The organism is Botryobacter ruber (genome assembly GCF_003347595.2).
Taxonomy (GTDB): Bacteria; Bacteroidota; Bacteroidia; order Cytophagales; family Hymenobacteraceae; genus Pontibacter; species Pontibacter ruber_A.
In genome coordinates this window covers 1-57,671 of record NZ_QCZK02000010.1, presented here as the reverse complement: position 1 = coordinate 57,671, position 57,671 = coordinate 1, and the positions used below count along the sequence as shown (strand labels likewise).

The following is a 57,671-nucleotide window of genomic DNA, read 5'->3' as shown; positions in this document are numbered from 1 at the left end:
GCCTTCGCAACTGCAGATAAGAAAACAGCAGCCGTGATGGTCTGGAACTACCACGACGACGATGTGCCCGTTCCGGCAGCACCCGTGCAGGTAAACCTGGAAGGCATCCCGGTAAAGTCGGTAAAGCTCACCCACTACCGCATCGACCACGAACACAGCAACTCCTACGAAGTCTGGAAGAAGATGGGCTCGCCCCAGAATCCCACGCAAGCACAAATAACCGAACTGGAAAAAGCCGGCCAGCTTAAGACAGTCGGAAAACCCGAAAAGCTGAAAGTGAAGAACGGAAAAGCGAATGTCAGTTTCAACCTGCCGTCACAAGGCGTGTCGCTGCTGAAGCTGGATTGGTAAGGGTAAACAGGAGAAGCAGCCAACTCCAAACGACCTCGGAGCGTCTGAGCCAGCTGCTTCCGTGCTAATAAACCAGCAGCAGTGGCAATGGTGGCAGGTGCAGCAGAATTTTTGTTCCTGGAGTTGAAGAACTTTTATTCAATCATTGATTTTGGACCTCATTTCCTCCTTTTGTCATTCTGTCAGAATGACAAAAGGAGGAAGAGTGAATATTTTAGAGGAATTGTGTTTATATTTCAAATTCTGTTTTAAAGAAATGAATCGCTAGGATTAGAATCAAAAAAGCGCAATGAGTAAAAGTGTTCTTATAGCTATAATGTTAATCTTTAGTTTGAGCTCATGCGACTGGTTGACGGAGAAGATGTGCGGGGAGCCAAAAGGAGATTTGAGAGATTTTATTCAATCTGTAAACACCCATTATGCAGAGAGCCTTGAATTACAACAGGTGCCATGCTATCCAAACTATGCGCAAATAACCTTAAAAAAAGAAGTGAATGCAAAGACGCTGGATTCTCTGGATGTTGAATTACGGCGTTATGACTTTACTGAAGTTCTTGTCTACAACCAGAATAACAAATTAATAAGAGGCAATACAGGTTCTATGTAAAAATACAATACCTTTTCATACCACAAGTTACCGCTGACGCTCAACCGGCGGCAGGAACTAAAAAACAGCACCCCAACCTTACCGCATGAAAAAAAACATACAGTACGTCATCACCCTCCTCACTACCCTGTCGCTGTTCTGCGGCTGTACCTCCCGCGAGAACAGCACCGACAGCACGGTGCAGACCATTTCAGCTGCCATCGACCGGAAAGCGCTCGTAACGCGGCACAACATCACCGTCACCAAACCCGACACCATGAGCTCACTTTCCGTTGGTAACGGTGAGTTTGCGTTTACCGTGGATGTGACCGGTCTGCAAAGCTACCCCGAGTTTTACGACAAAGGCGTGCCGCTGGGAACAATGGCGCAGTGGGGCTGGCATGTGACACCCACCAATGAAAAGTATACTCTGGAAGATGTGACCGTGCGCCACAAAACCCGCACCGGACAGGTGGTGCCGTTTCCGGTGCAGCATACCGAAGGCCGCAAAGGAGCCGCTACCCACTGGCTCCGTACCAACCCGCAGCGCCTGCACCTGGGCATGATAGGCCTGGTGCTCCTGAAAAAGAACGGGCAGCAGGTGCCCATCCAGGAGCTAAAAAACATAAAGCAGCAGCTCAACCTCTGGACAGGCAACATCGAAAGCCGGTTCGAAGTAGAGGGTGAGCCGGTAACGGTAGAGTTGTACGGGCACCAGGAGCAGGACGGCATCGCCGCCCGCATCACTTCGCCGCTGCTAAAACAGAACAGGCTGAAAGTTTCCTTTAAATTTCCTTACGGAGCCGACTGCCATACCTGCGGCGGCTACAACTGGGAGCAGCCCGACCAGCATAAGACAACCTTAATTCAAAAAGGAGCCAACCAGGTGCAACTGCAGCGCCAGCTCGACTCCACCCGTTACTTTACCGACGTGCGCTACAGCGGCGGCAGCTTTGCCGAAAAGCAGAAACACCAGTTCGAACTAACGCCGGCAGCCGGCTCAGATGCTTTTGAGTTCAGCGCCGTCTTCAGCCCGAGAGGGAGCAAAGAAGCGCTACCCGATTTTAACATTACCCAGGAGAACAGCGAAAAAGGCTGGGAGAAGTTCTGGACCAGTGGCGGCGCTGTCGACTTCAGTGGCTCCACCGACCCGCGGGCAAACGAGTTGGAGCGAAGGGTGGTGTTGTCGCAGTATCTCACCAAAATTCAATGTGCCGGTAAACTGCCGCCGCAGGAAACTGGTCTGACCATGAACAGCTGGTTCGGGAAATTCCACCTGGAGATGCACTGGTGGCACGGCGTGCATTTTGCCCTCTGGGACCGCCTGCCCCTGCTCGAGAAAAGTCTGCCCTGGTACGAAAAGATACTGCACAAAGCCAAGGCCACGGCAGCGTGGCAGGGCTATGAAGGCGTACGCTGGCCCAAAATGACCGACCCGCAGGGCAACGAAAGCCCGTCCAGCATTGGTACCTACCTCATCTGGCAGCAGCCCCACATCATCTATTTTTCCGAACTGGTGTATCGCCAGAAGCCTACCAAAGAAACGCTGGAAGCGTACAAAGACCTGGTTTTCGCGACGGCGGATTTTATGGCTTCGTTTGCCAAGTACGATGAGAAAGACGGCAAATACCACCTCGACGCCCCGCTCATCCCGGCGCAGGAGCTCTTCCCGCCCGAAGAAACAAACGACCCGCCGTTCGAGCTGGCCTACTGGCGCTACGGTCTGGCCAAAGCACAGGAGTGGCGCAAGCGCCTGGGGTTGCCGGAAAACAAGAAGTGGGCAGAAGTGCTGCAGAACATGGCGCCGCTGGCCGTGTCGGATGATAACCTGTACCTGCCCAGCGCATCGCACCCTGAGTCGTACAGGGAGCAGGAATTCCGCATCGACCACCCTATGGTACTGGGTGCTTACGGGCTGCTGCCGCAGACGTCCTTCGTGGAAAAAAACATCATGACGAATACTTTCCACGAAATATTCCGGGACTGGCAGTGGCAAACCACCTGGGGCTGGGATTACCCGATGATGGCTATGAGTGCCGCCCGCCTCGGTCTCCCCGAAAAAGCCGTCGATGCGCTGCTGCTGGATGTGCAGAAAAACACCTACCTCCCCAACGGCCACAACTACCAGGACGACAACCTGCGCATCTACCTGCCCGGTAATGGCGCTTTGTTATCGGCAGTAGCCATGATGGCAGCAGGATGGGACGGCGCCCCCGATAAGCCAACCCCCGGCTTCCCGGACAACGGCAAGTGGAAAGTAAGGTGGGAGGGACTGCATAAGATGCCGTAAGTAGGGGCAGGCCTCGCGCCTGCCCAATCATGCACCGATCCATTGTTCCCGCCCCACTGTTCCCAATCATGCACCGCCCCATTCATTGCCAGTCGTACTCCAGCCACCACAGCCACTGCTACTGGTAAGTTTCATTTCCGGGGATATTACTCTGCCCAACAGCCTCGGAAATAAAGTTTAGTGTGTTGTTGATTGATTTGATTACTTATTTCTTCCCAGGTTGCATAAGCAAAACCTGATTTAACCAGAAAGCTACACAGGTGTTCCTGTTGTTTCGCTGGTTCTATGTAGCCAGTATACATGTTGGTTAAATCACAACAGCCACCACGCTTCTTGCAGCTTTCCTGCCTGTTCACAACCCAAAGTATTCTAATCTATTGAGATTTACAGGATAAGCAGAAGAACTATCAAGACATTATCTGGATTCTGGGTTTTCAAATGCCACATTCCCAGAAAATTAGGTGCTTTCTGGCCGATTTTAGTACACATACGTATTTAGGGTAGTATTTGTGGTAATACTAATATTAGTTAGCTGTTTTTCTGTTGTTATTTTTTGTTGCCCTTCAAAAAATCACATTTTTAAGTTGTTGCATTTTTGTTTACTTATGTAAATAAGATTGTGATAATGGGAAAAATGTTTTGAATAATTTATTTATATATGAAAATTTGTTTTACAACAAGGGTGTATTTAGCGAAATGTTAAATTTGATTAATGTATGTACAGGATACCGCAGGATGCGTATGTGGTAAAAGTACCGTAACTTTAAGTTTGATTAAATGAGTAAGTGTTAATATTTAAAGCATTTGGTTTTATGAAAAACAAGTACTGCAGTGCCCGGAAAATCTTCTGGGGCTTACCTCTCTTAGGGCTTGGATTGAATCTGGCCCACGCGGAGCATCATTTAGCAACACCACTTCCGGATGGTCTGGCTCTTCATACTTCGACAACTGTTGCTATGCCTGTATCAGGAAGTAGTTATTCTGAAAGAGACATAGCTGAAAAACCTGTTCAGTTTAATGTTAGTGGTCGTGTAACAGGAGACAAAGGAGAAGGATTGCCTGGTGTAACCATTCAGGTAAAAGGGACCGCAACCGGAACTGTAACAGATATTGATGGTAACTTCTCGCTCACGGTGCCGGATGGTAATTCCACGCTTGTAGTTTCGTATGTTGGTTATGTTTCGCAGGAAATTCAGGTCAACAACCGCGCTACGATTAATGTCAGGTTACAGCCCGATACCAAATCGCTGGAAGAAGTAGTGGTAATCGGTTATGGAACACAGAAAAGAGGTGATATTACAGGCGCTGTTGCTGTAATGGATGCCGAGGCCATAGAAGAACGCCCGATTGCACGGGTAGACCAGGCCCTGGTAGGGCAGATGGCTGGGGTACAGGTCCAGCAGACAAGCGGCGTGCCGGGCAGGGCATTCAGCATAAAAGTTAGAGGTGCCGGCTCGATTACAGCAGGAAATGAGCCGCTTTATGTAATCGATGGTTTCCCGCTCGATGTGTCTGCGGCGGGTCCTACAGGGCAGTTTAGTGGAGGTAACCCGCTGGATAACATCAACCCGAACGACATCGAGTCTATCCAGGTGTTAAAAGATGCTTCGGCGGCCGCTATTTACGGGTCACGCGGCGCAAACGGGGTGGTGATCATTACAACCAAGTCCGGTAAAAGCGGTAAGCCGCGGATTACATTCAGTACCTATGCCGGCTGGAACGAAACAGCTAAAAAGCTGGATGTGCTCAGCGGCGAAGAGTGGATCGACAGGGCCATCGAAATGGCTAATTACAACTGGGTAAATTCCGGGGCGGGCAGAACAGCCGACCAGACAACCGCCGAACGAACTGCCATACTCGGGCGCTTTAACGCCGGCATGATGATTGACGAACGCTGGCTGCAGCCGGGCTATCCGGGACTGCAGATCGTGGACTGGCAGGATGAGCTCTTCCGGAAAGGTGCTGTACAGAACTACCAGGTGAGCGCTTCTGGCGGTACCGATGCGGTGAACTATTTCGTGTCTGGCGATTACCTGAACCAGCAGGGTATTGCCATAGGCCTGGATTATGAACGCTATTCGGCAAGAGCCAACGTTGAGGTAAAAGCAAATGAAAGACTGAAATTCGGCCTGAACCTGAACCCGACCTATTCGATTGCCAACGACCCCGGCGTAGAGGGGAAAGACCAGCAAATGCATATTGCGGTAGGCTTTAACCCGGTTGTGGAAGCAAGCACAGGGCTGGATGTGAACATCGGCGATAATGTGCCTTATGCCTGGGGCGTGTCGCGAAACAGCCCGGTACGGGTAATAGAAAACTCCATCGGGGAGACCAAAATCTTCAGAACCCTGATGACCGTTTATGGCGAATATAATTTCTTTGATCAACTAAGGCTTAGAAGTACGGTAAACCTCGATCATTCTGATAACAATGATAAAAGTTTCAGGCCTTCTTTTGTAAGCGGTCAGCGCGGAAACAGGCAGGCATCGGGAACTTTCAGCGGATACCGCCGGCAGACGTTTGTGACCGAACATACCTTGTCGTATGATAAAACGTTTGCGGAACGACATAATCTTTCAGCTGTATTGGGTACAGCTTACAATGTGGGTATGTTCAATAACTGGCGAATTGGAAGCACCGGCGGTTTTGCAACAGATGATATCACCACCTTGAACGCTGCTAACAGCATAGATACCCGCAACAGCAGAACGTTTACAACAGAAAACAAGCACACGTTGCTGTCTTATTTTGGCAGGGTTCAGTATAATTTTGCCGAAAAATACCTGTTTAGTGCTACTATCCGTCGCGATGGTTCTTCCAGGTTTGGTGAAGAATCAAAATGGGGAACATTTCCGTCGGCATCAGTGGGATGGAGACTTTCAGAGGAGAGCTTCATGGACGGTCTAGAGGTCATTAACAACCTTAAATTAAGAGGAAGCTGGGGGATCTCCGGTAACAACTTTATAGGCAACTATGAGCACATTGCCCTTCTTGATTTTTCAAATTATACGTTTGGTGGTAACATAGCAACGGGGCAGGTACCTATTAACGCTCCCAACCCGAACATTAGCTGGGAGGAGTCCCGAACCATTGATGTTGGCCTGGATATGGGACTTTGGGAAAACAGGATCTTCACCTCTTTTGACTATTACACAAAACTTAACTCCGGCTTGCTGTTAAGAATTCCCGTGCCTACAGCTTCCGGCTTTGGCGTTGCGCTTACCAATATTGGAGAAGTGCTTAACAAAGGATGGGAACTTGAGTTAACCACGCGAAATATCATGGGTGCTTTTAACTGGACAACAAGCGTAAACCTTAGCCACAACAGCAATGAGGTTAAAAAATTAGGTCCGAATGATGCGCCTATTGAAACAGGTTCATACGGAACAGGCCACCGGCTTCTGAGAGTAGGACTGCCTATCTGGAGCATCTATGTTGTGGAGCAGGATGGTATTCTGACGCAGGAAGACATCAACAACAACGTAGCGCTTTATGGCAATCAACAGGCCGGTGACCCCAGGTATGTGGATGCAAATAATGACGGCCTGATCAATGATGATGACCGCGTGGTGGTAGGCCATCCAAACCCGAACTATGTGTGGGGTATCACCAATACCTTCGACTTCAAAGGTTTTGACCTGAGAGTGCTGGTGCAGGGGCAGAATGGTGGACATCTCTACTCCATGTTTGGCCGTGCGATGGACCGACCTGGCCAGGGAATTGTTGAGAATACCTTAGGTTTCCACCGCGACCGCTGGAGATCGGCTGAAAATCCAGGTGCAGGAGAGCGCGGCAAGGCTAATTCGAGCTTTGGCTTCCTGAAGAGTACTGCCTGGCTTTATGAATCTGATTACTGGAGAGTTCGAAACATAACACTGGGGTATGACCTGGGTAACCTGATTGGTACCATTGGTGGCAAAAAAATTGTGCAGGGAGCCCGTATTTATGTAAGCGCAGAAAACTGGTTCGGAGGAGACGATTATGCAGGTGGCTTTAACCCGGAAGCAGTAAACAACGCAGATGGCGGTGCGCTGGTAGGAGATGACTATGGCGCTTTCCCGCTGTCGAAGGCGATGACTTTCGGATTGAACCTGACATTCTAATAACCAGAAAAGATAACAGCGATGAAAAAGATAACTTCAATTATTTCCTTCTTATTAGTGCTGGGGCTGGTATCCTGCGAAGATAACCTGGATCAGGCTCCTATATCAGAAGCCAGTGCGGCAAATTTTTACCGGAACACTGCTGACTTTGTGCAGGCTGTAAATGGCATATATGCACAGTTGCGTCCTGTTCCCGACCGATACTATGACCTTTCCGAAACCAGGTCGGATAACGTTGCGGGTTCCTCCACAACCGGTGTAAGACCCTGGGACCCAATTAATGATCTTGTAAGGAACCTGTCAAATAACGAGCTGATTGAGGAGGCATGGAACAACAACTATAATGGGATCATGCGTGCTAATACGGTTCTGGATCGGCTTAATGCAACACTGGTACCTGATGAAGCTATGAGAAACAGGTTAGAGGGGGAAGCCCGGTTTTTGCGGGCCTTTTATTACCTCGACCTGGTACGGTGGTTCGGAAAAGTTCCATTATTTACCAGTGTAGTTTCGCCTACCGCGGCACTGGATATTCCACGTAGTCCTGTTGCTGATGTGTACACGGTTATTATCTCTGACCTGAATACAGCCATTGAAAAACTTCCTCCTAGCTATACTTCTGCTACAGACAGAGGAAGAGCAACTTCCTGGGCTGCCAAAGCCTTACTGGCGCGTGTTCACTTAACCCGTTCAGGGCCAACCTACGGCATAGAAGGACCCGGACTGGGAGTAAACGAATATACACAGGCGATCACTTTGCTTAACGATGTCATCAACAACGGCCCGTATTCGTGGGTAAACAGTTATCCAAGTATTTTTTCGTACACCAACGAAAACAACCCGGATATCGTGTTCGACATTCAGTTCCGAAGCGGAAACGGCCTTGGAACCACACTGCCAGGTTATATGGGTACACCATCCTATTTTAATGCTACGCCGGGTGTTCCGCTGCCCCAGTCGAGCGTGGAAATGCGACCTATTTCCGAAGACCTGCTGAATGCTTACCAGGCGAACGATGTTCGTAAAGCATTTAACTTCCAGCAAGGATTTACCGATGTAAACGGCTTTGTGGAAACCAGGTCGTTTTACAAGAAGTTTCTGGATGTGAGCAAAGCGAGCGATATCGCCGACCGTTTCGACTGGCCTATAAACTTCCCGCTGATCCGTTACACCGATGTGCTAATGATGAAAGCGGAAGCCATTCTGCATGGCGGATCGGGTGGTACTATGCTGGATGTTCTTAATATTGTAAACATGGTAAGAGAAAGAGCCGGTTTATTGCCTGTTGCTGTTGTAACCCTCGATTCGCTGCTGGAGGAAAGAAGGCGCGAATTTGCAGGAGAAGGCTTACGCTGGCATGAGCTCGTACGCAACGGTAAAGTGCTGGAAGAGATGAATGAGTGGCTGCCAAAAGAGGATGAGTTAAACCGAATGGCGGACGTGATGATAGCTGAACACATCATTTATCCTATTCCATTTAACCAGTTAACAGTAAAAAGAGGACTTTACCAGCAGAATCCTGAGTACAATTAAACCTGAATAACAGGACACAAAAAGGGAACCGGTATTTATGTACCTGTTCCCTTTTTTTATATCTTGCTAACCGGATATTGCCAGTAACTAATACCAAATAGTAAAAAGGACCTTCCATTACTTGACCTCCAGTAGCTAGTTTGACTGCAGTTCGCCCACAAGGTCCCCTACGGGGATGACAAAGGAGGAATAATTTTGTGGAACTGAGTAAATACTATCTGGTATAACAGGAGCAGAGGCTGTGGTGGCTGGTGCAGTAAATAAATTTTATCCTTTTTACAACTTTTCCACGGCTGTGGAAAGAGCCTCAGATGAGGTGGTGTTAAGTAGAACAGATTCAACCGATTTAAAAAAATATGAGCGTAAAAGGCTGGAAGACAGAATTGCTATGGCTGTTGTCGCTGCTTATTATCGCTCATGCATTCCTTTATCTGGCATTCGGGCAAATTCCCCTGATTGATGGAAGTATTGATATCCATCTGCACGATACTTATTTGACATTGAGCGGGAGTGGTATATTTTTCTTTGTGGCAATCCTTATCTATCTGGTAAAGGAAACTGTCCGGCGGTTTAGCTCCATACCAGGTAACATCATCCTGGCGCTACTGCTGCTGGCTGGGTTGTTTCTGTTATTTCAGTTACACAAATTTTACTTCTTTCTTCAACTAAACGGAGGCGCAACAGTATACCCGCCTTTGTCATCCTTGCCGAACCAGTATGAACCGGTTGCCAATGCCATAGATACCTCAACTGAAATTTTCCTGATTTCTACAGAAGTTGCCCTTACCGGTTTTATCTATTTCCTTGGTTATAAAACCGGAAGGCTAAGTAAAACAGCATTGTGAAGCACTTAATCATTTTGTGTTACGGTGAAGTATTTGTGTAAATGATTATCTTAGACGAGATATACTTTTTTATGAGCTATAAACAAGCGTTAGTTCGGTATGCTATTTTGCTGCTCCTGACCACCGCCTGCACCACCTCCAGGCAAATTGTACGGAAGCAGGTGCCCGATAAGCTGGTTGTACTGACATTTGATGATGCATCTGCTTCGCATGCCTCGTTAGTGGCGCCGCTGCTGCAGAAGTATAACTTTGGAGCTACCTTTTTTGTGTGCGAGTTTCCGCCTGATTTCGACGATAAAACCAAGTACATGAGTTGGGAGCAGATGCAGCAGCTGGACAAAGCCGGTTTTGAGGTAGCCAGCCACACCCGCACGCACACCCACGTTACCAAAATGAGCAAAGACCGGTTTAAGGAAGAGCTGGCCTATATCGAGAACAAGTGCCGTGAGCTGGGTATGAAGCAACCCGAAACCTTCGCCTACCCGGGCTACAGTACCAACCTGGCAGCCATCGAAGTGCTGCAGGAAAAAAGCTACCAGTTCGCCCGTGCCGGGGGCAGCCGTCCCTACAGTCCAGCAATTGACCATCCGTACCTCATCCCGAGCTATAGCACCACCGGCGCCACCGACTCCGACAAGGAGCGCGTGCTACAGGCCATGCAGCAGGCAAAAGACGGGAAGATTGTCGTGTTCACGATACACGGCGTCCCGGATATAGCCCACGACTGGGTGACCACGCCACCGGAGCTGTTCGAGGAATACATGAAGTACCTGCACGACAACAAGTACAGAGTTATCGCCCTGCGCGATTTAAAAAAATATGTAAACACGGAGCAGGCATTAGAGCAAATCGCCCCCGATTTCCGGAACCTGGTAAATAAACCATAATGGTAGGGGCGAACCCACGTGTTCGCCCTATTATTACACGTTCACCCAAAATGGAACCAGAAAAACCATTCAAACAGCATCGGCTGCAACAATGGGCGAACACGTGGGTTCGCCCCAACAATAATTTTTCACTGCAATTTCAAATGAAAAAACCAACGCATCTTTTCAGAACAATCGGCATCTGCATCGCCCTGTTCCTTGGCTTCACTGCCACATGCCAGGCACAGGTACAGCCAACGTGGCCAGCTATCACCCAGGAAGCAAAACCCTGGACGCGCTGGTGGTGGATGGGCAGCGCCGTAAACGAGAAAGACCTGACCTGGCTCATGGAGCAGTACCAGCAGGCGGGCCTTGGTGGCGTGGAAATTACTCCTATTTACGGCGTGAAAGGCACAGAAGACCAGTTCATAAATTTCTTGTCGCCAAAGTGGATGGACATGCTGCAGCATACCCTGAAAGAAGGGGAGCGGCTGAACATGGGCGTGGACATGGCGCAGGCGTCGGGCTGGCCGTTTGGCGGACCGTGGGTGAGTCCGGAGGATGCCTGCAAATACGTGGCGCATAAAACCTACACCCTGAAAGGAGGAGAAAGCCTGAAGGAACCGGTGCAGTTTATACAGGAACCGCTGGAGCGAACGGTGGGGGAGCGCATCGATATTGCCAAACTGCAGGACCCGATAGTGAAGAACCCGAACCTGCAGCTGCACGCCTTCGACCAGGTGCGCTTCCCGAGGCCGCTGCCCCTGCAGGCGCTGATGGCCTATTCCGATAAAGGGCAAACGCTGAACCTGACGGACAAGGTAGACAAGAACGGCAACCTGAACTGGAAAGCGCCTACCGGCAACTGGAACCTGTACGCCGTGTTCCAGGGGTGGCATGGCAAAATGGTGGAACGCGCAGGCCCTGGTGGCGAAGGCGATGTAATCGACCACTTCTCCGAGCAGGCAACCGATAATTACCTGGAACATTTTGATAAAGCCTTCCAGGGGCACAACCTCAAATCGTTGCGGGCTTTCTTCAACGACTCTTACGAAGTGGACGATGCCCAGGGCGAAAGCAACTGGACGCCCCGTATGTTCGAAGAATTCCGGTCGCGCCGCGGCTATGATTTACGGAACCACCTGCCTGCCTTGTTCGGCCAAAGTACGGAGGAAAACAACAGGCGCGTGCTCTGCGACTACCGGGAAACCATCTCCGACCTGCTGCTGGAGAACTACACGAAGCAGTGGGATGCCTGGGCGCAGAAGCACGGCGCACTCATCCGCAACCAGGCGCACGGCTCTCCGGCCAACATCCTCGACCTGTACGCAGCCACCGACATTCCCGAGATTGAAGGCACCGATATCTACCGGATAAAATTTGCTTCTTCTGCCGCTCATGTCACAGGCAAAAAACTGACTTCCTCCGAATCGGCTACCTGGGAGAACGAGCATTTCCTGTCGGCGCTGCGCGATGTGAAGAAAGCGATGGACCTCTTCCTGCTGGGCGGCGTGAACCATACCTTTTACCACGGCACCAACTACTCGCCGCAGGCAGCGGAATGGCCGGGCTGGCTGTTTTATGCGGCCGTGCACTTCAACCCGAACAATACCTTCTGGAACGACTTCTCGACTTTAAACAGTTATGTGGCGCGCTGCCAGTCCTTTCTGCAGGCGGGTAAGCCGAACAACGATGTGCTGCTTTACCTGCCCATCTACGATGCCTATTCCAAACCCGGCAACGCGCTGCTGCAGCACTTCGATGGCATTGCCCACGGCTTCCGGGGCACCGGGCTGGAGGCCAGCGCAAAAGAAATGCAGGAAAAAGGCTACAGCTTCGACTTTATCTCAGACAAGCAGCTGCAAAAGCTGGAAACAGAGAATAACCTGCTGAAGACCGGCGGCATTACCTACAAAACCATCGTAGTGCCGGATGCGCGCCTGGTGCCGCTCGAAACATTTGAGCAGCTCGTGAAACTGGCTGAAGCCGGAGCGATAGTGGTGATTTACAAGAATCTTCCTGCGGATGTGCCGGGGCTGGGGAACCTGCAGGAGCGACAGGAAAAGTATAAAAAACTGACTGCCCGCCTGAACTTCGCCAATGCAACAGGCGGTGCCCGCAAAGCTACCGTAGGAAAAGGTGCCTTTTTGATGGCAGACAACCTGGACCAGGTGCTGCCCCTGGCCGGCGTGCAGCGCGAAGCCATGGTAGACAACGGCCTGCAGTACATCCGCCGCAAACACGACGGCGGTAACTACTATTTCATCGCCAACTGGAGCGACAAGGGGTTTGACGGCTGGGTGCCGGTACAGGCCAACGCCCAGGCGGTTGCGCTCTATAATCCGCTCACCGCACAGTCCGGCTATGCCAATACCCGCAAAGCAGAGGGAGGCGCTACGGGTGTGTACCTGCAACTGGCGCCGGGCGAATCCTGCATCCTGGAAACTTCTGAAAAACCAGTGAGCGGAGGGGCGCCCTATACCTACACCAAATCAGCCGGCGCTACGCAGGAACTGAAAGGCAACTGGACCGTAAGCTTTGTTTCCGGCGGACCAAAACTGCCTGCCGATGTAAAAACTACCACCCTCACCTCCTGGACGGAGTTTGGCGGACAGGAAGTGAAAGATTTTTCCGGAACTGCCAAATACACGCTCTCCTTCTCCAAACCAAAAGGCAAAGCCAACGCCTGGCTCCTGGACCTTGGCCGGGTGGAAGAAAGCGCGCGTGTGGTGCTAAACGGCACGGAACTCGGCACTCTCATCGGGCCAACCTACCAGCTGACGGTACCGGACAAGCTGCTAAAAAGAAAGAATGTGCTGGAGGTGTATGTATCGAATGCCATGGCCAACCGCGTAGCCTACCTGGACCGCAACAACATCGCGTGGAAGAAATTTTACAACATCAACATGTCGGCCCGCAGAGCCGAAAACCGCGGCAGCGACGGCCATTTCACCGCCGCCAAATGGCAGCCGCGGCCATCCGGTCTGCTGGGCCCGGTAACATTAACCCCCGTCACAATGGTGGCAGGAAACCAGTAGGGGCAGGCCTCGCGCCTGCCCAATCGTACCAAAAGGGTAATTTAAAAATCCGGTCTCGCGCCTGCCCAATCGTACCAAAAAATTACATTGCAGTAGCTCCCACCATTGCCTGTCCTCCGGCAGTTCCTGTTTTAAAATGGCAAACCACGCGTTCTGTTCTGCTGCAGTTCGCGAGGTTTGCTTTTTATAGCCTCCGACCCTCCGGAAGAGGAGCAGCGACTATGGTGGCAGCTGCAGAACACTTTTTTGACCCGAAAAGCCATTTTTGCAACAGAAATACAGCCCGAAAGATGGAAGGAAACGTAGTTGATCTGGTATAAAATCGTGCATTGTACGTATCAACAAAATAAAGCGGCAGCTGCCATAACTATGCGAACAGTGGCAGCTGCGTGCGTAACCGAAGATCATGTACATCCTTAATAAATGCTGCTGTTATTGCGTATGGTTCACCTGCTCCTAAAATTCAGAAATACAGTTGTCCGGGTGTTTAGCCTGCTGATTTTTTTGATAGCTACAACGACAGCCGTTACGGCGCAGGACGAAAACACGGTAATGATCACGAGTCCGGATGGGGCTGTTACAATGACGGTAGCAAGTGCCGATGGCGGTTTAACCTATGCTGTAACCTATAAAAAAACGCCTGTTGTCACCTCCTCCCGCTTAGGGCTTGTAGTAGATGATCAGGTTTTTGGAGAAGACGCTACGGTGGGAAAAGCAGAGAAGTATTCGGCAAACGAAAAGTATCTGACCCGTGGCGCGCACCAGGTGGCGCTCAACAAATACAAAGGTGCCCGTATACCTGTTGCCTCGGAAAAAGCTCCCTTTGTGTTGGATGTACGGGTTTTTAACGATGGTGTCGCGTTTCGTTACCTTATTGAGAGCAAAGACAAAGCAGTTGTAGAGAAAGAACTGACCCGTTTTGACTTTCCTGCCGGAAGCATCGTGTGGTCGCAGCCCGAAAGCAACGGTTCCGAAAGCCCGTACAGCCGGAAGAAACTTGAAGCATTTAAAGCGAATGAACAGATCAGTTTGCCGGCTACCATTGTGTTACCGGGTAAAGCTGCCTATGCCGCTGTTACAGAAGCCGGCCTGGTAAACTTTGCCGGTATGTCGCTGGTGGCAGACGGCAAACAAGGCTTTGCGGCCCAGTTGGCCGGCGATACCCGGAGAACCGGCAAGCTGTCGACGCCCTGGCGCGTGGTTTTGGTCGGGAAGGATCTGAATACCCTGGTGAACAGCGATGTGGTGACAAGTTTGTCGCCTGCCTTTAGCTGGAAGCTTTTCCCGAACGCCTACAATACCCGCTGGGTAGATCCAGGCAGGTGTGTGTGGTCGGGCCTGGCGGGGCGGGGGCCGGTCACGCTGGAAAACATGAAATACTTTACTGACAAGGCAGCGGCCCTGGGCTATGAGTACAACCTGGTGGACGAAGGCTGGGGACACTGGAAAGAAGGCAAAAGAGACCACTGGGACCTGATGAAGGAACTGGTGGAGTACGCGGCCAAAAAAGGCGTAAAGATCTGGGTCTGGAAAGCCTACCCGGACCGGAGAGGCATTATCGGGTTGGAAAAAGAAGGAGAACGAAAAGCATTTTTCAAAAAGTGCAAAGAACTGGGAATTGCAGGCGTAAAAATTGAGTACTTTGATGTTGATCCCGACGCGCAGGATATCGTGCAGTTTTGCCAGACAGCCTTGCAAGATGCTGCAGCACAACAGCTGATGGTATCGTTTCGCGGGGCAGGCAAACCAACCGGCGAAATCCGCACCTGGCCCAACGAAATGTCGCGGGAGGTAGTACGGGGGCAGGAGCTGAATCCGCCCTGGGCGCCTGCCAATGTAACGCTGCCCTTTACGCGTTTGCTTGCCGGGCACACCGGTTATGTGCCCGTTCAGTTTGGCAAACAGCGTGGCGAAGTTACCTGGGCGCATCATATCGCCAGTATGGCAGTACTTAGTGCCCCTGTTGTGTTTGTAGCCGCCGATCCGCAAAGTATTATCCAGAACCCCGCCGTACGCATGATGCAGCGCATCCCCACCACCTGGGACGAAACCATCGTGCTGCCCCAGAGCGAAATAGGGGAGCTGGTAGTGTATGCCCGCCGCAAAGGAACCACCTGGTTCCTGGCAGCCATGAACGGGCAGGACGAAGCCAAGACGGTAAAAGTCGATCTGGCCTTCCTGAAACGCGGCAATTATACACTGCACGAAGTTTCGGACACCAGCGGAAAGCAGGATAGCGTGGCGCTTAACAGCAGGCGCATGTCGCGGTGGTCATCGCTGAAGTTGTCGCTCAACCCGTACGGGGGGTACATTGGCCGGTTTGAAAAAATAATCCCAAAAACAGCTCCTAAGCCAGAACCTGCCCCTGAACAGGTACCTGCCCCATCGGCACGCCCTGCGCTTCCGCCAACCATCCCTGCTGTGCCTAAAAAAACAGCACCTGAAAAATAGCATGAACCGGATAGCTATAAAGGAGAATACACAGCTTCGGGTTTTTCAATGGTACTGGTTACAGTCCGGTACTTATCTGTTTGTTGATAGCTCCTTTTTGTCCTTTATGCCTTACTGCTCCTGCCACCATAGCCTCTGCTGTTCCTGCCGGATAAACTGATTTACAAGTGTGGCATCACAAAGCTTCCGGAGCCAGCCGTTTGGCGTTACCCGTTTCATCAGCAGGATATAACAGGATAGATTACCTTGCAATTTGTGGTAACATTGTCTGCACATCCGTGCTTTTGTGGCTGTGCACCATCAGGTAATATTTAAAACGATTTGTTTGTAAATTAGAACGATCATTTGTTAGAGTTCGAACAGCAGGAGCAGCGGATAGGGGTATACTCCGTGTTGAAACATCTTTCAGCGGAAATGAAGTAAAGGAACAGCGACCGGGGAAGATCCTCCGCCTTGCTACCTGCACAGGAGCAAAAAAACAAGCCTGAAGCGGCAGGAAAAGAAAAATGAAAAAAGTATTCTTTAAAATAGTACTGGGTGGCATGCTGGGCGCGGTGATGATGAGTTGTCAGCCTTCGGGTGCGGCTACTAAAACTAAACCAACCGTACAGGAAGCCATACCCAACAAGGCGCCAACTACCATCGTGCTGGATGCTTCTGACTTTTTAGAAGAAATACCCCGGGGCCATTCCATTACCGATGCTGCTGCGCTGCAAGTGCCCTGGCTGTTTAATAACATAGCGCTGGTGCTGGGAACACGTTCCAACTACACCCTGAAAGTACCTGTTGCCGAGGCAGGCACATACCACCTTTTTGTCAGAAGCCAGGGAGGTAAAAGCAGCACCTTCAGGATAGCCATTAACGACAAGGTGATAGCGGAAGATGTAGGCAATGGTCCACTGGCTTTCAAAAAAGCAGGCGCATTCGAACTCGAAAAAGGAACTGCGAATGTCAGGATAATGCGCATCGAGAATGCGCCGGTACTCGATGTGCTGGTGCTTACCAAAAATGCAGCCTTTAAGGAAGAAGACTTACACCCTTACGAGCTAAACGAAGAGGTGCAGGTGCTGAAAGAGTACAGCATTCCGGATTCCACCAGCGCCGTTAAGTTTGGTGATGTGAACGGCGACGGCAAAACGGATTTTATGGTACTGACCGATAATTATAATGCCCATGTTTTTGACCATGACGGCAAAGCGCTTTGGCACTACCAGGCACCGGCAGACAGCGAAAAGGATGAAGCTCCGGGTGTTATCTGGGACCTCGACCAGGATGGTTTGGCTGAAGTCATCCATTGGCGTGTGGTGGATGGCAAGGAGTGGCTCGTAGCGGCAGACGGCCGGACCGGAGAAATCAAAAAGAAAACCGAATGGCCAACTACCAGGCCGCTGCCTCACAACTTCTATAATCATAGAATTGCTGTGGCTAAGTTTGGACCAGGCTACCCCGAAAACCTGCTCGTATTTACCGATATTGGCGGCACCATCACCATCGCAAATTATAACGCCAACCTGGAACTGGTCTGGAAGCATACCGAAGCCAGAAAGAAAGACCACTTGGGGCACTATGTGTACCCGGTCGATATCGACAACGACGGCATAGACGAGGTGGTGGCCGGTTCGCTGGTGCTCAATGCCAACGGAAAAGAACTATGGAACCGCTTTAACACCTATTATGATAACCACGACCACGTAGATGCCTATAGTTTTGCCGACCTCGACCAGGACGGCCAGGTGGAATTAGTGGCGGCACATAGCGAAGTGGGCGTAGCAGCCCTAAAGGCACGCACAGGCGAGCTCATCTGGGAGAACATGGCCGAGCACACGCAACGTATCGAAACAGGCCACTTCCTGAAAGGCGTTCCGGGTCCGCACATAGCAGTAACCGCCAGAACCTACGGGAACAGAAGCGCCGGGGAACCCTACCTGTGGGGGCAGGTCCAGTGGTTTGATGCGAAGGGCAACCTTCTCTCCAAATGGCCCGGCAACCCGCTCACAGGCAACCCCGCTTTTGTAAAAGGAGACTGGAAAGGCAAGGGTCAGGAGGAGCTGTTCTGGTATAAGTTCAGGATGAATGATGCCGGGAAAGGAGAATTATACTTTGGCGAGTCGGTATACAACATGTTTGATTTTATGGGCGGTAAAGCCGAAGAAGTGATTACGCTGGACAAAAACGGCCTCCTGAAAGTCTACGGCTACCGGCAAGCAGATAACAGCGAAAAAGCAAAGAAAAGCCTGGAGTACCTGAGGAACAAGGTGGTAAACCATACTTATTACTGATGTTAAACAAGAATTTTGTCGCCCTTTGAAGGCAGGGCTGTAGGTATAAATTAGTATTATAAAAATATGAATTTTTTTTAATAGTATTTTCTACCGCCAGTTTGAGCGCAGCGGTAACTGGTGGTTGTCCATGAGGCCAGTTTGTAACTGGCGTGGTTACAAAAGCACGAATATTCAGCTACGCCAGTTGAAAACTGGCACCACACATAGCCACCAGTTACCGCTGCGCTCAAACTGGCGGCAGGAATCATTTTATTATTCCGTTTCTTCCCTACAAGATTAGCTTCAAAGGAGACTTTTCTGCCATAGTTATTATTAAACCAATTTTTCAAAAAAAGAAAATAGTCAAGCAACAGATATGAAAAAGAAATTCTACATCATAATGGCCGCAGCGCTCAGTGTCTCAGCCACACTGGTTTCGCCGGTTCAAGCCCAGATAGGCAAACGCTTCCCTTCCGAACGCAAGGTGGTAAAAGACCCGGTCACGGGTGTCGACCTTATCTTTCTCACCAGCAAGCCCCATGGCGATTCCAAGATTTACCCTACCCACACGCAGTGGACATCCGACGGGCAGTGGCTTATCTTCCGGTCGAACCTGGTGCGGGGCGAGGCGATGGCGGTGAACGAGAAAACCGGCGAGATGGTGCAGGTAACCGAGGGCGGCTACACCGGCATGCTCAACATTGCCCGCAATTCCATGAAATTATATTTTATGCGAAACCAGTCCGGACAGGAAGAAGGGCAGGAGCCAGGCAGGCGCAGGGGCAACCGTGCCGTAGAAATAGTGGAAGTCGACCTGGCCAAACTTTTTGCCGACAGCAAAGCCGGTAAAATGAAAGCGGCCTCTACCTACCAGCGGGTGTGCGGCACCACCCCGCCCGAGATGGGTGCCGGGGGCGACATGGCCCTCGACGGCGATGAAGAGTGGGCCTACTTCAGGGTTGGCCGTGAGGAAGCGGCCAGGCACCTGCCAAAGGATACGAAAATAGAAGGCACCTTCGGGCCCCGGAATATGGGAGCAGGACCGTCTGGTCTGGCAGCCATGAATGTAAAAACAGGTAAGTTCAAGCACGTTGTATCGGTGCCGTTTCAGGTAGGGCACATCCAGACAAACCCCTGGGTGCCGGGCGAAATTGTGTTCTGCTGGGAGACAGGCGGCAAGTCGCCACAACGCACCTGGACCGTAATGGCAGACGGTACCGGCCTGCGTCCGCTTTACCCAGAAGCGCCGTATGAGTGGGTAACGCACGAGGCTATTATTACCAAAGACGAAGTGGCCTTCGCCATTATGGGACACCGCAAGGTAGGCGCAGGCACTGGAGATGCAACGGCCAGCACCACCAGCGACCCTGCCAATCCTGGCCAGGAAGTGGGCTGGGGACCGGCAGGCACACGCGAGAAACCAACAGGGCTGGGCATTGTAAACTTCAGAACCAGGGAGATGTTGATTGCCGGCCAAACGGAAAGTGGCAGCGGGTTATGGCACGTACACGGCTCACCCGATGGCAGATGGGCGGTAGGCGACGATTTTTCGCGTAGCGTGTACCTGATAGACCGCAATAACCACGAGATGATGATGCTCACCACCGGCCACAAACAAACCGCTTCGGACCACCCGCACCCCACCTTCAGCCCCGACGGCACCAAAATCCAGATTCAGTCGGCGATGCTGTCGGAAGATGACAAAACCATGAACATCTGCGTGGTGGAGGTGCCGAAGGAGTGGATGAAGCGGACTTATAAAAAATAAGAAATTGGTGTCCGCGTTACAAATATCCTGACTGCTGTACCTGAGCTGGAGCAGAGGCAATGGTGGCAGCTGCAGCAAAGCATTTTACCGGACACCGCAGGACAGATTAAACCCAATTTCTTGCTAATTTTAAGACAACTATTTGTGTGTTGAAAAAAGCACCTAATAGAAACCGGCTTTTAACGAGCGTTACGTTTTTGTCAATATTTTAAATATGTTATTAAAAAAACAACTGACTATCTGTTTCCTGCTGCTTTGCACCATGGCAGGATTTGCGCAAAAAAAAGAAGTAAAATACCTCTCCGGCAAGGACAACCGAACCAACGTGGAGTGGGACTTTATGGTGACCGGCGGACGCAAGAGCGGCGAGTGGACCAAAATAAAAGTGCCGGCGCACTGGGAACAGGAAGGCTTCGGCACCTACAACTACGGCCGCGACTACGTTACCTTCGGCAAGAACTTCCGCTTTGCCGACGAAAAAGGCCTGTACAAGCACAAATTCCAGGTGCCAAAGGACTGGAAAGGTAAAGACGTGTACATCGTCTTTGAAGGTTCCATGACCGATACTGAGGTGAAGGTAAACGGGCAGCTGGCCGGACCAATCCACCAGGGTGCCTTCTACCAGTTTAAGTACAACATCGCCGACAAGCTTGAGTACGGCAAGGAAAACCTGCTCGAAGTGACGGTAAGCAAAATGTCGGAAGACGGCTCCGTGAACAGTGCCGAGCGCCTGGCCGACTACTGGATTTTCGGCGGCATCTTCCGCCCGGTGTACCTGGAGGCGGTGCCGAAGCAGCACATCGAGTATACTGCCATCGATGCCAAAGCAGACGGCTCTTTTGCCATGAAAGTAAACCTGGTAAACCCGCTGGAGAAGCACGAGGTGGTGGCGGAGATTTTCGACGCGAACGGTAAGGTAGTGGGAACTGCCAAAGCACCTGTTTCTGCCAACGGCAAGGAGGTAATCCTGAAAACAAACGTAGCCAACCCGCAGCAGTGGACGGCCGAAACCCCGAACCTGTACAGTGTAAAAACCTACATCAAGTCCGGCCGGAAGAACGTGTACGAGGAGTCGGATAAGTTCGGCTTCCGCACCATCGAGATACGCGAAGGCGACGGCATTTACCTGAACGGCACCAAAATCAAGATGAAGGGCGTGAACCGCCACGTGTGGTGGCCCGAAACAGGGCGTACCGTTAACCGTGACATCGACCTGCTGGATGTGCAGCTGATAAAGGAGATGAACATGAACGCCATCCGCTGCTCCCACTATCCTCCGGATAAAAGCTTCCTGCAAATCTGCGACTCGCTGGGCCTCTACGTGCTCGACGAGCTGGCCGGCTGGCAGAACGCCTACAGCACCAAAGCCGGTGCCCCGCTGGTAGAAGAAATGGTGAAGCGCGACGCCAACCACCCGTCCATCATCTTCTGGAGCAACGGCAACGAAGGCGGCCACAACTTCGACCTGGATGATGATTACCACATGTACGACTTCTCCAAACGTCCTGTTATCCACGCGCACCACCGCCCGGGCAATGCCTTTAATGGCATCGACTGCAACCACTACGAAGACTACTACAGTACCAAAAACCTGCTGGAAGGACCAAACATTTACATGCCGACCGAGTTCCTGCACTCCCAGGACGATGGCGGCGGCGGCACCTCGCTTTACGATTTCTGGGAACTGCACTGGAACAACAAGCTGGGCGCCGGCGGCTTCCTCTGGGATTTGGCGGATGAAGGCATCGTACGTACCGACCTGAACGGCATCATCGACGTGAACAGAGTTAACGCTCCTGACGGACTGGTGGGCCCACACCGCGAAAAAGAAGGCAGCTTCTTTGCCATCAAAGAAATTTATTCACCGGTTCATATCACCCTGAAAGAGCTTCCTGTCAACTTTAACGGCGAGATTCCGGTTGAGAACCGCTTCCACTTCACCAACCTGAACCAGTGCACCTTCTCCTGGGAGCTGGCCGATTACAGAAAGCCGAGCGAGACCTTTGCCGGCCATATCGTGAAGAAAAAAGGAACAGGAGCAGGACCAAACATAGCACCTGTAACCAAAGGAAACCTGAAGCTGAACCTGCCATCTGACTGGAAGAACTACGACCTGCTGAAACTTACCGCTTACGACCACCACAAAGACCTGCTCTACACCTGGACCTGGAACACCAAGACCTACGAGAAGCTGCTGGACGGAATCGTGGTGCTCAACGATAAAGCAGCGGTGGAAGTAGCCGAGACAGATTCTACCATTTCGATGAAAGGTGGCGAAATAACTGTTAAGCTGAACAAGCAGAAAGGCTATATCACTGATTTGGCCAACAGCCGCAGTGCCAAGCTGCACTTCGGTAACGGCCCTGTGCTGGTAGGTGGCAACGCCAAGGTAACGGGTGTAAAGAACTACAAGGAAGCCGATGGCCACGTAGTAGAAGTGAGCTACAGTGGCGATATGAAATATGCTAAGTGGAAAATGCACGGCAACGGCTGGCTGAGCCTGGAGTACGAGTACAACCTGAACGGCAATTATCCTTTCACCGGTATCACGTTTACCTATCCCGAGAACTTTATCATCAGCTCCAAGTGGCAGGGCAGAGGCCCATACCGTGTATGGAAAAACAGGCAGCAGGGCGTGGAGCTGAACGTGTGGGAAAACTACTACAACGACACCCACACCGGCAGCGCCCCCTGGATTTACCCGGAATTCAAAGGCTACTTTGCCGATGTGGCCTGGATGGAGTTTAGCACCGTGGAAGGCAAATTTACCGTAGCCACCAAGGAAGACGGCCTCTTCGTGCGCCGCTTCGACTTCTACGGCTTGTCCGGCATCAAACCGCACCCTGAATTACCGGCAGGCAACGTGTCGTTCCTGGATAATATTCCGCCGCTGGGCACCAAGCTGGCCCTCAACATCAGCGCCAACACCCGTAACCTGGGTCCACTGGGCGAACTGAACAAAGTGAATGGCCCGATTAAACGCACGCTGTACTTCTACTTCGGCATGCCAAAATCCGACAAGGACACGCCGGAGCAGTTCCAGCGTCCTGTAAAAGACGAGCTGTTCTAAGCCGCTAAATAAAGCCAAATAATCACCCAAGGCCTGTCCCCCAGACAGGCCTTTTTTTTGACCGTTGATGGTAGGATGAGATGATGCATATGATTTCATGTTTGCTTATTCTGATTCAGATAAGCATTACAGCACCTGCCACCATTGCCACGGCTCCTCTTTCTGCCGCAAGTTTAGCGGAGCGTAACTTGTGGTTATAAATAATTGGAAGCTTTCAGCTTCCGCAAGTCGAATAAATTACACTGCACCTGCCACCACACCCTCTGCTGTTGTCTGAACTGTGGTTTGTGTGCTAAGAGTTATGAACAGGAGTTACAGAAACCAGTATACATTCTGAAACTTCTTAACTGATGTTACGCAGGGGTTTTTTGTCCCCCTTTGAAGGGGGCAGGGGGATGATTTACATCCGAGGACAAAGTATTTTTGTACTGGCTGTAGAACCTGAATTTCTTCGCAGTACGTACGTCATCCCCCTTACCCCCTTCAAAGGGGGACTACTCCTGCTTTCGTAATTTTTTGCGTAACGTCAGTTCTTAACTCCTGCAAATTCTGATTCAGAAAAAAAGCTAATTTAAAATCACAAAAAATCATTTAATCCTATCATCAACAGTTCAAAATCACATGCATCATTTCATCCTACCATCAACGGTTCAGACAATAAAAAAAAATGCCTTAACTTGCAGCCTTTACAGACACAGGTCATGGCCTTATCTTATAAAAAAATAGTAATAAAAATCGGCTCCAACGTGCTTACGCAGGCCAACGGCCTGCCCGACCTAGCCCGGATCGAGCACCTGACAGACCAGATTGCCCGCATCAAAAAGCAGGGCAAAGAGGTGGTGCTGGTGTCGTCGGGGGCCGTGGCGGCGGGACGAAGTATGGTGAACGTTTCGGAGAAGTTCGATGCAGTAGCCAGTCGGCAGCTGCTGGCGGCCGTGGGACAGGTGAAGCTGATTAACACCTATTCCGAATTTTTCGGGAAGCAGGACCTGGTGTGTGCGCAGGTGTTGGTAACGAAAGACGATTTCCGCGACCGGCTGCACTACCTGAACATGAAAAACTGTTTTCATGTGCTGCTGCAGAACAACATCATCCCGATTGTGAATGAGAACGACGTGATTTCGGTTACCGAACTCATGTTCACCGATAACGACGAACTGGCGGGGCTCATCGCCTCCATGTTAAATGCCGATGCGCTCATCATCCTGTCGAACGTAGACGGCATCTACAACGGAGACCCCAAAGACAGCAGCTCTGAAGTTATCCGGGAGATTGAACCGAGTGCCACCGGTTTCTCTTCGTTCGTGACCACGCAACGCTCGCAGTTTGGTCGGGGCGGCATGATCACCAAATGCCACATGGCGCACAAGGTGGCGCAACTGGGCATAACAGTGCACATTGCCAATGGCAAAACCGACAACATTTTGCCGCGACTGCTGGAGGAAGACGTGGTAAACACACGATTTCAGCCAAAGAAAAATGCTTCGGGCAAAAAGAAATGGATTGCCCATTCCGGGAGCTACGCCAGTGGCGTGGTGCAGGTAAACGATGGCGCCTGCGCCGCACTTACCTCCCCCAAAGCCACCAGCCTGCTGCCGGTGGGGGTGATTGGCATCGAAGGAAACTTCCAGAAAGGCGACATCATCCGGATTGTGGATGAGCGGAAGAAGCTGCTGGGGCTGGGCATCGCCGAATACAGCTCCGAAAAAGCACAGGAGCGCATCGGCAAGAAGAACGAGAAAGTGCTGGTGCATTACGATTACCTGTTTTTAAACCCTGAAATTGACTGAACATGGACTTAAAAAACCTGTTTGAAGATACCCTGAAAGCAAGCCGCAAGCTTGCCTTGCTAAAGCCTGCCACCGTTGATGCCGTTTTAAAGGCTGTGGCGGCAGCGGCCATTGAACAGACAGAATACCTGTTGGCCGAGAACCAGAAAGACCTGGACCGCATGGACCCGCAGGACCCCAAATACGACCGCCTGAAGCTGACCGAAGCCCGCATCCGTGACATCGCCGGCGACATGGAAAACGTAGCTGGCCTGACCTCGCCGTTGGGGGAGGAGCTGCTGCACAAGGAGCTGCCAAACGGGTTGGACGTAACCAAAATAAGGGTGCCACTGGGCGTGGTGGGTGTTATTTACGAAGCCCGTCCGAACGTGACGTTCGACGTGTTTTCGCTGTGCCTCAAAACCGGCAACGCCAGTGTACTGAAAGGTGGGAGCGATGCGGCTTTTTCCAATCAAGCCATTATTTCCGTGATACACGATGTCCTGAAGAAGCATAACATTGATCCGAATGTAGCTGCCTTGCTGCCACCCGACCGTGAAGCGACGGAAGCGTTGCTCAATGCCGTTGGGTATGTGGATGTGCTGATTCCGAGAGGAAGCCAGGGCCTGATCAACTATGTGCGCCAAAATGCGAAAGTGCCTGTAATAGAAACAGGCGCCGGCATCGTGCATACCTATTTCGACGAATCTGCTGACCTGGAAAAAGGCAAAGCCATCGTTAACAACGCCAAAACCCGCCGCGTGAGCGTGTGCAATGCCCTGGATTGCCTGCTCCTGCACGAAGCTCGCCTGACTGACCTGCCTGCCTTGGCAGCACCGTTGGCAGAGGCTGGTGTAGAGATTTTTGCGGATGCACCGGCCTACGAAGCGCTGAAAGGAAACTATCCGGAGGACCTGCTGAAGCCTGCTTTGGAAGAGCATTTCGGAACGGAATTCCTGGCCCTGCGCATGGCTATCAAAACGGTACGTAACCTGGAAGAGGCGCTGGAGCATATCGCCACTTACAGCTCGAAGCACAGCGAAGCCATCGTTTCGGAAAACCCGGAGCACATCGAAACGTTCCTGAATGCAGTAGATGCTGCAGCGGTTTATGCCAATGCCTCAACGGCCTTCACCGACGGAGCCCAGTTTGGCTTAGGCGCTGAAATCGGCATCAGCACGCAAAAGCTGCACGCCCGCGGCCCGATGGGGCTGGAAGAACTGACGAGCTATAAGTGGGTAGTAAGAGGTAGCGGACAGGTAAGGCAATAGTGACTGCCGGTGCAGTACATTTATAATGTGCTGCACCGGTAAATCCGCCTACAGTTCCGAGGGCCGGGGTTTGCGTCCTGCCACGATATACACAAGGCTGCCGCCCGCCGAAATATATTCTCCCTTCAGCAGGCGCTGTTTCAGGCTGATCTTGTTGTAGAGGAGCTTTTGCCAGTAAGCATCGAATTTCTCTTTGGTGCCGCCACCAGCCATAAAGTAGTTGAGGTTGTCCTGGTAGTGGTAGCCCATGGCATCCGATTCAATCCAGTGCAGCATCTGCTCCACGCGCAGCATAGTTTCCTCAGAATCATAAGGCGGGATGATGGAAAGTGCTTTGTCTGATATCCACACTTTTGTATCGCGGAGACCGGCCTTCAGGAACAGGTCCGGAATAACGTCGCCCAGCGAGTTAAAGCCTTCGCCCAGCACTTTTTTGCCTTTCTCAATCCGCAGTTTTATCTCCAGCACTTCCAGCGTGCTCTCCACATCAAAATCAGTCTCGCCGTAGCGGTCGAACATGAGGTTGGGCACCAGGTTGTTGGGCTCCAGCGCCAGAATCCAACCGCCGGGTTTGGTTACGCGTATCATCTCCTCAATCACGCGCTGCGGGTTTTTCACGTGGATCAGCAGCGTCTGGCACAGCGTCAGGTCGGCTGTGGCATCCGGAAGCGGGATGTCGGTGGCGTTGCCAACTTTAAAGATGTAGTTAATCTCGTTGTGCCCGTAAAGAGAGTGCGCCCGCTGCCTTGCCTCCTCTATGTAGCCCGGCTCGTAATCAACTCCATACACGGTGGCGCCATCGGGCATGTATTTGGAGAACTTAAAGCCCATCATGCCTTTGCCGCAACCAATATCCACCAGCGTATGGATGTAGGGAATGTGCAGGCGGTTGGCCAGCAGCTCCAGGTAGTCCTCGTTCCACCAGAAATCGCGGGCGGGGCCTAAATGCTCTTCCGAATGTTTCTTTTCGTTGTCGTCTTCCAATTGATACGTTGCGTTAATGTAAATAAACTCATGCTAAGCAGAAGGTATTCTGTTCCCTTTGAAGGGCATCTTATAGGGGAAACAGAAACTACTTTATAATAGACCTTTTTCGCTGGTGCGAGCTTGTAGCTCATACTGAAATACCACGTAGGTAGTAAATTACTCTTGGTGATATTAGGTACGAGCTACAAGCTCGCACCAGCAGTACTCTTGAGACTTTTCCTACAGTTTTATTTTATGCGTAACATCGGTAAAAAAAGAAGCCCCTGGCATAGCAGAGGCTTCAGAATGTTAAATGCGGTTGTGCGTTATTTCATTTTCTTCCACTCGGCTATCGCCTTTTCATTCATACGCACATAATCGTCGTTGTTTTCTTTTTTAGCCAGTTCTATCGACTTTTCGGCAGTTTTTACGGCTTCTTTATAATTCTTCAGCTGTGCCTGGATTTTGGCCTGGGTGTGCATCCAGTAAAAGCGTGGTTCAGCCTCGTTGGCTTTCTTGATCCACTCCGCTGCCTGCTTCAGGTCTTTGTTGGCGTCCAGGTAATACGAAGCCGCAGCCGCATACATGCCCGGTGTTACGTTTGTGCCGTTGATCACCTTCTCCTGTATCTGCGCCATCACCTTGGCATCAACATCTGTCTGAATGGTGAAAGCAGCAATGGCATTGCCCCACAGTAGCTCCACATCGGCTGCATTGTTTTTAAGGTTGGAGAAGAGAATGGTGAAGGACTCGATTTTGCGCGGGTTCTTCTCTGCTTTTACATTGAAGCGCGCCAGTTCTTCCGACTTGTCATAATCTTTGCCGCCGTCGCCCCAGTACTTGGTGTTTTTGTGGAGGATGATGGTCCATTCGTTTTCGCCCGGGATGGTGTACAGCGCATACTCGCCGGCAGGTATTTTGTTGCCCTGGATGGTTACATCGTCGCTGAATTTGATTTTGGTGGAGGCGTTGGCTCCCGTACGCCAGAGTTTGCCATAAGGCGCCAGGTCGGCGCCCAAGGTACGTCCTTTAAGCGACGGACGCGAATAGGCTACGGAAACATCGGTAAGGCCAACTTTCTGGGTTACAGAAGCAGCAGGACTCGCTGCAGGCGTAGCCAACTGGGCCTGGGCAGCTCCGCCGCCCAGCATCAGGGCTGCCGCTAATACAAAGCCAATAATTTTCTTTTTCATGTAGTTTTCTGTTTTAAAGTAAAGCGTTATTCAGAGGGTAATTTACAAAATTTGTCTGAACCGTTGATTTTTGTGATTTAAATGATTTCTATGATTTTATGTTTGGTTTTTGTCTGAATTAGGATTCGTCAGATTAATGGGATTAACAGGATTTTTTGTCTGAATCAGGATTTACAGAATTTTAGAATTTTCAGGATTCGGTTTGTCTGAATAATCTGTCTGAACAAGATTAAGAAGATTTAAGGAATAACAGGATTGATTAGATTTGCCTGTAATTCGTGCAGGAGACGCGAGCATCGCGTCTCTACAGCCGTATCCTCAACCTTTCTAATTTTCTATTATAGGGTTGAAAGTGTTCAACCCCTACAAAATTTCTACCTCTCTACCTCCCAAACTCTCTAACTCCTAAACTCTCTAACTCCTAAACTCTCAAACTCTCAAACTTCAAAGCCCTCCCCAATAACCAATAACTAACTAAGCTCGAACTGCAGCTTCAGGAGGTTGGCGTAAATGCCGTTGTCGTTCAAAGAAAGTTCTTCGTGCGAACCTTGCTCCACAATCTCGCCGCCGTCTATTACCAGGATCTTGTCGACTTTGCGGATGGTGGCCAGGCGGTGGGCAATCACGATGGTGGTGCGGTTTTGCATCAGCTCGTCCATGGCCTGTTGTACAAGTTGCTCCGATTCGGAGTCCAGGGCGCTGGTGGCTTCGTCGAGCACCAGGATAGCAGGGTTTTTCAGGATGGCGCGGGCAATGGCGATGCGTTGGCGCTGACCACCGGATAGCTTGATGCCGCGTTCGCCCACCAGCGTGTCCAGCCCCTCGGGGAAGGATTGAATAAACTGGTACGCATTGGCTTTTTTAGCTGCTGTGATTATTTCAGCTTCTGTAGCGCCTGTTTTGCCGTAGGCAATGTTTTCGCGGATGCTGCCGCCAAAGAGCAGTACTTCCTGGGGTACAATACCGATATTGCTGCGCAGCGTGGTCAGGTCCATTTGGCGGATATCCTGCCCGTCTACGGTAATGCCGCCGGCACTTACATCGTAAAAGCGCATGAGCAGCTGCACGATCGTCGATTTACCGGCCCCACTCGGGCCTACCAGCGCTACTTTTTCGCCTGGCCTGATGCCGAAGGTCATGTCGCGGAGCACCTGTATGTCGGGGCGGGTAGGGTAGGAGAAGGCAACGCGGTTATAGGTGATCTCGCCCTGCAGCCTGGTGGCATCCGCTGGTGCTGAGAGTCTTTTATCCGTCGGCTCTTCCTGTTCCTGCAGAATTTCCAGGATGCGTTCCGTGGCCCCCAGTGACGACTGCACCTTACCGTACAAATCTCCCAGACCACCTACAGAGGCACCAATAAATACAGTATACAGTACAAACGAAACCAGGTCGCCTTGCGCAATGCTTCCGGAAGCTACCAGCGTAGCGCCATACCAGATCACTAAAATAATACCGCCAAACAGCCCGATGATGATAAAGGAAATGAAAGCGCCGCGGTAGTAGGAGGCAAATAACGCGGTTTTTACAGCTCTGCCCAGGGTGGTCCTGTAGCGGGCAACTTCATATAGTTCGTTCGTAAAGGCCTTTACGGTGTTAATGGCCTGCAGCGTTTCTTCTACAATGATGTTGGTCTGCGCCAGCTCGTCCTGTGTCTTTTTAGACAAGGTCTTGATCTTCTTGCCAAACACAAAGGCCAGCCCCACCAGTACCGGGAAAGTTGCCAGCATAAACAGCGACAGTTCTATGGAGGTCCACATGATAATGGCGATGCCTACCACCAGCGTCATCACCTGCCTGAAAAGCTCAGCTAAGGTGATGGACATCGCATCCTGTACCTGCGCCACATCGGTGGTGATGCGGCTGGTAATCTCGCCTACCCGCCGTTTCTCAAAAAAGGAGATGGGCAGCATCATAAACTTGCTGTAGAGGTCGCGGCGGATGTCGGCGACGGCGTTCTCGCTCACCTGTGCAAAAAAGTAAACCCTGAAAAAGGAGAAGATGCCCTGCAGCACCATAATGCCGAACAAGCCCAGCGAAATCATGTTGATGTTTTCGAACGCCCGGGCACTGTCGCTGGCGGAGGTGTCGAAAAGTTTTCCAACCAGGTACGGGAAACCCATAAACGTGAGGCTGGAAAAGGTTAAGAAAATAAGACCGATGATAAACTTGTACTTGTAAGGAAGTACGTAGCGAAACACCCGGAGCCCACGCTTAAAACTCTCTTTCGTAATACGTTTGCCTTTCTCTCCTTCTGGTCTGTTTGGTCCGAATCCGCGTCTAGCCATTAATAGAATAGATAATAATGAGTGCTTTGTAAAGCTGCATTAGCTTATGGAGCTGCAGCAGCAGCTAAATTGTAACAAACAAGGCTGCTGAATAATGCCACAGGTCCGCAAAATCTTACAAAGTTAACTATTCTGCTGATAATTATCAGGAAATGCCGGCGCAGATTGTTTTGCAGCAGCCAGGAAAAGGGAAAGGAAATCTACTGCAGCTGCCACCATAGCCGCTGCTGCTGTTTATCTGAATTTGGATTCGTCAGATTTCTGGATTAATCAGATTTTTAAACCAACAACCTTGTTATGGTACTGTAGATGCTCCTATAGCTTCTGGTAAACAATTAATGATGAGAACAGAAGTTAACCCAAAGGAATAGGTTCCTGCGCTTAAGCAGATAAATTTTCTGTTATAGGATAATTAAAATACAATCTGATTAATCCAGAAATCTGACGAATCCAAATTCAGACAAGAATTCATCTGCACCTGCCACCACAGCCGCTGCTGCTCCGCCCGATGGCAGCAAACGCTTTACTGCTCTTCCTGGGCCAGTTCGGAGCCGGAAGCAGGCAAAGAGATGGCCATCAGCCCGGTAAAAGTCAGGAAGCCGTTCAGGATGAGCACTTCAAAACCGAACTCGTAGCCATAAAACCACTCGATGGAGTTGTAGCTGATGATGTAGGTCAGGAGGGGAGCCGCCAGGCAGACGGCCGGCACAAACCGGTCGCGGACGGCGCGTTTGGTGTACAGCCCGAACGCGTACAGCCCCAGCAGCGGGCCATAGGTATAACCGGCCACGGTGAACACCGCATTTACCACGCTCTGGTTGTTGAGTATCTGGAACACAATGATCACCAGCACCATTACCACGGAAATACCAAAGTGCACCACATAACGCGTATGGATGCGCTGCTGCTCGGGCATGTCGCGGAAGTTAAGAAAATCGACGCAGAACGAGGTGGTAAGCGCTGTGAGGGCGGAGTCGGCGGAGGCGTAGGTAATGGCAATGATGCCGAGGATAAACACAATACCCAGGAAAGGAGAGAAGTGCTTCAGGGCCAGGAACGGGAACACATCGTCGCCGCGCTCAGGCAGGCCAATGCCCTGCTGGTCGGCATAAATGTAGAGCAGCGCCCCCAGCGACAGGAACAGGATGTTTACCAGCAGCAGGATGAGGCTGAACGAAAACATGTTTTTCTGCGCTTCGCCCAGGTTTTTGCAGGTCAGGTTTTTCTGCATCATATCCTGGTCCAGCCCGATCATCACAATGGCAATAAAAGCGCCGGAGAAGAACTGCTTCAGGAAAAACTTGCTGTCTTTGTAGTCCCAGAAAAACACCTGCGAATATTTGCTCTCCGATACCGTAGTGATCATGTTCTGGAAAGACAGGTTCAGGTCTTCGGAAATGAGCAGGATACTTGTAATGACAGCCACCAGCATGGCCGTGGTCTGGAAGGTGTCGGTCCAGATGATGGTTTTCATGCCGCCCCGGAAGGTGTATACCCAGATAAGCATGATGGTAATGATCACCGAAACGGTAAACGGAATGCCCAGGTCGTCGAACACCGCCAGTTGCAGCACACCTGCCACCAGGAACAGCCGGATGGAGGCGCCCAGCGTGCGGGAAAGCAGGAAAAAAGCAGCCCCGGTTTTATAAGACCAGAAGCCAAAGCGCTGCTCCAGGTAGGTGTAAATCGAAACCAGGTTGAGGCGGTAATACAGCGGCATGAGAATAGTCGCAATCACGAAATAGCCCAGCAGGTTGCCCAGCACCAGCTGCAGGTACGAAAACTGCGCCTTCGCCACCATGCCCGGAATCGAAATAAACGTCACCCCCGACAGCGCTGTACCAATCATCCCAAACGCCACCACGTACCAAGGCGACTGCCGGTTTGCCAGAAAGAACGTATCGGAGTCGGACCTTCGGCTGGTCAGGTAGGAGATGAAGATAAGAACAAGAAAGTAGGCGAATATTAAGCCGATAATCAGGTTTGGAGACATAGGAAAAGGCGCTATGGTAGCTGGCTATATTGGTGGTTAGTTACAAATATAGCAAAATATACATCTGAAGCTTGTTTCTGCCTAATGCAGTTGCTAGACCAGTTGCCGGACCAGCAGCGGCTCCCCGATGGCAGGCAGTTGCAGTCCCTGCAGCATCCCTGCCTCTGCAATCTGCTGGATCAGCTGCACGGGCTCGCCCATTGGCTCGTCCGATAGGTCGTAGGTGCCGTAGTGCATCGGGATGAAGGTGCCGCCACGCAGCATATTGTAGGCCTTTACGGCTTCGTGTGGGTTCAGGTGGCTCAGTTTCATCAGGAAAGGCGGTTTGTAGGCGCCAATCGGCATGATGCAGACATCCATGGGGCCGAACAGCTCCTGTATTTCTTCGAAGTGGGAATTGAGGCCAGTGTCGCCGGCAAAGTAGAGCAGCAGGTTATTGGTTTTGATCACAAAGCTTCCCCAGAGTACCTTGTTCATATCGAAGGCGCCGCGGCGGTACCAGTGCGAGGCAGGTAAAAAATAAACTTCCACACCAGCAGGAGTCAGGTCATATTGCTGGTACCAGCCTGCTTCCTGGTAAGGCAACTGGCGTTCGAAACTGCGCAGCAACTCGCCGGCACCCAAAGGCGCCAGCGCTTTCACCCCCGGATTTTGCCCGTAAACCGTACGAATAGACTTTTTATCGAGGTGGTCGCGGTGGCCGTGGGAGAGCAGCAGGAAGTCGATACCCCTGAGTTGCTCGGGCGGACAAGGCAGTTCTGCCTGGCGCTTGAGCAGGGGCAGGTCGTAAAAAACCGGATCCGTGAGGAAGGTGGTGCCGTTGAGGCGGATGAGGAAGCTGGCATGCCCGAGCCACACCACCATGTCCTCGTCCGTCTGCACAAAGCTGCAGCCTTTCATTACCGGTGGCGCATATATGTCTGCCTTCTTTTCTGCCCGTTGCGGGTTGGGCGTGAGCTGCCACTTCAGCACTTTGCCAAAGCCTGGTACGTACAGTTCTTCCCCGTTCGCAAATTGCCCGTTTATGACTTTGTTTCCCCGGTAACCTGGTTTAATGGTATGTAATTTCTCGTTTCGGATGTGTCTGATCTGCATGCGCTGCTGCAAAATTGTTTGTAATGTTAACGAAAGTTTCCTGCAAAGAGGTACACGCGTAGCGGGTGATTTATTCGCAGGAGTTCCAAATGAAAAACGCTCCCCGGTTTGAGCCGGAAAGCGTTTCTGTGTCTAAAGTTCTTAGCTACATTTAATAACCGAAGGGCGAATTGCCATATCCCGGGCCATACGGATTGTAAAACGGCGAAGCCCCGTCTGTATAACGTACGCCACCTGTTACCGATAAATGTTCCGTAATTTTGTAGGTAGCCCTGAAATCAGCGCCCTGGCGGCCCGGATTCATGAAGCCGTTGTACCGGTTATACATGGGGTTCTGGCCCGGCGCCTGCGATAAATCTTTCCAGACGCGGCCACTCAGGATCAGGCGGTCGCTTAGGAGGTATTCGCCGCCTGCGCTTACAATGTAGTGGCTGCTGGCACCGGTGCGGCGCATAATGGTTCCGCCTTCCGGCGTGGTGGTTTTGTAGCTTTGCGGCATCACGGCCATGTAGCTGAAGCTGGCAAAGCCCCTGAAACGGTTGGTAACCTGGTAACGCACCGAAGGCTCCAGGTAAGAAGCACTGCCCATGTTGCTGATGCTGGTGCCGGCGTTTAAGCCATAGCTCAGGCGCGGACCTGCAAAAGAAGGTTTGGCCGCAGGTTTCATGACTTCCGGTGCCGGAACAGTTGCTTCGGCAGGTGGTGTAGGCACGGAATCCAGGCTTTCTTTGCCAGCGGTTTGTGCCATCGCCTGTCCTGCAAACAACAGGCAGCCTGCCAGTATAGTTGAAAATAGTTTTTTCACGATCGTCGTTGTTACTTCTGCCTAAGTTACGCTTTATAACCTGAAAACCCAAACAAAGGGTTCATTTCAAAAAACGAATGCTTGTTGCTTTTGTTGTTGTTTCTGCAAAACCGGAGGAGCAGCGGGTGTGGTGGCAGCTGCAGCAGAGCTTTCAGGGCGGTAATGCTGGAAGTCTGCTCTATAGCACCGCCTTCCGGATCGCTTTTCCCCAGAACTGTCCAAGTTTAACGGCGCCTTCTTTGTTGGGGTGGAGGTAAAAGATGCCCTGTTTCCCTTTTTCGTGCTGGAATAAGCTCTGGTGGTGCTTTCTGAAAAAGCCGGAGGCTTTTTTGTCTCCCAGGAATACACGGTCGGGATGTGAAGTGCGGTAGCTGGCTACCAGTGCTTCCAGTTCAGGGTAGTAGCTTTGCAGCCGGTTCAGGCCTTCCTGCAGGTATTTGGCGCCACTGTTCTGGGTGTTGGGGCTGTACCACAAGGGCCGGTGAAACACCAGCACGGAGTTGGGATAGTCTGTTAAGAGCTGATCTGCAAGGGCTTTCAGGTTGGTGCGGTATTCTGCCGGCGTAACCGGTGCGCCTTTTGGGCCTTCTATGGCGCTGTCGTTGGTGCCGAGCATGATGGAAAAAACCAGCGTTGCCTGCGAATCGGCGCTGAAAGCATCGGCAGCCTTGGTTACATTCCGGAAGGCGGTGTTAGTGGCGGGCAGAAAGTTAACCGTGGTATAGCCCCCTACGCCCTGGTTCGAGTACTTTACCTCTCCAATCTTCCTGTGGTGCTGCAGGTAAGCCACAGCATGAACGGGTGCAGCCTCCGTTTCACGGTTGGCAAGCCCGGAGCCACGGGTAATGCTGTTCCCGATAAACACGATGTTCAGGTCTTTCTGCTGCTGGGCAAACAGCTGCTCACCGGAGAGCAGGCAAAGCTGCAGGACCAGTAGCAGGAAGTAAGGGTGGTATTTGTGGTGTTTCATTTTGGACCGTTGATGGTAGGATGAAATGATGGGTGTGATTTTATATCTGTCTGAACACGATTAAATGATTTTAGGACTAACAGGATTATTTGTCTGAACCACTGATTCTTTTGATTTAAATGATTATTGTGATTTTTTGTCAGAATCAGGATTTACAGAATTTTAGAATTTTCAGGATTAGGTTTGTCTGTGGTTCGTGAAAGGATTGAAGATTTTCAACCCCAACAAAATTCCTACCTCTTTATCTTTCTACCTCCTAAACTCTCAAACTCCCAAACTCTCTAACTCCCAAACTTTCTAACTAACAAGGAGCTGTCGCCGTAGCTCAGGAAGCGGTAATCGTTGGTCAGGGCGTGCTGGTATACTTGTTTCCAGTCGTCGCCGATCAGGGCGGCTACCAGGAGCAGCAGCGTACTTTCCGGTTGGTGGAAGTTGGTAACCAGGCCGTCGCAGACTTTAAAGTCGTAGCCGGGGGCAATGATGATCTGGGTGCTGGCGTGGAGGTAGTCGGTCTGCTGCCGGTCCAGGTAGTGCAGGATGGCTTCGAGTGCTGCACGGGGCGCAGGCGGACTGGCAGTTTCGTAGGGCAGCCACTGGTTTACCTGCAGTGCATCCGGCGCCAGGTCAGGCTGTTGCAGGAGCATCACCCCGAGCCAGTACAGGCTTTCCAGGCTGCGCATGGAGGTGGTGCCAACCGGTATCACCGGGTTGCCCAGGTGCTGCAGCAGCTGTTCTACTACCTTCCTTGAAATCATGATCTGCTCGGCGTGCATTTCGTGGGCTTCCATGGTGTCGGCTTTTACGGGTTTGAAGGTGCCGGCGCCCACGTGCAGCGTCAGGTAGGCCACCTCTATCTGCTGTGCCTGCAGCTGTTCCATTACCCTGTCGGTAAAATGCAGACCGGCAGTTGGCGCGGCTACTGCGCCCTGGTGGTGGGCATAAATGGTCTGGTAGCGGATACTGTCGTCGGGGGTGAGGTCGCGGTTGAGGTAGGGCGGGAGGGGCAGACGGCCGCAACGGTCCAGCACTTCGGCAAAGGTCAGGTCTGCAGGAGTCCAGGAAAAGCGGATCAGGAAATGGCCTTCCTGCTGTGCCTCCCGTTCGGCCGTGAGGGTGCCGCCTTTAAATTGCAATTGTAAGGTGCCGCTCTTCCAGCGTTTGTTGTTGCCCACCAGGCACTTCCAGGTACAGCTGCCGGTCTGTTGCATGGCCAGTTGCACCTCGCGGTGCGGCTGCACGGGCTCCAGGCAAAAAATCTCGACGATGCCACCCGTTTCTTTCCGGAACAGCAAGCGCGCCTGCACTACTTTCGTGTTGTTGAAAACCAGCAGCGACTTTGGTGGCAGCAGCTGAGGCAAATCGGTAAACCTGTGATGGGAGATGCTGCTGTGGTTGTAGTACAGCAGTTTCGACTGGTCACGCTCCGCCAGCGGGAATTTGGCAATTCGGTCTTCCGGCAGCTCATACACAAAGTCTTTAATGGCCAGGTTTTTCGGGTTAAGGGTCATGCGGCAGTAGTAAAGTGCAGTGCAAAGGTACGCACTTTATCGCTATTACCCTGAAAGCTCCTGCGCCCGGATTGTTGCGGGAGGTGCAGGTAAACAGGCACCGGTAAAGCTACATAAGCTCCGCACCTGCTTCCTCTTCCATGTCGTTCAGCTCCAGTTTCAGGGCTTTTACCGATATCTGGATCTCGCGCAGCGCCAGGCCCAGCGACACCATCAGGAGGAACAGGCTGAAACCGAACACATACTTCCCGACCGTGTTGTAGCCGGCAAACAGCACAAACATGCACAGCACACAGCCAAACAAACTGGCAATGCCAATGGCCTGCATGTTCCGGATAAGCAGCAGCCTGACACGCAGGTTTTTGATCTGGCCAAGTACAAGCTCGCTGTGGGTGGTGGTGTAGCGGTTCTTGAGGTCGCGGATGAGGCTGGCCGTTGCCATAAAGCGGTTGGTATACGCCAGCAACAGGAGCGACAGGGCAGGGAAGAGCAGTCCGGGTGTAGTCAGGGTTAGTTCCATAAGGCTGGCGGCTTTTTAGGTGATACTTTTGAGGAAATCTTCATCCAGCTGGTCGTTGTCCTCGTCGTCGTCATGGTTGTGCTGGAAGTCTGTTTCGTGCAGCAGCTCCAGCCCTTCGAACATCAACTCGTCGAGCTCTTCTTTGGAGGCGGCATCGAGGGTGCGTTCAAAGTAAGCCAGGATCTGCTCCCGCTGTTCATTCACAAATATCTCGTGGTACAGGTTATCGAAGAGGTTTATTTTTTTCTGGATAATCCTGTCGATTTCTTTTGTGCTTCGGGCCGTCAGGGCCTCCTGCAGCAGCGCCAGCACTTCTTTGGCGCCCTCGTTGTCGGCCAGGCGGGAATAGGCCTTGATAAACGCAATCGCCACCCCCAGGCGCACCCGTTCAAACCGAAAATTCAATTCCTCCTGTGGCATGCCGCGTTGCCTGCCGGAAGCTTTGTAGGCTTGCTCAAACTGCTGGTAGGCCGCCGCTGCGCCGGATTCAAACAAGTGTTGTTTTTCAGGGGCATACGCAGTAGTCAGCAGCATTTCAAAGGTTCGGGCACTCATAATAGCAGGGGTGTTAGATGAAAATTCAGTTCCTTATCCGGCTAATATATCAAAAAATTATTAGTTGAAAACGTATTTGGGCCAAAGAGACAAAATTAATTTGGAACCGTCGGTAGCAGCAGCACGGGCTTGCAGGCAAAGTAATTAAACAGAGCAGCCGCTTTCCTGTTTTTCCTTCCAATTTAAGGAGCAGAGGCTGTGGTGACTGCTGCAGCAGAACCAAAAAATCATAAAAAAGGCGGCAGGTTCGCAATTTTGCCAGTTCCTGAAGTTCTGTTTCCCGTAGTTGCTATGGAACAGACCATTCAGCCACTATGAAAGAGAACTGCAGCGAAGAAACAATTAATTTCTGCGCCACCCGGTGGAGCACCCTGGCCAGTGGCTACACCTCAGAAAATGAGCTGCCTGACACACTATGGAAAGAGCTGGAAAAGGCCTACTGCAGTTCCGGCCGCTATTACCATACCCTCCACCACATCCGCTACATGCTTGGCAAACTGGAGGAATACCGGGCGCAGGTAAAGGATGTACCTACCCTGCAATTTTCCATTTTTTACCACGATTTTGTGTACAGCCCCAGCCGCAGCGATAACGAAGAAAGAAGTGCCGGCAAGGCAGCGGAGCGTTTGCAAACACTTGGTGTGCCTGCTCCAACTATTGAAAAATGCATCAGCCAGATTTTAGCTACCAAAGCGCATACAGCCTCGCCGGATGCGGATACCAATTTGTTAACAGACATCGACCTGGCCATACTGGGAGAGCCCTGGCCGCTGTACCAGGCGTACACGCAGCAGGTTAGAAAAGAATATGCGCTTTACCCGGACTTTATCTACAAGCGGGGCCGCAGAAGCGTGCTGGAGCATTTCCTGCGCATGAACCGGATTTATAAAACAGTGGTGTTTTACAACCGGTACGAAGAACAGGCCCGCGCGAATTTAACACAGGAACTACGGCAACTCTAGCCCGACCGGCTGCTGGTGACGGAGTCTACGGTAAGTGCCTTTTTGTACATTTTGTACATTGCCTGGCTGTGTCTTCAAATTTCTTTCGCTTACAGGCTCAAATAACCCCACAAATAATGCATCGCCTTCACCGCTTAAAATGAGGTTGCTTTTTCAAGGTCAACTTTATAGCAAAATTGTACTACTGTTTTGGCTGAGATTGCTGCTGAATAGGCTGTTACTTCGGAATCAAGAGGCTTATCGGGAGGAAAACCTTCAAATTTTACCCAGAAGTGGGTATAGACTGATACTGTATTTGATCAATATATTTGTAGTTGCTAATTTTTGTAACAGCGTCTTTGTTTCGATTTATGATTATTTTAATAAATCTCACATACATTGCCTTTCTTCAACTAAAACGATCAGCTATGCCTATGGTTTGAACCTGTTACTTTATCCCGTGCATGAAAAACAAATACACGCGGCTTCAATTAACCAATTATTTGCTGTAGCCTTAGCCAGAATCCTTTTTTCAAAGCTTCGTCAGCTAACTGGCACCGGAGCTGCAGCAAAGCGCTCACTCAACGTTTAACACTAAAGCAGTTTCATGAAAAACAGTTACTACTCTAAAAACTTACTAGCCTGCCTGTTCACGCTGGCCCTGATGGTTGCCGGTACGATAACAGGCTTTGCACAAACAATGGTGCATGTTCATCCAGTTCAATACGGAGAGAATGATTATTTTCCGAGGCCCAAAAACGTTGCTCCTGGGTCGGAGAACAACATTATTGCCGTTTTTGGAGCAAACATTAATGAAAATACTACGCTTACATCCGTTACGGTTACGACAGCAGGTACTTATACAACCGCTGATATCAAAAACAACGGCTTTAAGCTTTGGTTTGCCAACAGCAATACCTTTGATCCGTCCAATGTAGCGCAGGCGACCCTTATTTCCACGCAGGCTCCTGTGGCAAGTGGAAATAACCTGGTTTTCTCCGGACTATCCCAAAGCCTGGATGAGATGGGTTCTTACTTCTATGTTACAGCCGATGTGGCCGAAGAAGCTACAATGGACCGCACCCTTAGCCTTACAGCCACACCGCTCAGCAACATAGTGGTTGCTTCAGGAGAGGTGATGGGGGAGCCGCTGCCTGCCACTTCGGTGCAGACCATTGGTATGCCATTGCCTCAAATCAATATTTACGGGTATAATTACGATGCACGAAACATAGCGCCTGGGTCTGCAAGAAACTATTTATATGGTTTCCAGCTCAATGTAGCCGAAGCTAACGATGTTTTAACTTCACTGACGCTCCCTGTAAAGGGAACTGTAACGTCAGCAGATGTTGCTACTAATGGCTTCAGGTTGTGGTACTATGGCTCCGGTACAGATTATGAAGACGTTCTGGCTGGTTCAGCCTCCCTTTCTGAAAACGGTAACGTAGTTTTCTCCGGATTAAATCTCCCGCTAAACATGAACCAGGATGGCTATGGTGGCTACCAGTTCGAAGTTACGGTGGATCTGGCGCCTGGCGTAGCAGCAGGTAAGACCATCGGTATTGATCAGTTCCCGTTAAGCAACTTTACGTTTGAACGGGCCAGGGAAAGCGATGTGCAGGGATCGAATCCGATGTCGGAGGGGAATCTGAGTACGGTTGTAATACCTGATATTGCTATTGCTTCCCTGGGACCTGATGCCGGCGTGGTATCGCCCGGATCGGTGAACAGTGTGTTGTATAAACTAAGTATTGCAGCAAGCAAAGCCAATGCTTCTTTCACAGGCATTCGCTTTACTACCGGCGGAACCTACCAGGCTTCGGATATTGCCAGATTTAAGTTACTTGTAGGCGATGATGAAGAATATGAATCAGATGAAGTAATAGCCACCGCAGACGCTGTGGCCTCTGGTGGTGAGATCGTGTTTAATTTAACAGATGCCACCATGCGCGAAGGTGAAAATGTGGTGCTTTACCTGGTGGCAGATCTGGCTCCTGGCGCTGTAACAGGCAGAACCATCCAGGTTCAGGCTGTTGCACCGGCCAATATTACGGCTACTTCCGGTAATATCACAGGTACTACATCGGCAGGTGGCGTTCAGACCATCATGCTGCCGTCTGTGGCCTTTACCCCTGTCGGGCCTCCGGCTGGAAAAGTTTCGCCCGGTTCTTATGCGGCGCTGCATACCGTTAAAGTAGACGTAACGGGAGCTCCTGCCACTTTCCAGAGCGCTTCTTTCCAGATTAGCGGTACTTTCCAGCAGTCGGATCTTGGCTATGCCTACGACGAGGATGGGGATGGTATCGATGAAAGTGTAGAAGGTCTGTACCTGGTATACCACAAAACGCCAAACGTGCTGAATGAAATTGACAGCGAGGAAGAAGACCAATACGTAGCTTTGTTGAGCTACATACAATCTGTGCCGAACTCCGGAGAGACGGTTACTTTTAATGTAATCGGTGATGACGACGATACGAATCCAACCATTCCGTTAGGAACCGGATACATTACAGTTGTTACTGCTATTCGTGAAGATGCCGTTTTAGGCCGTACGATACAGCTTGCTTCTGCTGGTACTTCAGGTTATAGCTTTGTGTCTGGCAACAAATCCGGAACAACGGGTACTGGAGGTGTGCAGACCATAAGCGCACCGGCTATTACGGTTACTGCTGTGCCTACCCCGGCTGGCAACATTTCGATAGGCTCTCAGGAAGCGGTACTGTACAAAGTTAAACTGGATGTGACAGAGGGAACAGCCGTGCTGAAAAACCTTAAGTTTACTACCGGCGGAACGTACGAAGAAAATGACATCAGTTATTTTGAGCTCTTCTACAGTAAGGATGCGGAATTAAACTTGAATAATGATTACTACCTCGATTCCAAGTCTGCAGTAGCGAGTGGCGGTATTATCGAGTTTGATGATGATCTGGAAGACTTGCAAATAACCGCAGGCAACGCTGCTTATCTGTTCCTGGTAGCACGCGTGGACGGTGGAGATTCAGCCGGCAGAACTATTTTTATAGAGCCGACACCTGCAACGGCGTTCACCTTTGTAGCCGGTGATGTAACCGGAACTTTCCCGCTTCCTGCCGGAGGTGTGCAGACCTTTGCTGCTCCAACCTTAGCAGTTGCTGTGCCGGCCGTTGCGGCGCAGAATCTTGCTGGCGGCACCAACAACAACCTGGTGCACAAATTCAGTGTAACGGCCACCGGTGCCGATGCCTATCCGCAAAGTATAGGAGTGAAAGGACTTGGTACTTACACGTTCGAGGATTTGACCAGAGACGGCTTTAAAGTGTGGTTCAATACTGCCAACTCTTTTGCCGGAAGTCAACTTGTTGGCTCGTTTGGAACTTTTGGAAATGGTGCCAGCGTAGGTGCCGGTTTGTACGATATCACCATTAAAGCAGGAACAACTGGTTATTTCTTCATCACCGCTGATGTGTCTCCTTCAGCTGAGGCCGGGCATACGATGCAGTTGGAAATAGAAGATATATTCTTTTATTCCGGAATGGCTACACTACCGGAAGATACCAAATCGGCGGCACATACTATCGCGCAACCGGCAGCAGTGCCTACACTGGCTGTAACGTATCCAACGCTGTCGTCGTCCAGCCTGCAGAAAGGAGTAGCTGATAATGTGATTTACAGGTTCAATGTGGCGGCAACCGACGCCAATGCCAAGCTGAATTACATCGAGTTTTATACCGATGGTAACTACCACAGCTCCGACCTGGCAGCCAATGGCCTGAAGTTGTGGTACAACACCACCAACTCATTTGCAGGCAGCACCCTGGTAACCACCTTTGCAACCGATGGTACGGAGGGACCCGTAAGAGCTGCTTTAGAAAATGTACAGATCAATGCCGGCGCTACTGGCTATTTCTTTATCACGGCTTCTGTATCGCCGTCAGCAGTAAATAACCGTACCATCCGGATCGACGGGCTTTATGATCTGCAGTTTGCTTCCGGGTCTGTACAGATGACGGGTAGCAGAGGACCTCTCTTCACCATTAGTGCGCCACTGGCCATCACACTGGATGCTGACAAGAATGGAACGCTCGTTTACCCGAATCCGTACCGCCAGCAGGAAACCCTGACCATCGAAACGAACTCTGCGCATCCGAAGCTGGTGACTATCTATACCGCAACCGGTACCGTGGTACGCACCGTAGAGATGACGGATACAACGCAGGTAGTCCTGTCAAACCTGAGCAAAGGCCTGTACCTGGTAAAGGTGCAGCACCTGAAAAACAACCAGGTAGAAGTGAAGAAACTGCTGGTGCAGTAATTCAATTTTGATATCATTCAGAAAGGGCTTTCCGGGAGCGGGAGGCCCTTTTTTTATGCCCAGAAAGTTCTGCTGCCCCTGCCACCACAGTCGCTGCTCCTGTTGTCTGAATTTGGATTCGTCAGATTAAGGGATTATCAGGATCCTTTGTCTGAACCGCTGATTCGTTTGTCTGAACAAGATTAAGAAGATTAGTTGATGACCAGGATTAAGGTTTGTTTGTGGTTCGTGCTAGAGATGCGGGCACCACGTCTCTACAGCCGTTGGTTAAAGGGTTGAATGTTTTCAACCCCTACAAAATTCCCCGACTTTCTACCTTTCTACCTCTCAAACTCCTAAACTTTCTAACTTTCTAACTCAAAGTTTCCTCCCCAATAACCAATAACTATCTGAGGTGCCGCATGATGGCATAAGGAATTGGGGCCCAGAAAGCGGTTTTTACGCCTGCTTCTTTCAGGCCGCGGTTGGTCCAGTTGTTGCAGTTCCGGAGAATGTAGAACCTGCCGTGCGCTTCATAAAAGTTGTCTTCGCCGGAATAACCAGCACCAGGTATCAGGATAAACTCGCCGTCCTGCTGCTGAAAACTTTGCTGTAAAAAGGCCACCAGCTGCCGGTATTGCTCCTGCGACAGCTGAACAGGGCGCTGGTATTTGTTTACCGTAAGTGGGCGGGGGACATAATGCACATGCATGGCGCTGCGGGTGGGCCAGAAGAGGGCGGTGACGAACACGCCGGGGCGAAGGTCTTTCCATTCGGGTGTTTTCATGTAAAAGCGGCGGTCGCCCCAGCCAAAACCGACGTGCGTATAGCTGCTGTCGGCGTCGGCGTACTGGTCGAGGGGCAGGCGCGTGCGCCAGTCAAGTAAAGCAGTGCGAACGGGTACCACAATGTCGGTATGCACGCCGTTGTCCGTTACAAAAATCTGGACATCGCTGGTGTCGGTCTGGGCAAAGCTTTTGTTGACGGGGATGCTGCTCAGCACCAGTGCCAGCAGCAAAAATAAACATCCCAGAAGGAACAGGCTCCCCAGGAACTGGAAAATGCGCTTGAGTAGCTGTTTCAATACCTGGTGCATAAATTCTTTTTTCATTTGCAACGCGACGCACAGTTTAACATAGCAAAGCTTTTTATTTTTTGTTCCTCTTTATACGCTGATCTAGCCCCGGAAGTGGTTCTGGCTTTTAGGTGCACAGGGTGCCGGTCAGCAGTTTGCCAGGCCGGCACAACCTTCTTTCAAAACCGACGTGTTTATACACCCGGGATTTCTGTCGCTTTATTTTATGCAGGATAATCCTGTTTGAGCAGGTAATTTGTTATCTTGCTTACAGCAGAGGCAGTGGTGGCAGGTGCAGCAGAATTTCCGGGTCAGGTCGCAAGCAGTTGGTCGTTTGTAAACATTAAAATCAGAAAAAGATGGACATCATCACTTATCCCGCTCCTTCGGAATACGCCGATAACGTAAAAGCGTACATACAAGCTGCCCAGGCCGATGACCTGCTGGAGGGCCTGATGGCAAACCAGGTGTATGTGATCAACCACATGCTGGAGCTGAAGGAAGAGCAGTTTACCTTCAGGTACCAGCCCGATAAATGGAACATCAAGGAAATCCTTGTGCACCTGGTAGACTCGGAGCGGATATTTGCTTACCGGGCGCTCCGTTTTGCCCGCCAGGATACGACCGAACTTCCGGGCTTTGACCAGGACAACTACATCGGCCCTTCCAGAGCCAACAGCCGCACCATCACCAACATCCTCACCGAATATTCCGCCGTGCGTCAGGCAACCATGGCCCTGTTCCGGAGCTTCGATGCGGAAGCGCTGAACCAGGCAGGTGTGGCCAGTAAGCACCGGATTACCGTGCGGGCCTTGGGCTATACCATCCTGGGCCATGAAACGCATCATTTAAACATTATCCGGGAGCGATATTTAAATATTGCACTTTAAAAGCTATTTTGGTGCAGGCTGTAGTGCCGGAGCAGCCTTGTTGTCCTGATAAAAATTTAACAGAAGCAAACCATTGTATTGTGAACAGAAGAACGTATAGAATTTTATTGGCTGTGGCCTGTTTTGTTTTCGCCGGCGTTAAGGCATACCAGATCCTGCAGGGGGAGAGCACCACAGCAGATGTGCTGTTTATGATAGCTTTCCTGGTGTTTGGATTGACCTATGTGTGGGTGCTGCTGAAGAAGGATAAAAGACCGTGAAAGGATGTCTTTTTGTTGCCAGATGAAAGATAGATATGCAGCTTTCAATAACTACACTATGAACAAGTCAATTTTAATCTTCTTGTTGCTTTTACCCCTATTATCATGTGAAAGAAATGATTTTGCCCATGACTTTAGTGATAAATATTACGAAGATGATTTCGATCAATTTTTAGGCTTTTGGGTGCATTTCAGGAGCTTTGATAGTGATGGTAGTTTATTGTATTATGCAGGCCTTGATGACAGCATTTGTGATGTACCTGTGATAGTGAAAGTTAGGGGAGGAGTTGCAAATAAAGTTGAATCTATAGACCTGTCATTGGCAGAAAAGTATTGTAAGCAAACAACACCTGATACAATTGCTATAAGAAAGTTAGTACACGAATTTTTGACTTACGAAGTAGCATATTTAGAAGTGAGAAAAGATTCAACTGTTTTAGTTAATGACAGACAAGCAGAACAAGCACGCCTGATCAGATTGCCAAAATCCAAAGCTCCCAAAATGGTGGGCAAAGATTTACAGAATATAGAACATCTCAGAGGCAGGTGGTATGTCAGACATTGAAAGCTATACCCCAGTTCTAGGTGTGGTTTTTAACTACACCTATTTATTGATTTCTGTCGGTCCTGCACCTGAAAGAAGTAACGTTACAAATGCAGTGATTCTTGTTGATCTTAATATTTTAGAGTGTAGTTAAAAACTACACTCAGCAAGGGGTTAAGAGGAGATGTAATGAAAAAATTTGTGCTTATAGCCTTTTTGGTTACTTTATTTTTTGTGCAGTGCAGTCAGGTGCCTGGCCAATATATTAAAAAAGGGAAAGTTAATTCTCCCGCAGGAAGGTCGCGTTACCGAGTAAGTTTGTACCTGCAGCCAGATAGCACTTACAATTGTCGTTCTATAGTCTATTTCCGTGATAAAGTACTGAATGAGGATAATTTTAGGGGTACTTGGTGCTTGAATGGTGATACAGTAGTCTTAGTACATGACAATTTAATAGAAAGATGGTTGTTAAAGAATGGAAAAATAATAAAAATGGCGCCTAACAATTTAATGCTAATTAAGCTCAGGAAAGTAAGATAATCTAACTTCTCGTTTCTACTACAAATCCCCTTACACCGGATCCACATCCGCCACTACCCGCAATCCCTTAAAATCCGGCAACAGCATCAACTGGTGCACCGCTTTGGCTATTTCCCTTTTGGCAGCACTTAGCTTACCGCTTTCGCGGGGGAGCTTGATGTGGATTTCGTTCAGGAACATGTTCCGGATTTTGAAAATGTACGGCACCTCCGGACCCAGCACCTGTTGCTTGCTCAGCTTGTCCGTCAGGTCTTTGGCCAGTACGATGGCGGCATTTTCGGACGTCTTTTCATCGGCGTGCTTCACCGTCAGTTTAATCATGCGCACAAAGGGCGGGAAACCGAAGCGCATGCGCTCCTCTACCTCGTGCTCATACAAGGTTTCATAATCGTTGTTGCGCACCTTCCGGAAGATAGGCTGCAACGGGTCGCGCGTCTGGATGATGACGGCGCCTGGTTTGCCTTTTCGGCCTGCACGTCCGCTAACCTGCACAAACAACTGGTACGCCCGCTCGTGCGCCCTGAAGTCGGGGAAGTTGATGATGGTGTCGGCGTTGAGGATACCCACTAAGCTCACGTTCTCGAAATCGAGGCCTTTGGTCACCATTTGCGTTCCTACCAGCACATTCGTTCTGCCGCTCTCGAAGTCAGCGATGATTTGCTGATAGCTGTTCTTTTTCTTGGTGGTGTCGAGGTCCATGCGCTGGATTTCGGCGTTGGGCAGCAGCAGCTTTAGTTCGTCTTCCACTTTCTCCGTGCCGAAGCCCATGCTTTTGAGCGTGGTGGCGCCGCAGGCGGGGCAGTCCTGTGGCATGCGCTCGTGGTAACCGCAGTAGTGGCAGCGCAATTCGTGGTTGTATTTGTGGTAGGAGAGGCTGACAGCGCAGTTCTTGCATTTGGGTATCCAGGAGCATTCGTCGCAGGAGATGAAGGGGGCGTAGCCGCGGCGATTCTGGAACAAAATTACCTGCTCCTGACGCTTCAGGCGCTCCTCTATCCCGTTCAGCAATTGGCTCGAGAAATGGCTGTGCATATTCTTGCGCTTCTGCTCGTCGCGGATGTTCACCAGTTCGATGTCGGGCAGCTGTGCCTCGCCAAAGCGCTTGGTCATGCTTACCAGGCCCCAGCGGCCGGTCTTGCAGTTGTAGTACGATTCGATGGAAGGCGTGGCAGAGCCAAGCAATGTTTTCGCCCCCTGCAGGTGCGCCATCATGAGAGCCGTTTCGCGGGCATTGTAGCGTGGGGCCGGGTCGTACTGCTTGTACGAAGCCTCATGCTCTTCATCAATAATTATCAGCGACAGGCTGTGGAAAGGCAGAAAAATAGACGAACGCACGCCCACCACCACCTGGAACTTGCCGGATAAAATGCCCTGCCACACCTCGGCCCGCTCGTTGTCGGAGAACTTGGAATGGTATACGCCCAGCTTGTCGCCGAACACCTTCATCAGGCGCGTTACAATCTGGGCCGTCAGCGCAATTTCGGGCAGCAGGTAGAGCACCTGGCCGCCGCCTTCCAACGCGTGTTTGATCAGGTCGATGTACACTTCGGTTTTGCCGCTGCCTGTTACCCCGTGCAGCAGCACCGTTTCTTTGTCCTTGAACAGCCCCAGAATTTCCTCGCGCGCCTGCTCCTGGTGTTCCGACAGGGCCTTGGGCATTTGCATCTGGTCTGATTCGGTCGGGAAGCGGGATACCACCTGGTCGAACTGCTCCAGCACGCCTTTCTTGATTAAGGTGCTGATGGCGGAGTGGGAGAGGTGGGGGTTGCCGGTCAGGACGTTCTTTTCCAGCCCACGCAGGTTCAGGTTGATGTCCTGGTGCACGGGCACCTTCTGGAGGTAATTGAGCAGGATGTCGAGTTGCTTGGGATGGGGCGTGAGCTGGGCAAACAGCTCTTCCAGCATTCCTTCTTCCCGCACAAAATGCTCCGAGAGGCGCACCTTCTTCACCACCTTCGGCGAGTACTTGTCACTGACCTGCTCAAAAATAATAATCGCCTCTTTCTGGATAAGCGACTTAATGTACTTGTGGTAACTCTTGAGCTGCAGCAGGTTGCTTACCTCTGTGAAGGTGAGTGACTTGTTCTGCTCCAGCGCATAAATAATCTTCGCCTCCTGCGCCGCCAGCGGAATATCATCTTCCTCCGGGATGTAGCTCGGGTGCAGCTGGATGCGTGATTCGCTACTGAGTTTGAGCGCAGTGGGCAAAGCAGCGTTTATCACCTCGCCAATGGTGCACATGTAGTAGTCGGCAATCCACTTAAACAGCTTCAGCTGCGGTGCCGTCACGATAGGCTTGTCGTCGAGCACGTCCAGGATGTACTTGGCCTGGTAATCGACAGGCGCATTTTCGTGGATTTCAGCCACAATGCAGCTCAGCACCCGCTTCGAACCGAACTGCACAATGACCCGCGCCCCCTCCAATACCTCATCGTTCATTTCGAACGGGATGCGGTACGTGTACAGTTTGGGCAGCGGCAGGGGCAGGATGACGTCAGCAAAAAGCGTCACACGGTCCACGGCCTGCTCCGGCGGGTAATTAAAGTTAAGTAGCTCTGACAAGGGTGCTGGTGTTTACTACAGCAAAGGTCGTAAAAAAAATGGTGATATGCAGGTGTGGCTGTGGTGGGTGGTGCAGCTGTATTAAAGACCTCGCAGTGTGCGCAGCTCCTGCGAGTGTCTGAGCCAGTAGCATCAACCGCTCACTATCTTTCCTTTTTCATTACCTTATAATATGATAGAATACCGTTGTAGCAGGCTTTTCTGCCGCCAGACACTCGCAGGAGCTGCGCACACTGCGAGGTCCTTTGATACTGTGCAGAGGCTCTGGTGACAGCTACAATGAAGGGAATTTACCCTCCTCATCCTTCCGTTGCAGTTGCTCCAGCGCCTCCGCAACCGTATGCACCGGGCGCTGGCAGGTTTTGTTGTAGCAGACGTAGAGAGTGGTCTGGCCGTTGATGGCTTCTTTGTCCTGCAGCAGGGCCAGGTCGCTTTTAGCCACTTTGCCAAGTAGCACCTTGTTGGGCAGGTAAAACATGCTCAGTTCGGAGCGCATTTCGGAGGCTGCACCACCCACGATAGCCACTTCTGCTGTCGGGGTGAGCTTATGGGCGTAGAGGGCGGCCCAGTTGCTCAGGTGCGACGGCTCTTTTACCACCAGGTCTTTCACTTTGCCCAGCATCTTGTCCGACAGCGAACTGTAGTCCTCGTTGTCGAAGAGCAGGCCCAGGAAGTGCAGGTTGGTCGCCATGACGGAGTTGGAGGCGGGCACGACGTTGTCGAAGAGTTCCTTTTTGCGGGCAATCAGTTTTTCAGAGCTGTTGTCGGTAAAGTAGAAGAGCTCCTCTTTTTCGTCGAAGAAATGGGTTAGCGTATAATCAGCCAGTTGCTTTGCCTCCAGTAGCCACTGTTCCTCGAAGGTAACTTCGTAGAGCCGGAGGAGCGCCCGGATGAGCAGGGCGTAATCTTCCAGGAAGCCGTCGATGGTGGCTTTGCCTTCTTTGTAGTTGTGAAACACCTTCCCATCCTTTTTAAGGTGTTGCAGCAGAAAGTGCGCGTTTTGTTGCGCCAGCGCCAGAAAGTGCTTGTCGCCAAAGGCGTAATAGGCATCGGCCAGGCCGCGTAGCATGAGTGCATTCCAGGAGCAGAGAATCTTATCGTCAAGGCCGGGGCGGATGCGGTTGGCGCGGGCGCCCATGATTTTCTTTTTCCAGCCTTTTACCAGCTCCTGCACAACGTCCGGTTCCAGCTCGTTTTCGGCGGCAAATATTTCATCCGGACTGGTGCGGTGCAGGATGTTGCGGCCGTGCTCGAAGTTTCCTTCTGCCGTAATGTTGTAGTACCTGGAAAACAACGGCTCTTCATCCCCCAGCAGCTCCTGCAACTCTTCTTTAGTGAAGGTATAGAACTTGCCTTCCTCGCCTTCGCTGTCGGCATCCAGAGAGGAGTAGAACCCACCTTCAGGACTCATGAGTTCACGTTCTACAAAGGCGATAGTCTCGTACACCACCTCTTTATACAATGGCTCTTTTGTAACCTGATAAGCTTCGGAGTATAGGCTAACGAGCTGACCGTTGTCGTAGAGCATTTTTTCGAAGTGGGGCACGAGCCAGGCTTCGTCTACGGAGTAGCGGGCAAAGCCGCCGCCGGCCTGGTCGTAAATGCCGCCCCAGGCCATTTCGCGCAGTGTCAGGTTGACGTGCTGCAGGGCAGCCTCGTCGTGGGTGTGGCTGTAGTAGCGGAGCAGGAACAGGTAATTGGACGGCATCGGGAACTTGGGCGCCCGGTCCAGCCCGCCCAGCACCTTATCAAACCGGACGCTGAGGTTGTAGTACATCAGCTGGAAATCTTTTACGTCGAACCCGGTGCCGCTTTTGCCCAGGCCATACTTGTCGAGGTCGCTGCGGTTGAGGTGTGTCACGAACTGTTCTGCCGAGTTGTTCAGCTCTTCGCGGTTCTTCTCGTAGGCGCTGGCAATGTTCTGCAGCAGGCCCAGCCACTGCTTTGGCTGGAAATAGGTGCCTCCGTAGAAGGGTTTTGCCTCCGAATTCAGGAACACGTTGAGTGGCCAGCCTCCCTGCAATCCCATCGCCTGCAGCGCATCCATGTACACGGCATCCACATCGGGCCGTTCTTCGCGGTCTACCTTGATACAGATGAAATGGCGGTTCATGACCTGGGCAATCTGCTCATTCTCAAACGACTGGTGCTCCATCACGTGGCACCAGTGGCAGGCCGCGTACCCGATGCTCACCAGGACAGGCTTGTTTTCAGCTCGTGCTTTTTTCAAGGCTTCTTCGCCCCAGGGGTACCAGTCGACCGGGTTGTAGGCGTGCTGCAGCAGGTAAGGACTGCTTTCGTGGATGAGGCGGTTTGCTTTTTTTTCTGCTGTCATACGTTTTTTTCTTCGGGTGTGGCTGTATAGGGTTGTACGCCAGGTGATGGAATGGGATTGTGTTTACAGGCTGGCTCAAGGTAATAAATACGAATTTAAATTCATGCTCCTGAGTTTGCTTAGAAGACCTCGCAGCGTTTTCAAGACCTGCGAGCGTCTCAGGGGGCGGCAACCGGAGTCGTTCTGCCACCAGACGCTCGCAGGAGCTGCGCACGCTGCGAGGTCTTTTAAGATGCTGCTGTAGCATCCGGAGAGCAGAAAGTGGATTCTTCTATTCGCATCAGAACGGCAGTCGCTGGTCCTCCAACTGCTGTATTTCCGCGGAAGCGTTTAGCTGGTACTTCTTTTCCAGCTGTTGCACCTGTTGAATGGTGTTCTTCAAAAAAGCCTGGTGCGCCTCCGTATGCGGGTGAAAAGGTTTGTGTGCCAGTGCCCGCCGTATCTTTTCCCATTCCTGGGTGAAGGTGTAGAAGTCGGGGTGGTAGTAGGCGTGCAGGAACTTCTGCCAGATGTAATCTTCTGCCACATCGGTGGGGTGCACCATATCGCGTTTGTAGAAGCGGTAGTCGCGGAGGTCGTCGAGCATGATTTCGTAGGCCGGAAAGTAATGCACGCCCGCATGCGCTTCTTTGAGCTGGTGGCAGGCCAGGCGCAGGACAGACTTGCTAACGCTGTTGATTTCGATAGTCTCCTTGATATGCCGCACCGGGCTCACCGTGAGCAGCACCTGTATCTCCGGGTTGAACTGCTGCAGCCGGTCGTATAGGTTGTTGAAGGCCGTGACAATAACTTCAGGCGGTAACAGAGTTCGCGTGAACTGCCTGGCAGGCAGCTTGTGACAGTTGGCCACCAGTTCGCCGGTTTCGGCGAGGCTGTAGCCCACGGCAGTACCGACGGTAAAAATCAGCAGCCGCGCCTGTTTCAGCTGCTCCCCGGTTAGCTGCAGCCGGTCCCGGATAAGACGGAGAAGCTCAGCCTTGTCGGGCGAGGAGACGGAAGAGTGGAGGTCGTAGGCGTACCAGATGCCGTTGTGCTGCACCAGGTGCTCTTCAAAGTCATACTCCTTCCCCAGCGCCGCCTCCAGCAGCAGGCAAGCCGACAGCGGATTAAAGATAGTCCCAAACGGATTCACCAGCGCCGGCACTTTGTTCTTCGTCAGCTTGGTGCCAATCACTTCGGCAAAGCAGGAACCAATGGTGAGCACGCGGTCCTGTAAGGTGAGCTGTAGTTGGGAAGGCGGTAGCTGTACTTCGGTCCGGAACATCTGGAGGTTACTTTTTTCCAAATATACGGAATCCTGCTCAGGGTAAACACGCCTTTCTGGTTCACTGCACCTGCCACCATTGCCACTGCTCCTTGTCTGAACCTTTGATTTACAGTGAATTGAATGATTGCAGTGATTTTTTATTTCTATGATTATTTGTCTTTTGTCTGAACCAGGATTGAAAGGATTTTAGGATTATCAGGATTGCAAAGGTGGCGGACCAGTCAGAAATTCTGATTCGGAAAAATCATCGCAATCAATTTAATCACTGTAAATCAAAGGTTAAAAAAAAAACGGCTGACAAGTACCCCTGCCAGCCGCTTTTCTATTTGCTGTCTTACCTGCTGCTTACTTCACTTTTACTTTTGCAGGAGCCGGTTTCTTTTTGGTGTTTTTCAGCTCTTTCACCGGAAAGCCGCGTTTGCGCATCAGGGCCTCTATTTGCGGGTCGCGGCCACGGAAAGCGCGGTAGCCTTCGGCGGGGTCGATGGTGTTGCCTACGGAGAAGATGTGCTGCCGCAGCCTTTGGGCAACAGACTTGTCATAAGGTCCGCCTGCCTCGGTGAAGGCATTGTAGGCGTCGGCGGTAAGTACATCCGACCAGAGGTAGCTGTAATAACCGGCGGAGTAGGAATCGCTCGAGAAGATATGCATGAACTGTGGCGTGCGGTGTCGCATCACAATTTCAGATGGCATACCCAAAGCGGCAAGCGTTTCGCGCTCAAAATCATCCGGGTTGATTTTCTGATCGCCGGCCAGGTGCAGCTTCATGTCGATGAGCGCGCTTGACAGGAACTCTGTAGTAGCAAAGCCTTCGTTAAAGGTAGAGGCACGCTCGATGCGGTCTACCAGCGCCTGCGGAATGGGCTGGCCGGTTTTGTAATGCACGGCAAACTGCTGCAACACCTCCGGTGTCGACAACCAATGCTCCAGCAACTGCGACGGGAATTCTACATAATCGCGGGCAACGGCGGTGCCGGAGAGCGAGGGATAGGTCACGTCAGAGGAGAGTCCGTGGAGGGCGTGGCCGAACTCGTGGAAGAGCGTGCGGGCATCGTCCCAGGAAATGAGCACGGGCTCCCCCGGATTCCCCTTCACAAAGTTGGAGTTGTTCGACACAATAGCCGTAACAGGCTTGTCCATTTTTTCCTGGCGGCGGTAGAAGTTCATCCAGGCGCCGGAGCGCTTGCCGGTGCGGGCATACGGGTCGAAGTACCAGAGGCCTACATGCTTTCCGGTAGTTTTATTTGTTACTTCCCACACCCGCACATCCGGGTGAAACACCGGCAGATTGGTAACAGGCGCAAAACTGAAGTCGAACAACTCGCCTGCTACCCAGAACATGCCTTCGCGCAGTTTCTCGAGTTGCAGGTACTCTTTTACTTCGTTCTGGTCGAGGTTGTAGCGGGCTTTGCGTACTTTTTCGGCGTAGTAGCGGTAATCCCAGGGTTCTATCTTAATGTTGGCGCCTTCTTTTTTAGCGAGAGCCTGCATGTCGGCTACTTCTTCTTTTACGCGGGCTACGGCAGGTTTCCAGACAGCTTCCATCAGTTCCATGGTACGTTCCGGTGTTTTGGCCATGGTGTTTTCGAGGCGCCAGTGGGCGTGTGTCTCGTAGCCCAGCAGCTTGGCACGCTCCGCCCGCAGTTGGAGAATTTCGGTAATAATGGCATTGTTATCGTGTTCGCCGCCATTGTCACCGCGGTTCACGAACATGCGCCACACTTTCTCGCGCAGGTCGCGGCGGTCGGAGTAGGTCAGGAAGGGGTCGACGGAAGAACGGGTGTTGGTGATGACCCAGGCACCCGGCTTATCTTTTGCTTTTGCGGCAGCCGCAGCAGCTTCGCGCACCGATTGCGGCAGCCCGGCCAGGTCTTCCTCTTTTTCCAGGACCAGCATCTGCTCCCCTTCGTCGGCGAGTACGTTCTGGCTGAAACGGGTGAAGAGGCCGGCCAGTTGCTGGTTTATCTCCGAAAGGCGGGCTTTGGCGTTCGCGTCGAGTTTAGCCCCGGCACGAACGAAGTTGGTATAGTAGAGCCATGCCAGCCGCTGCTCCTCCGGCGTCAGTTTCGCTTTTTCCGGCGAGTTGTATACCGCTTCAATGCGTTTGAAAAGAGCTTCGTTCTGGGTGATCTTATCGGAGAAGGCAGCCAGTTTCGGCGCCATTTCCCGCTCTACCACCTGGAATTCCGGGCCGTTCATGTTCGAGCTCCAGATGCCGTAGTAGGTGCGCACGCGGTCGAGGGTTTCGCCTGCCCGCTCCATTGCTGCCAGGGTATTCTCAAAAGTTGGCGCTTCCGGATTGGCAGCGATCGCTTCTACTTCGGCCAGGTTTTGTTCCATGGCTGCCTCGAGTGCTGGCTTAAAGTAGCTTACCTGTACCTTGTCGAAAGCCGGTACGCCGCCGTAAGGGCCGGTCCAGGGGGCAAGGAGTGGGTTCTGCTGGGTTTGGGTGCCTACTGCAACAGCAGCCTCCGGTGGTGTGGTCTGTGTTTTGCTGCTGGTGCAGCCGGTTGTCAGAAAAAGGGCTATTGCTGTTGCGAAGGGCAGCAGGCTATAGCGGCGGGTAATAAGGGTACGCATAAATGGTTTTTCCTTTGGGTTTAATAGGGTGTCAGTAGTACAATTTAATCATTCAACACGAATGATTTATACAATTATCCTGCCTTTTTAGAAGGTGGTTGTATAAGTGTCTGATGTTATGGGATGCACAGCCATAAAAAAAGCGTCCTGCTGTGGGGCGGGACGCTTCTTTATGATGAAGTATTGTTACTTCCGTATTACTCAGCTACTACGTTGAAACGTACCTGGTGCTTCACTTCTTTGTGCAGGTTCAGCGTAGCAGTATATTCGCCGGCTGTTTTCACATCCTGGTCGAAAGAAATACGCTTACGGTCTACGTCGAAACCTTTAGCTTTAAGTGCATCAGAAAGTTGCAGGGTAGTAACAGAACCGAAGATTTTACCGGTCTCGCCTACTTTCGCAGTCAGTTCAATAGGAGTTTCGCCGATGCTGTTAGCCAGATCCTGCGCTTCTGTTTTGATTTTTTCTGCTTTGTGAGAAGCCTGACGGATGTTCTCAGCTACTACTTTCTTGTTTGATTCGTTTGCGATAACGGCCAGTCCTTGCGGGATCAGGTAGTTACGGCCATAGCCTGGCTTTACTTTAACGATATCGTTTTTGTAGCCAACGCCTTTAACGTCATCTTTAAGTATAATTTCCATTGTTCAGTCCCTCCTTATTTTAAAGAATCCGTTACATAAGGTAGAATAGCAAGGTGACGTGCACGGGCTACAGCCTGAGAAACTTTACGCTGGAACTTCAAGCTTGTACCTGTTAATCTTCTTGGAAGAATTTTACCTTGCTCGTTTACAAACTTCAGTAAGAAGTTTCCGTCTTTGTAATCGATGTATTTGATACCGCTTTTTTTGAATCGGCAGTATTTCTGACGGTTTTCCTGTTTGTGTACTCTTTCGTTTACTAAGCTCATTATGCTTTAACCTCCTCTTTTTTAGCCTGAGATTTAAACTCGCCTTTTCTTCTGCGCTCGTTGTAAGCAACCGCGTGCTTGTCAAGGGCAGTAGTTAAGAAGCGAACAACTTTTTCATCACGGCGATAAGCCAGCTCAAGTGGATCAACGATAGTACCCGGAGCTTTAAACTCGATGAGGTGGTAGAAGCCTGTCGATTTTTTCTGGATTGGATAAGCCAGTTTACGCAGACCCCAGTTCTCTTCGTGAATAATGTCGGCGCCATTTTCCTTAAGCACCTGTCTGAACTTCTCGACCGTCTCTTGCATCTGCACCTCGTTCAGCAACGGGGTCAGGATGAAGACCGTTTCGTAATTTTTTAATTCCATGTCGAATTTAGAATTTTTTATATTTAGCCTGCAAAAGTAGTGGGTTTTATCCTGTAAAGCAAGTGATTGTGCAGATATTTGCTAAACGGGAGGCAACAGGAACTCCGGGTGGTGAAAGTTGGTGAAAACAGTGGCAGAATGAATAGCCTGAAAAATTGTTTTCACGCATGGAGAGGATTTAGTTTTATTTATATGTAAATTTCGTTTTCTTTGGTGAATAAACTAACAGTTGTTGTTAAAGGTCTTGGAGTGTCTGCTTCTTTTGCATATCTTTCAGGTACTGTTACTGTTATTTTCGGATTTGTAGCTCCTGCTGAGCAGGACCCGAAATGCTTCAGCCCGACTGCTTGTAAAGCTATGACTGGCTGGGGTAGTGCGATGGCAGCGCTTTTCAGCACGAAGCGGAGCAGGGAGTGAAAAGGAAATTAAAAAGCCAAAAAATAATAACGAGCAAATTTATGAGCAGCAGTACAGCACCCAAAGCACCCTTAATCCGGCCGGGTATTCTCTGGCCCTTTATTCTTATCACCAGCCTTTTCTTTCTGTGGGGCCTGGCTAATAATATGACCGATACGCTGCTGGCTGCTTTCAAGCGCATTATGAGCATGAGCGACTTCCAGACTTCCTGGATTCAGATTGCCTTCTACGGCTCTTACTTCTGCCTGGCGCTGCCTGCTGCTATTATTATTAAGAAGTATACTTACAAAACAGGCGTACTGCTCGGGCTGGGGCTCTTCATCCTGGGTTCGCTGCTCTTTTACCCGGCCAGCCTTACCATGGCTTACGGTCACTTCCTGGCGGCGCTCTTTATCCTGGCCGGTGGTTTGTCTATCCTGGAAACGGCTGCTAATCCTTACATTGTGGCCATGGGGCCGGATGCTTCCGGTACACGGCGGCTCAACCTGGCGCAGTCGTTTAACCCGATTGGCTCTATTACCGGCGTGCTGCTCAGCAAGCTTTTTATTCTTTCGCACCTCAACCAGTCGAGTGCCGAAGAGCGGGCCGCGATGGATGATGCGCAGTTGGCTGCTATTCAGTCG

38 protein-coding genes (1 of these 38 running past the window's edge) are annotated in these 57,671 nt (G+C 51.1%); 20 read left to right on the top strand and 18 right to left on the bottom strand.

What is annotated here, in order from left to right; all coding sequences use genetic code 11:
• The 14 genes from DCW36_RS01720 to DCW36_RS01655 all read left to right on the top strand — a co-directional run.
• Positions 1–351: the end of a GH39 family glycosyl hydrolase gene (locus tag DCW36_RS01720; RefSeq protein ID WP_114781775.1), read on the top strand. 1,350 nt of this gene lie to the left of the window's left edge; only the last 351 of its 1,701 coding nucleotides appear in the window; the start codon falls outside the window, past its left edge; it ends in the stop codon at positions 349–351.
• Between the two features lie 289 nt (positions 352–640).
• The gene (locus DCW36_RS01715; protein ID WP_128396931.1) at positions 641–958 is read left to right on the top strand and encodes a hypothetical protein; all 318 of its coding nucleotides are present in this window, start codon (positions 641–643) and stop codon (positions 956–958) included.
• Positions 959–1,043: 85 nt separating this feature from the next.
• On the top strand, positions 1,044–3,227 hold the full coding sequence (locus DCW36_RS01710; RefSeq protein WP_114781774.1) for a hypothetical protein: 2,184 nt from the start codon (positions 1,044–1,046) through the stop codon (positions 3,225–3,227).
• 812 nt (positions 3,228–4,039) lie between these two features.
• On the top strand, positions 4,040–7,330 hold the full coding sequence (locus tag DCW36_RS01705; RefSeq protein WP_240676006.1) for a SusC/RagA family TonB-linked outer membrane protein: 3,291 nt from the start codon (positions 4,040–4,042) through the stop codon (positions 7,328–7,330).
• Between the two features lie 21 nt (positions 7,331–7,351).
• The gene (locus DCW36_RS01700) at positions 7,352–8,863 is read left to right on the top strand and encodes a RagB/SusD family nutrient uptake outer membrane protein (protein WP_114781772.1); all 1,512 of its coding nucleotides are present in this window, start codon (positions 7,352–7,354) and stop codon (positions 8,861–8,863) included.
• Between the two features lie 356 nt (positions 8,864–9,219).
• Positions 9,220–9,708, top strand: coding sequence for a hypothetical protein (locus tag DCW36_RS01695; RefSeq protein ID WP_114781771.1), 489 nt, complete (start codon positions 9,220–9,222; stop codon positions 9,706–9,708).
• 71 nt (positions 9,709–9,779) lie between these two features.
• On the top strand, positions 9,780–10,595 hold the full coding sequence (locus DCW36_RS01690) for a polysaccharide deacetylase family protein (RefSeq protein ID WP_114781829.1): 816 nt from the start codon (positions 9,780–9,782) through the stop codon (positions 10,593–10,595).
• Positions 10,596–10,738: 143 nt separating this feature from the next.
• Positions 10,739–13,612: a glycosyl hydrolase gene (locus DCW36_RS01685; RefSeq protein WP_114781770.1), complete on the top strand. Its 2,874-nt coding sequence runs from the start codon at positions 10,739–10,741 to the stop codon at positions 13,610–13,612.
• 504 nt (positions 13,613–14,116) lie between these two features.
• Positions 14,117–16,063 (top strand): glycoside hydrolase family 97 protein, encoded by a 1,947-nt coding sequence (locus DCW36_RS01680; RefSeq protein ID WP_164890999.1) that lies wholly within the window; start codon positions 14,117–14,119, stop codon positions 16,061–16,063.
• A gap of 506 nt (positions 16,064–16,569) precedes the next feature.
• Entirely contained in the window at positions 16,570–18,342 is a 1,773-nt protein-coding gene (locus tag DCW36_RS01675) for a rhamnogalacturonan lyase family protein (RefSeq protein ID WP_114781768.1), read from the top strand.
• Between the two features lie 358 nt (positions 18,343–18,700).
• Positions 18,701–20,092: a TolB-like translocation protein gene (locus DCW36_RS01670; protein WP_240676005.1), complete on the top strand. Its 1,392-nt coding sequence runs from the start codon at positions 18,701–18,703 to the stop codon at positions 20,090–20,092.
• 214 nt (positions 20,093–20,306) lie between these two features.
• Positions 20,307–23,162, top strand: coding sequence for a glycoside hydrolase family 2 protein (locus DCW36_RS01665; protein ID WP_114781767.1), 2,856 nt, complete (start codon positions 20,307–20,309; stop codon positions 23,160–23,162).
• Between the two features lie 701 nt (positions 23,163–23,863).
• Entirely contained in the window at positions 23,864–24,952 is a 1,089-nt protein-coding gene (proB, locus tag DCW36_RS01660; protein ID WP_114781766.1) for a glutamate 5-kinase, read from the top strand.
• Between the two features lie 2 nt (positions 24,953–24,954).
• Positions 24,955–26,202, top strand: a complete 1,248-nt coding sequence (locus tag DCW36_RS01655) for a glutamate-5-semialdehyde dehydrogenase (protein ID WP_114781765.1) — start codon at positions 24,955–24,957, stop codon at positions 26,200–26,202.
• A 48-nt stretch (positions 26,203–26,250) separates the two neighbouring features.
• Here the strand turns inward: DCW36_RS01655 and DCW36_RS01650 are convergent, their stop codons facing one another.
• The 10 genes from DCW36_RS01650 to DCW36_RS01605 all read right to left on the bottom strand — a co-directional run bounded on the left by DCW36_RS01650 (position 26,251) and on the right by DCW36_RS01605 (position 38,092).
• A complete protein-coding gene (locus DCW36_RS01650) occupies positions 26,251–27,186 on the bottom strand; it encodes a class I SAM-dependent methyltransferase (protein WP_114781764.1) in 936 nt (311 codons plus the stop codon).
• A gap of 308 nt (positions 27,187–27,494) precedes the next feature.
• Complete coding sequence (locus DCW36_RS01645; protein ID WP_114781763.1) at positions 27,495–28,361, bottom strand: DUF2911 domain-containing protein; 867 nt, start codon at positions 28,359–28,361, stop codon at positions 27,495–27,497.
• A gap of 470 nt (positions 28,362–28,831) precedes the next feature.
• On the bottom strand, positions 28,832–30,646 hold the full coding sequence (locus tag DCW36_RS01640; protein ID WP_114781762.1) for an ABC transporter ATP-binding protein: 1,815 nt from the start codon (positions 30,644–30,646) through the stop codon (positions 28,832–28,834).
• Positions 30,647–31,169: 523 nt separating this feature from the next.
• On the bottom strand, positions 31,170–32,639 hold the full coding sequence (locus tag DCW36_RS01635) for a sodium:solute symporter (protein WP_114781761.1): 1,470 nt from the start codon (positions 32,637–32,639) through the stop codon (positions 31,170–31,172).
• 93 nt (positions 32,640–32,732) lie between these two features.
• A complete protein-coding gene (locus DCW36_RS01630; protein ID WP_114781760.1) occupies positions 32,733–33,734 on the bottom strand; it encodes an MBL fold metallo-hydrolase in 1,002 nt (333 codons plus the stop codon).
• A 151-nt stretch (positions 33,735–33,885) separates the two neighbouring features.
• Complete coding sequence (locus DCW36_RS01625) at positions 33,886–34,539, bottom strand: hypothetical protein (RefSeq protein WP_240676004.1); 654 nt, start codon at positions 34,537–34,539, stop codon at positions 33,886–33,888.
• A gap of 178 nt (positions 34,540–34,717) precedes the next feature.
• Complete coding sequence (locus tag DCW36_RS01620; RefSeq protein ID WP_114781758.1) at positions 34,718–35,509, bottom strand: GDSL-type esterase/lipase family protein; 792 nt, start codon at positions 35,507–35,509, stop codon at positions 34,718–34,720.
• 281 nt (positions 35,510–35,790) lie between these two features.
• The gene (locus DCW36_RS01615; RefSeq protein WP_114781757.1) at positions 35,791–37,017 is read right to left on the bottom strand and encodes an S-adenosylmethionine:tRNA ribosyltransferase-isomerase; all 1,227 of its coding nucleotides are present in this window, start codon (positions 37,015–37,017) and stop codon (positions 35,791–35,793) included.
• 109 nt (positions 37,018–37,126) lie between these two features.
• A complete protein-coding gene (locus DCW36_RS01610; RefSeq protein WP_114781756.1) occupies positions 37,127–37,537 on the bottom strand; it encodes a DUF2721 domain-containing protein in 411 nt (136 codons plus the stop codon).
• Between the two features lie 15 nt (positions 37,538–37,552).
• Positions 37,553–38,092, bottom strand: a complete 540-nt coding sequence (locus DCW36_RS01605) for a hypothetical protein (RefSeq protein ID WP_114781755.1) — start codon at positions 38,090–38,092, stop codon at positions 37,553–37,555.
• Between the two features lie 314 nt (positions 38,093–38,406).
• Between DCW36_RS01605 and DCW36_RS01600 the strand changes: the two genes are divergently transcribed.
• Both DCW36_RS01600 and DCW36_RS01595 read left to right on the top strand, forming a co-directional pair.
• Positions 38,407–39,054, top strand: a complete 648-nt coding sequence (locus DCW36_RS01600; RefSeq protein ID WP_114781754.1) for an HD domain-containing protein — start codon at positions 38,407–38,409, stop codon at positions 39,052–39,054.
• Positions 39,055–39,640: 586 nt separating this feature from the next.
• Complete coding sequence (locus DCW36_RS01595) at positions 39,641–43,324, top strand: T9SS type A sorting domain-containing protein (protein ID WP_114781753.1); 3,684 nt, start codon at positions 39,641–39,643, stop codon at positions 43,322–43,324.
• 385 nt (positions 43,325–43,709) lie between these two features.
• Here DCW36_RS01595 and DCW36_RS01590 read toward each other — a convergent pair whose 3' ends face one another.
• Positions 43,710–44,414 (bottom strand): TIGR02117 family protein, encoded by a 705-nt coding sequence (locus tag DCW36_RS01590; RefSeq protein ID WP_114781752.1) that lies wholly within the window; start codon positions 44,412–44,414, stop codon positions 43,710–43,712.
• Positions 44,415–44,737: 323 nt separating this feature from the next.
• Between DCW36_RS01590 and DCW36_RS01585 the strand changes: the two genes are divergently transcribed.
• The 3 genes from DCW36_RS01585 (at position 44,738) to DCW36_RS01575 (ending at position 46,093) form a co-directional block, all read left to right on the top strand.
• Positions 44,738–45,268 carry a DinB family protein gene (locus DCW36_RS01585; RefSeq protein ID WP_114781751.1) on the top strand — a complete coding sequence of 177 codons (531 nt, stop codon included), beginning with the start codon at positions 44,738–44,740 and terminating at the stop codon, positions 45,266–45,268.
• Between the two features lie 80 nt (positions 45,269–45,348).
• Positions 45,349–45,528, top strand: coding sequence for a hypothetical protein (locus DCW36_RS01580; RefSeq protein WP_128396930.1), 180 nt, complete (start codon positions 45,349–45,351; stop codon positions 45,526–45,528).
• Between the two features lie 58 nt (positions 45,529–45,586).
• Positions 45,587–46,093, top strand: a complete 507-nt coding sequence (locus tag DCW36_RS01575; RefSeq protein ID WP_125185350.1) for a hypothetical protein — start codon at positions 45,587–45,589, stop codon at positions 46,091–46,093.
• A 549-nt stretch (positions 46,094–46,642) separates the two neighbouring features.
• Here DCW36_RS01575 and priA read toward each other — a convergent pair.
• The 7 genes from priA to rpsF all read right to left on the bottom strand — a co-directional run bounded on the left by priA (position 46,643) and on the right by rpsF (position 56,631).
• Entirely contained in the window at positions 46,643–49,174 is a 2,532-nt protein-coding gene (gene priA, locus DCW36_RS01570; protein WP_114781750.1) for a replication restart helicase PriA, read from the bottom strand.
• Positions 49,175–49,448: 274 nt separating this feature from the next.
• A complete protein-coding gene (locus tag DCW36_RS01565) occupies positions 49,449–51,509 on the bottom strand; it encodes a thioredoxin domain-containing protein (RefSeq protein WP_114781749.1) in 2,061 nt (686 codons plus the stop codon).
• Between the two features lie 280 nt (positions 51,510–51,789).
• The gene (locus tag DCW36_RS01560; RefSeq protein WP_240676003.1) at positions 51,790–52,794 is read right to left on the bottom strand and encodes a GSCFA domain-containing protein; all 1,005 of its coding nucleotides are present in this window, start codon (positions 52,792–52,794) and stop codon (positions 51,790–51,792) included.
• Positions 52,795–53,121: 327 nt separating this feature from the next.
• Positions 53,122–55,356: a M3 family metallopeptidase gene (locus tag DCW36_RS01555; protein ID WP_114781747.1), complete on the bottom strand. Its 2,235-nt coding sequence runs from the start codon at positions 55,354–55,356 to the stop codon at positions 53,122–53,124.
• A gap of 197 nt (positions 55,357–55,553) precedes the next feature.
• Positions 55,554–55,997: a 50S ribosomal protein L9 gene (rplI, locus tag DCW36_RS01550; protein WP_114781746.1), complete on the bottom strand. Its 444-nt coding sequence runs from the start codon at positions 55,995–55,997 to the stop codon at positions 55,554–55,556.
• A 14-nt stretch (positions 55,998–56,011) separates the two neighbouring features.
• Positions 56,012–56,263: a 30S ribosomal protein S18 gene (gene rpsR / locus DCW36_RS01545; protein ID WP_007652662.1), complete on the bottom strand. Its 252-nt coding sequence runs from the start codon at positions 56,261–56,263 to the stop codon at positions 56,012–56,014.
• On the bottom strand, positions 56,263–56,631 hold the full coding sequence (gene rpsF / locus DCW36_RS01540) for a 30S ribosomal protein S6 (RefSeq protein WP_114781745.1): 369 nt from the start codon (positions 56,629–56,631) through the stop codon (positions 56,263–56,265). Before rpsF ends, rpsR begins: the two co-directional genes overlap by 1 nt.
• Positions 56,632–57,089: 458 nt before the next feature.
• Here rpsF and DCW36_RS01535 point away from each other — a divergent pair.
• A partial coding sequence (locus tag DCW36_RS01535; RefSeq protein WP_114781826.1) for an MFS transporter occupies positions 57,090–57,671 on the top strand: 582 nt, incomplete at its 3' end.

Bases quoted from the DNA above. Each gene is read 5' to 3' on its own strand.
- DCW36_RS01590 (WP_114781752.1), bottom strand. From the start codon at position 44,414: ATGAAAAAAGAATTTATGCACCAGGTATTGAAACAGCTACTCAAGCGC.
- DCW36_RS01605 (WP_114781755.1), bottom strand. From the start codon at position 38,092: ATGAGTGCCCGAACCTTTGAAATGCTGCTGACTACTGCGTATGCCCCT.
- DCW36_RS01710 (WP_114781774.1), top strand. From the start codon at position 1,044: ATGAAAAAAAACATACAGTACGTCATCACCCTCCTCACTACCCTGTCG.
- DCW36_RS01600 (WP_114781754.1), top strand. From the start codon at position 38,407: ATGAAAGAGAACTGCAGCGAAGAAACAATTAATTTCTGCGCCACCCGG.
- DCW36_RS01555 (WP_114781747.1), bottom strand. From the start codon at position 55,356: ATGCGTACCCTTATTACCCGCCGCTATAGCCTGCTGCCCTTCGCAACA.
- proB (WP_114781766.1), top strand. From the start codon at position 23,864: ATGGCCTTATCTTATAAAAAAATAGTAATAAAAATCGGCTCCAACGTG.
- DCW36_RS01690 (WP_114781829.1), top strand. From the start codon at position 9,780: ATGAGCTATAAACAAGCGTTAGTTCGGTATGCTATTTTGCTGCTCCTG.
- DCW36_RS01700 (WP_114781772.1), top strand. From the start codon at position 7,352: ATGAAAAAGATAACTTCAATTATTTCCTTCTTATTAGTGCTGGGGCTG.
- DCW36_RS01610 (WP_114781756.1), bottom strand. From the start codon at position 37,537: ATGGAACTAACCCTGACTACACCCGGACTGCTCTTCCCTGCCCTGTCG.
- DCW36_RS01585 (WP_114781751.1), top strand. From the start codon at position 44,738: ATGGACATCATCACTTATCCCGCTCCTTCGGAATACGCCGATAACGTA.
- rplI (WP_114781746.1), bottom strand. From the start codon at position 55,997: ATGGAAATTATACTTAAAGATGACGTTAAAGGCGTTGGCTACAAAAAC.
- DCW36_RS01645 (WP_114781763.1), bottom strand. From the start codon at position 28,361: ATGAAAAAGAAAATTATTGGCTTTGTATTAGCGGCAGCCCTGATGCTG.
- DCW36_RS01635 (WP_114781761.1), bottom strand. From the start codon at position 32,639: ATGTCTCCAAACCTGATTATCGGCTTAATATTCGCCTACTTTCTTGTT.
- DCW36_RS01565 (WP_114781749.1), bottom strand. From the start codon at position 51,509: ATGACAGCAGAAAAAAAAGCAAACCGCCTCATCCACGAAAGCAGTCCT.
- DCW36_RS01715 (WP_128396931.1), top strand. From the start codon at position 641: ATGAGTAAAAGTGTTCTTATAGCTATAATGTTAATCTTTAGTTTGAGC.
- DCW36_RS01675 (WP_114781768.1), top strand. From the start codon at position 16,570: ATGAAAAAAGTATTCTTTAAAATAGTACTGGGTGGCATGCTGGGCGCG.
- DCW36_RS01595 (WP_114781753.1), top strand. From the start codon at position 39,641: ATGAAAAACAGTTACTACTCTAAAAACTTACTAGCCTGCCTGTTCACG.
- DCW36_RS01615 (WP_114781757.1), bottom strand. From the start codon at position 37,017: ATGACCCTTAACCCGAAAAACCTGGCCATTAAAGACTTTGTGTATGAG.
- DCW36_RS01685 (WP_114781770.1), top strand. From the start codon at position 10,739: ATGAAAAAACCAACGCATCTTTTCAGAACAATCGGCATCTGCATCGCC.
- DCW36_RS01655 (WP_114781765.1), top strand. From the start codon at position 24,955: ATGGACTTAAAAAACCTGTTTGAAGATACCCTGAAAGCAAGCCGCAAG.
- rpsR (WP_007652662.1), bottom strand. From the start codon at position 56,263: ATGAGCTTAGTAAACGAAAGAGTACACAAACAGGAAAACCGTCAGAAA.
- DCW36_RS01575 (WP_125185350.1), top strand. From the start codon at position 45,587: ATGAACAAGTCAATTTTAATCTTCTTGTTGCTTTTACCCCTATTATCA.
- DCW36_RS01620 (WP_114781758.1), bottom strand. From the start codon at position 35,509: ATGAAACACCACAAATACCACCCTTACTTCCTGCTACTGGTCCTGCAG.
- DCW36_RS01665 (WP_114781767.1), top strand. From the start codon at position 20,307: ATGTTATTAAAAAAACAACTGACTATCTGTTTCCTGCTGCTTTGCACC.
- DCW36_RS01640 (WP_114781762.1), bottom strand. From the start codon at position 30,646: ATGGCTAGACGCGGATTCGGACCAAACAGACCAGAAGGAGAGAAAGGC.
- rpsF (WP_114781745.1), bottom strand. From the start codon at position 56,631: ATGGAATTAAAAAATTACGAAACGGTCTTCATCCTGACCCCGTTGCTG.
- DCW36_RS01670 (WP_240676005.1), top strand. From the start codon at position 18,701: ATGAAAAAGAAATTCTACATCATAATGGCCGCAGCGCTCAGTGTCTCA.
- DCW36_RS01630 (WP_114781760.1), bottom strand. From the start codon at position 33,734: ATGCAGATCAGACACATCCGAAACGAGAAATTACATACCATTAAACCA.
- DCW36_RS01695 (WP_114781771.1), top strand. From the start codon at position 9,220: ATGAGCGTAAAAGGCTGGAAGACAGAATTGCTATGGCTGTTGTCGCTG.
- DCW36_RS01705 (WP_240676006.1), top strand. From the start codon at position 4,040: ATGAAAAACAAGTACTGCAGTGCCCGGAAAATCTTCTGGGGCTTACCT.